The organism is Streptomyces sp. NBC_00019 (assembly GCF_045041015.1).
In the GTDB taxonomy this organism is placed as follows: domain Bacteria; phylum Actinomycetota; class Actinomycetes; order Streptomycetales; family Streptomycetaceae; genus Streptomyces.
This window is the reverse complement of the sequence record NZ_CP108302.1, coordinates 10,695,371-10,751,307: the sequence shown is the minus strand read 5'-3', so window position 1 is coordinate 10,751,307 and position 55,937 is coordinate 10,695,371. Positions and strand designations below refer to the sequence as shown.

Here is a 55,937-nt window from a genome sequence, read left to right as displayed (position 1 = left end):
CAGTCCTGGAAGGCCTTCCTGCACCCGTCGCGGGAGCGCCTGTGGAGCGCCGACCGGACGCCGGAGGGCGAGGTGTCGTTCACCGCCGACGAGCCCGAGACTCCCTCATACGCCTTTCTCGGCGTGCGGCCCTGCGATCTGCGGGCCATCGCGATCCAGGACCGGGTGCTGACCGGCGGGCGATACGCGGACACCGGCTACGGCAGGCGCCGGAGCAAGGCGTTCCTGATCGCCGCCGAGTGCACCGAGCCCGGCGCGACCTGCTTCTGCGTCTCCACGGGCGGGGGCCCCGCCGCCGACGCCGGGTACGACCTGGCGCTCACCGAGGTGGACGGGCGTTTCCTCGTGCGGGTCGGCAGCGAAGAAGGCGCCGAGCTGCTGGAACAAGTGCCCCACCACACCGCCGGCCCCGACAGCGAGTCGGCCGCCCGCGCCGCAGTCGACGCGGCCCGCGACCGTATGGGGCGCTCTCTGCCCCCGGTCGACCTGCGTGACCTGATGGGCGCGAGCCTCGACGCGGAGCGCTGGGACGATGTCGCCGCCCGCTGTCTGACCTGCGGCAACTGCACGATGGTCTGCCCGACCTGCTTCTGCACGACCACGGAGGAGGTCACCGATCTGACCGGCGACCACACCGAGCGGTGGCAGCACTGGGACTCCTGCTTCGACCTGGACTTCTCGTATCTGCACGGCGGACCGGTCCGCGCTTCCGCCCGCAGCCGCTACCGGCAGTGGCTCACCCACAAACTCTCCACCTGGCACGACCAGTTCGACACGTCCGGATGTGTCGGCTGCGGGCGCTGCATCGCCTGGTGCCCGGCCGGCATCGACATCACCGAGGAAGTCGCCGCGCTGGACGCCGAACACACGGCACGCGGAACGGAGACGGACTGATGCCTCCCTCGATCGCCCTGCGCATGAACCACGCCCTGCCCGCCGAACACCGCGAGCGGCTGCTGCACACGGCCCGCGAGGTCCGGTTCCCGCAGGGCACCCGGCTCTTCGAGGAGGGCGGCCACGCGAACCGCTTCTGGATCGTCCGGGACGGCACCGCCGCCCTAGACCTGCATGTGCCCGGCCGTCGCGCCCCGATCGTCGAGACGCTCGGCGCCGGTGACCTCGTCGGCTGGTCCTGGCTGTACGAACCGTACGTCTGGCAGCTGGGCGCCGCGACCGTGACCTCGGTGCGAGCCTACGAATTCGACGCGGTCGCCGTACGGCTGATGTGCCTGAACGACGCCGAGTTCGGCCGCGCGGTCGAGCACTGGGTCGGCCGGGTGCTCTCCCACCGGCTGCAGGCGGCAAGGACCAGGCTCCTGGACCTGTACGGCCCCTACGGCAGCGAGGGCGGTGCGCGGTGACGGACGTACCGGTGCCGTACCGCGTGATCGCCCGGAGGCCGGAGACCGCGGACACGGTGACGCTGCGCCTCGAACCGGCCGGTGCGCCGCTGGAAGACTTCACACCCGGGCAGTTCGCGATGGTGCACTGCTTCGGGCGCGGCGAGATCCCCGTCTCGGTCAGCTCCGTGCAGGCCACTGGCGGGCTCGCGCACACGATCCGCGCGGTCGGCGCCGTCTCGGCGGGACTGTGCGAGCTGCAGGCCGGCCAGATGGTCGGCGTGCGCGGGCCGTTCGGCACCGGCTGGGAGCTGGAGCGGGCGCGCGGGAGGGACGTGGTGGTGGTCGCGGGCGGCATCGGGCTCGCCCCGCTGCGGCCGCTGATCCTGCGCGCGCTGACCGAACCCGCGGCTTACGGCCGGGTCAATGTGCTCGTCGGCGCCCGCACCCCCTCCGAACTCATCGCCCGCAAGGACATCGACAGCTGGACCACCGCGTACACCGGTGTGACCGTCGACCGGCCCGACGACCAGTGGCGCGGGGACGTCGGCCTGGTCACCTCCCTGCTGGACCGGGCCGCGTTCACCCCGGCCGACACATGGGCGTTCGTCTGCGGACCCGAGCCGATGATCCGCGCCACGGCACGCGACCTGGCCTTCCTGGGCGTGCCCCGGGAGCGGGTCCGCGTCTCGCTGGAGCGCAACATGCGCTGTGCGACCGGGCACTGCGGACACTGCCAGCTCGGTCCGTTGCTGCTGTGCCAGATGGGTCCGGTCGTGGACTGGAACCGGGCCGAACCGCTGCTGTCCGTGAGGGAGTTGTGATGGCACCCACACTCGCCGTGTTCAAGCTGGCCTCCTGCGACGGCTGCCAGCTCACCCTGCTGGACTGTGAGGACGAACTCCTGGCCCTGGCGGGCGAGGTGGACATCTCGCACTTCCTGGAGGCGTCCAGCGCGGTGGCGTCCGGCCCCTACGACCTGTCCCTGGTCGAGGGCTCGGTCACCACGGCCAAGGACGCCGAACGGGTCCGCGCGATCCGCGCCGCCTCCCGCCACCTGGTGACCATCGGGGCGTGCGCGACCGCGGGCGGCATCCAGGCCCTGAGGAACTTCGCGGACGTCGACGAGTACCGGCGCGTGGTCTACGCGCACCCCGAGTACATCTCGACGCTCGCCACTTCCACTCCCGTCTCGGCTCATGTGGACGTCGACTTCGAGCTGCGCGGCTGCCCGATCGACCGCCGACAGCTCATCGAGGTGATCACCGCGTTCCTGGCCGGCCGCAAGCCTGACGTGCCGAACCACAGCGTCTGCTTCGAGTGCAAGCGGCGCGGCACGGTCTGCGTCACCGTCGCCCACGGCACACCCTGCCTGGGCCCGGTCACACACGCCGGGTGCGGGGCGCTGTGCCCGGCCTACCACCGTGGCTGCTTCGGCTGCTTCGGCCCGTCCGGTTCGGTGAACCTGCCCGCGCTGATCCCGCTGCTGCGCCGCGACGGACTCGACGAGGACGCCACGGTGCGGTTCCTGCACACCTTCAACGCACAGGCCTTCGCAGAGGAGTTGGAGAAGTGACGCACCGCGGATCCCGTGTGCTGCACGTCGGCTCGCTGTCCCGGGTGGAGGGCGAGGGCGCGCTGCGCCTGCGCGTCCACGACGGCACGGTCACCGAGGCGCGGCTGGAGATCTACGAGCCGCCGCGCTTCTTCGAGGCGTTCCTGCGGGGGCGCTCGTATACCGAGCCGCCCGACATCACGGCCCGGGTGTGCGGGATCTGCCCGGTGGCGTACCAGATGAGCGCCTGCGCGGCGATCGAGGACGCGTGCGGGGTGCGCGTCGATCCGGTGATCCGTGAGCTGCGCCGGCTGCTGTACTGCGGTGAGTGGATCGAGAGCCAGGCCCTGCACATCTATCTGCTGCACGCGCCGGACTTCCTGGGCCGGGCGAGCGCGATCGAACTGGCGCGCACGCACCGGGCGGAGGTGGAACGGGGGCTGAGGCTGAAGAAGGCGGGCAACTCGCTGATGGAGCTGCTCGGCGGGCGGGCCGTACATCCCGTGAACGTCCGCCTGGGCGGCTTCCATCGGGTTCCGGCACGTGAGGAACTCCGGCCTCTCCATGAGGAGTTGAAGCAAGCCCTCGACGACGCCTGGGACACCGTGCGCTGGGTCGCGGGCTTCGAGTTCCCGGACGCGTGCGTAGAGGCCGATCTGCTGGCGCTGGCCGAGGCCGACACGTACGCCATCGAAGGCGGCACGCCGACCGTGCTGCGCGCCGACGGGACCGGGACGTCCTTCCCGGTGCGGGACTTCACCGGACACGTGTCCGAGACCCATGTGGAGCACTCCACCGCGCTGCACTCCCGGCTCGACGGGCGGCTGCATCTCACCGGCTCCCTCGCGCGGTTCGCGATCAGCGGAGCGAAGCTGTCACCCGTGGCCTTGCAGGCGGCCGTGGAAGCGGGCCTGGGCGATCCGCGGGCGGGGGCCGTGTGCCGCAATCCATTCCGGTCGATCCTGGTGCGGGCGGTGGAGACCGTGTACGCCGTCGGCGAGGCGCTGCGGATCATCGAGGCGTACGAACCTCCCGCCCGCCCTTACACGGAGGTGCCGCCGGTCGCGGGCGTCGGGCACGGCGCCACCGAGGCGCCCCGCGGAGTGCTCTACCACCGCTACGAGCTCGACGCCGGCGGCCTCGTCACCGACGCCCTGCTGGTGCCGCCCACCGCGCAGAACCAGGGCGCGATCGAGGACGACCTGCGGCGCCTGGCCCAGCGGGCGATCCTGGAGAACGACCCGGACGACGGCGAGCTGACGGCGCTGTGCGAGCGGGCGATCCGCAACCACGACCCGTGCATCTCCTGCTCCACCCACTTCCTCGACCTGACCGTCGTCCGTACGTCAGGAGCCGCATCAGGAGGCTGTGATGTCTGAATCCCCGTACACCGTGAGCAATGTGATGACGCACACCGTCGTCGCCGTCGGCAGCGAGGCGCCGTTCAAGGAGATCGTCGAGCTGCTCGACCAGTGGAAGGTCAGCGCCGTACCGGTGCTGGCCGGTGAGGGCCGGGTCGTCGGGGTGGTCTCCGAGGCCGACCTACTGTCCAAGGAGGAGGTGCGCGACAGCGACGACCTCGAGTTCGCCGAGCGCGCCAAGGCGGGCGCGGTGACCGCGGGCGAGCTGATGAGCTCCCCGGCCGTGACCGTGCACGCCGACGCCACGGTCGCCGAGGCCGCACGGATCATGGCCCGCCGCCATGTCAAGCGGCTGCCCGTGGTGGACCGGATCGGCATCCTGCAGGGCGTGGTCAGCCGCAGCGATCTGCTGAAGGTGTTCCTGCGGTCCGACGCGGAGATCGCCGGGGAGATCCGGCACAGCGTCCTGAACCGGCTGCCGGTCACCACCCCGCTGACGGTCGAGGTGCAGGAGGGCGTGGTCACGCTGGCCGGTTCGCTGCCCGAACGCGGCCTCGAGCCCGTGCTCGCCCGCGCCCTGCGAGCCGTGGAAGGGGTGGTCGACGTGCAGGTAGAGCTGACGCACCGTTGACTTCCTCCTCCTCGTGAACGAGGAGGATTCCTACGGCTCACGCCGTGGGGGTTTCTGCTTCATCACCGACTGCCCGCCCGGAGAACTCCGTTGAGGTCTTACACCGGCTCCACAGACCGTCGCCGCCAGCCCGGCGGCCAGAAGGTTCTTCGCCGCGTTCACGTCCCGGTCATGGGCCGCCCCGCAGGTCCCACACGTCCAGGTACGGACGCTGAGCGGCACCCTCTCCCGCACACTGCCGCAGCCGGAGCACAGCCTGGAAGAAGGGAAGAAGCGATCCACCGCAACCACTTCCCGCCCGTACCAGGCCGCCTTGTACTCCAGCAGGCAGCGGAACTCACGCCAGCCCGCATCCGAAATAGCCCGGGCGAGCGGCCGGTTCCTGACCATGTTGCGCACGGTCAGGTCCTCGATCACGAGCGTTTGATTTTCACGCACGAGCCGAGTCGTCAACTGGTGAAGCAGGTCCCGGCGCCTGTCAGCGATCCGCGCATGGACTGTGGCGACGCGACGGCGGGCCTTTTGCCGGTTCGCCGAGCCCTTGGCCTTGCGGGACATCTCCCGCTGGGCCTTGGCCAGCCGGGTGCGGTCACGGCGTTCGTGCCGGGGGTTGGCGACTTTCTCCCCGGTGGACAGGGCGAGGAGATGGTTGAGGCCGACATCGATACCGATGGCCGCGTCCGTGGCGGGAAGCGCCTTGACGCCGGGGTCTTCGCACAGGATCGAGACGAACCAACGCCCGGCCGCGTCCTGGGACACGGTCACCGTGGACGGCTTCGCCCCTGCGGGCAGCGGCCGGGACCACACGATATCCAGCGGATCCGCCATCTTCGCCAGTGTCAGGGCGCCGCCGCGGAAGCGGAACCCGCTGGTGGTGTACTCCGCCGACTTCCGCGACCTCTTCCGCGACTTGAAGCGCGGGTACTTCGCCCGCTTGGCAAGGAAATGGGTGAACGCGCTCTGCAGATGCCGCAACGTCTGCTGCAACGGCACCGACGACACCTCGTTGAGGAACGCCAGCTCCTCGGTCCGCTTCCACGCCGTCAACATCGCGGAGGTGGCATGGTAGTTGACCCGCTCCTGGCGTGCCCACGCCTCACTACGGGCGGCAAGTGCCAGGTTGTAGACCTTGCGCACGCAACCGAACGTCCGCGCCAGCTCCGCCGCCTGCACATCACTCGGATAGAAACGGTACTTGAACGCCCGCTTCACAGGGGTCACGGCCACGCCCACAACCTAGCCAGACCGCAGGCAGGCATCAAACCTGCCGGTCAGGGCACTGGGATCCGCCCTGGCGGCGCATCCCACCTCTGTGCCCTGCTCCGCAGGAGTTTCGTTTCCTCCCCGGCTGAAGCCGAGGGTATCCACGAAGGATTCCGATGAAGTACCTCGACGAGTACCGCGACCCCGCGGTCGCCCGGCGTCTGCTGGAGGAGCTGCGGGAGACCGCCACGCGCCCCTGGCGGATCATGGAGGTGTGCGGAGGCCAGACCCACACCCTGGTCCGCCAGGGCATCGACGAACTGCTGCCCGCCGGGATGCGGATGATCCACGGACCGGGCTGCCCGGTCTGTGTGACCCCGCTGGAGACCCTGGACCGGACCATGGCCGTCGCCGCCCGCCCCGGCGTGATCCTGACCAGCTTCGGCGACATGCTGCGCGTGCCCGGCACCGACACCGACCTGCTCTCGCTGCGGGCACGGGGCGCGGACGTGCGGGTGGTCTACGCCCCGATGGACGCCGTACGGCTGGCCGCCCGGCACCCCGACCGGGAGGTCGTCTTCCTGGCAGTCGGCTTCGAGACCACCGCGCCCGCCAACGCGACGGCGGTCCTGCACGCGGCCCGCCTGGGGCTGACGAACTTCTCCATGCTGGTCAGCCATGTCCTGGTGCCGCCCGCGATGACCGCGCTCCTGGATGACCCGAACTGTGAAGTGCAGGCGTTCCTTGCGGCCGGGCATGTGTGCGCGGTGATGGGCTGGCGGGAGTACGAGCCGATCGCCGCCCGGTACCGGGTGCCGATCGTGGTGACCGGGTTCGAGCCGCTGGATCTGCTGGAGGGCATCCTGATGGCCGTACGGCAGCTGGAATCCGGCCGGTTCGAGGTGGAGAACCAGTATGTGCGGGCGGTGCGCCGGTCCGGGAACACCGCCGCGCAGGACACGGTCCGCGAGGTGTTCCGGGTCACCGACCGTGCCTGGCGCGGGATCGGGGCGCTGCCCGACAGTGGGCTCGAACTGGCTGAGAAGTACCGGGAGTTCGACGCCGCCCGGCGCTTCGACGTCGGCGGGCTGTGTCCCGTCGAGGACGCCGAGTGCATCGCCGGTGCCATCCTGACCGGGGCGAAGCTGCCCACCGACTGCGCCGCGTACGGCACGCGTTGTACACCCCGCCATCCCCTCGGCGCGCCCATGGTGTCGACGGAAGGCACCTGTGCCGCCTTCCACGCGGCCGGGCGCGCCCCCGCTTCCGTGAGGAGCACGGCATGACCGTCGAATGCCCCACCCCGAACCACGAGGACGAGGTCGTGCTGCTGGGCCATGGGGCCGGCGGCCGACTCAGCGCCGAGCTGCTCGACCAGGTGATCCTGCCCGCGCTCGACGGCGCCGCGGGCCCGATGGAGGACGCGGCGCTGCTGCCCGGGCACCGGGAACTGGTGATGAGCACCGACAGCTTCGTCGTCAGCCCGCTGTTCTTCCCCGGCGGGGACATCGGGTCCCTCGCCGTCCACGGCACGGTCAACGACCTCGCCATGCGCGGCGCGTGGCCGATCGCCCTGTCCGTCTCCCTCATCGTGGAGGAGGGGCTGCCGCTGTCCGAACTCCGGGCGGTCCTCGGCTCGTTGGGGAAGGCCGCGCAGTCCGCGGGGGTGCCCGTGATCACCGGGGACACCAAGGTCGTGGGCCGGGGCGCGGCCGACAAGCTCTTCGTCAACACCACCGGCGTCGGACAGCGGCACGGCTCGCTGCACCCGTCCGCCGCCCTGGCCCGCCCCGGTGACGCGGTGCTGCTGTCCGGGCCGATCGGGCTGCATGGCACCACCGTGCTCAGCACTCGTGAGGGCCTCGGCTTCGAGAGCGACATCGCTTCCGACACGCGGCCCCTGCATCGGCTGGTGCGTGCCCTGGCGCCCCTCGGCGCCGACGTGCACGTCCTGCGCGACCCGACCCGGGGCGGGCTCGCGGCCGCCCTCAACGAGATCGCGCGGGACTCGTCCGTCGCCGTCGAGATCGAGGAGAGCGCGGTGCCCGTGCCCGAGGCGGTCGCCTCGGCCTGTGATCTGCTCGGCCTGGATCCGCTGGTCGTCGCCAACGAGGGCTGTCTGGTCGCCTTCGTCGCCGGCGACGCGGCCGAGGACGCGCTGGCCGTGATGCGGTCGGTGGAAGAGGGTGTGCAGGCGGTGCGGATCGGTGAAGTGCTGCCGGACGGGCCGCGAGGTCGGGTCACGGTGCGGACGTTGGTGGGGGCCCGGCGGATCGTGGACATGCCGCTCGGGGAGCAACTGCCCCGGATCTGCTGACGGCCGGTACGCATGCGTCCGCCGCCCGGAGTGCCCTCTCCGGACGGCGGACTTGTCACGGCACACTCCTGCTCAGCCGTGGCGGACCTTGATGGTCGTGGTTCCTGTCTTCGTCTCGGGCAGCGGGACCGTGATGGTCAGGACGCCGTCCTTGTAGTCGGCACTTGCCTCGTCGCCCTTCGCGCCGGACGGTAGCCGGACGGAGCGGGCGAAGGTGCCGTAGCGGAACTCCGTGCGGTACTTCTCCTTGGTCTCCTCACTACGCTCGGCGCGCAGGGTCAGCACGCCCTCATCGACGGTGATCTCGACGTCCTTCGCGGGGTCGATGCCCGGGAGTTCGGCCCGTAGCACGTACGTTCCGTCCGTCAGGTGCTCCTCGACCCGTATGCCGTGCAGCCCGGGGATGCCGTGCGTCCCGGGGAAGCCGGCCTCGACCCAGCCGAACAGGTCGGGCAGCGTCGGCCAGCCCGGCAGCCGCTCGATCATGCCCGCCATGTCTGCCTCCTTCGACAGCGTGTCCTTGTGTTCATTTCCAGACTCCTCCTGCCGGCCGGGGGTGCCGAGTGCCGTTCGGCCCGAGCCCTGAGCCGGTCGGGCCCTGGCGTGCCGGGCCCGGCGTCGTCTCGCCCTGGTCAGCCGGCCCTGTGTCCCTGCTGCGGGCCGTTGCCGGCCCATTCCTTGTCCCACTCCGCCAGTCGGCGCCGCTCCAGCCAGGCGCGGACGCCCCAGCCGGCGAGCGCCACCACCGCGCCCGCGAGCAAGGCGGCCACCGTGCCCAGCACGGCACCATGGAGCTCGGCCTGCTCCGCGGTCGAGGGCGCCGGCACCAGACGGTCCTCGGTGTCCAGCCACACCTCGGCCGGGCTCCCGGCCCTGCTGCCGGGATCCACCCGGGCCACGCCTTCATGGGCCTTGCCGTCGCGGCCGGTCCAACGCACTGTGGCCCATGCCCGGTCCCCGTCGCCGCCCTCGGTCACGGACTGCTCCGCGTTCTCGGTGAGCACGGCCGGCACGGAGTGGCGCTGGGCCCGCAGTGCGTTGATGTCCCGCTCGGCCGCTGGAGCGGTCACCACGCCCACGACCACGGCCGCCGCCACGGCCAGCGTCCAGGTCACGAGCAGCAGCCAGGCCTCGACGAGGTAGCTGCGGCGCCGGAGCGGACTGGGCCTGAAGCGCCACCCCAGGCGCCGGGTTCCGGTCATGCTCACCACCGGCCCAGCAGCTCGATGGGCGCGCGCCGAGGTGTGCTCGCCATCCGGGCGGTGCGGCCCAGGCGCAGAACCACCTGCGGGAACAGGCCGCCCATGAGGTCCGTCCGAATCTCCGCCCGTAGCGCGGGCAGTTCGAGGGGTTGCGTGTGGAAGGCCGCCATGACGTCACGGCTCGCCGCACGCAGCAGGACGCGCTGGAGCGCCTGCCCCGAGCGCAGCCAGTCCTGACGGCTGTCGCACCGGCTGGACAGCACGGCCACCGTGCCCGTCCGCGGAGACCAGCGCTGCGGTCGGCGGACGTAGTACCAGGCGAGGCCGAGGTAGTCGCGGCCGGCCAGCAACGTACCGTCCGGGTGATGACGGCAGAGCTCGCGCGGTACGCCGTGCGGTCCCACGCAACGCGCCAGCTCGGCGGCGTGGCCGGGATCCGTGCGATGGGCATCCTCCGCCGTGCGCACCAGGTGTGCCAACCGACGCAGTCCGTCCGGCTCGTCGACGACCCGGAGGACGGCGCCCTCGGCCTGGGCGTCGTCGCGCAGTTCGTCGAGGAGCGTGTCCGGCACGGGGACCGGCCCGAAGGGGCCGCGGTGAGTGTGCCGGTGGGGCAACGCGCCGCCCAGCAGCGCCTCGTCGGGGTCGGCCTGGGCATACGACGCATAGGCCACACGGGCCAGGTAGAAGGAGTTCCCGGGCTCGGGCAGCAGGTCGACGGCGGGCCGGAAACCCAGCAGCCGCACGGCGAGCCGTATGTTGAACAGGGCCGCCCCGCAGGCGATGACCGCCTCCCGGCCACCAGGATCGGTCCGGATCAACCGTCGCCCGCCGTCCAGGTGCACCTCGAAGCCGTGGTCGTGGCCCTCCTCGACGAAGGACCACGGCTGGCTGTTGTGCGGCGAGGGCGCCAAAGAGGCGGCGCGGGCCAGGTGGAGAGCCGCGCGGCCGGGGCTCTCGTAGGTCAGGGACATGATGCATCCACCCTTCGTGAGTTCCCGGCCTGCGGGGTCAGTGCTTCTCCCCCGCCGCGAGTTCGTCGGCGATCCGCCGCGCCCACTGCTCGATCCGGTCGAAGTCCCGGAAGTCACCCCCCTTTCCGTTGCGCAGGATCATCCGGGCGACCCAGCCTTTCGCGCCCTCCTCCAGGCAGCCGCCGAAGGTGACGTGTCCCCGGGCGTCGAGCCGGGTGATGGCCTTCTGCACACCGGGCACCGGCGGGATGTCCCGTTCCGAGGCCGAGGCGTCGAGCGGGCCGCTGCTGAACAGCCACAGCGGGAGCCCGGCGAGTTCGCCGCCGTGCCGCCGCACGAAGCGGCGGGCGTCCTTGTGCCAGCGTCCGGCGTACAGTCCGCCGCCGACCACCACGGCGTCGTACGTCGTCACGCGGGCAACGGCCCCGGCGGGCAGCGCCTCGGCGGTGAAACCCTCCTTGCGCAGCACCGCGGCCACGGCCTCGGCGATCCGCGCGGTCGATCCGTTCGTCGTCCCATAGGCGACCAAGACCTTGCCGGTCATGGCGATCCGCCTCCTCTTCTGTCAGATCCTGCGCAGCCAGTCGTCGGCGACACCGTGCAGGGAGTTGTCATCGGGCCTGAGGTGCGAGTCGTCGAGTCGGTGGGTGAGCTTGTCGACGACGGCGACGACACCGTCCATCTGCCGGGTCATGGAGACGGCGATCTCCGTCTCGCTCTTGCGTTCCATCTGACCGGAGAGGGTCACCACGCCCTCCGTCACGGCAACGTCGATGCCGCGCGGCGGCAGCCACAGGGCACGGACCAGCACCTCGTCGATCACCTCGGCACGGATCTCCGCGTCGGGCCGCAGGAACACCTGGAGCAGGTCACGACGGGTCACGATGCCGACCAGCCGCTGCTCCTCGTCCAGGACGGGCAGCCGTTCGATGTGGTGCCGGGCCATGGTGCGGGCGGCCTCGACGATGGTGTCGTCGGCGGGCACCGTGATCGGCGGCTGGGACATCAGCTGTCCTGCCGTGCGGGCCCTGGCCTTGGCGGCGCGCCGCCGGCCCGCACGGGTCAGCGTGGCGAGGCGGAAGCGCTTCTTCGGCTCGTACGGGTCCGGCGCCTCGGCCTGCCGGAGCAGCAGGTCGGTCTCGGAGATGACACCGATCACCTTCTCGTCCTCGTCGACCACGGGCAGCCCGCTGATGCGGTGATCGCCCAGCAGCCGGGCCACCTCCTTGAACGTGGTGCCGTAGGTGGCACGGACGACCTCCGTGGTCATCACGGAGCCGACCTTGTTGTGCTTCATGGTTGTCCCTCCTCAGCGGAGACGGCGCAGATACGGATCCTGGGGCCTGCAGGGCAGCAGGCGTACGCGCGCATCGAGCACGGTGACTCCGCCCGGTGTCGCGAGAACGGGGTTGAAGTCGGCCTCGGCCAGCTGTGGCAGGTCGCTCGCCATGCGGGAGAGCCGCAGCAGGAGCTGTTCGAGCCCTTCCAGGTCGACGGGCGCGGCGCCGTGTGCCCCGAACAGGAGCGGGGCACAGCGCGGGGCCGTGATCAGGTCGTGCACATCGTGGTCGGTGAGCGGCGCGAGGCGGGCGGCGTGGTCGGCGAGGACCTCGGTGGCGGTGCCGCCGAGTCCGAAAAGGACGAGCGGCCCGAAGACCTGGTCCTGGACGACGCCGGCGAACAGCTCGGTGCCGCGGGCGGCGAGCGGCTGGATCACCACGCCCTCCAGCAGACCGGCGAACCGGGTCTCCAGGTCCCGGAAGGCGGCCCGCACTTGGGCCTCGCCCCGCAGATCGAGGTGGACGGCGTGCTCGGCGCTCTTGTGCAGCAGGCCCGTCCAGTGGGCCTTCATGACCACCCGTCCGTCGGCGCCACGCAGTCGCTCGGCGGCCAGCACGGCACGGTCCTCGGTGTCGGCCCAGGCCCACGCGACCTGTGGGATGCCGTAGCAGTCGAGGAGTTCGGCGCACTCGCGCGGGGTGAGCCAGCCGCCGTCCGGGTGTGTGTCGAGGTACGCCTCGACGACGGCGTGGGCTCGGTCCGCCTCGACGCCGTCGAGGTCCGGTACCGTCCCTGCGGGTCGGGCGAGCCAGGCCGCACGGTGGGCCGCGTGGGCCAACGCCCGTGCGGCTGCCTGAGGTTCGGCGTACGACGGGACGGTGCCGCCCTCCGCTGCGGGCAACAGCTCGACGGGCAGGCCCTGTTCGAGCCGTACCGCGGCGATCGGCTTGACGCGCCGACCGGGAGCGCGGGTGAGGGCGCGGATCAGGTCGTCACCGGTGGCCGCGGCGACCGCGGTGGGGACGAGGGCCACGAGGACGGCGTCGACACCGCCGTACCGCATGATCCGGTCCACACAGTCGGTGAGCTGCTCCTCGGTGACGGCGGCTGTGGCGTCGACGGGGTTGCCGGCGGCAGCGCCGTCCGGGAGGACGGCGAGGAGGTCGTCGATCAGCTCCGGTGTGGGTGCCGGGAGTTGGAGTCCGGCCTCGGCGCAGGCGTCGGCGGCGAGGACTCCGGCTCCGCCGGCGTTGGTGACGATCGCGACGCGGGGTCCGGCGGGCAGGGGTTGGGAGTGCATCAGAGCGGCGGTCTCCAGAAGTTCACCGATGGACCGGGCGGCGGTGATGCCCGCCTGGGTGAACAGCGCGCCGCGCGTCATGGTGCGGGTGGCGGCGGCCGCGGTGTGCGAGGCGGCGGCACGCCGGCCGGCTTCGGTGCGCCCGGCGTCGACGGTGAGCACCGGTATCCGGCGGGTCACCCGGCGTGCGGTGCGGGAGAAGGCGCGCGGGCTGCCGAAGGACTCCAGGTGCAGCAGGGCGAGGTCGGTACGGCCGTCGCTCTCCCACCACTGGAGCATGTCGTTGCCGCTCACGTCGTACTTGTCGCCGAGCGAGGCGAAGGAGGAGACGCCGATGCCGAGCCGGAACAGTCCGTCGAGCAGGGCGATGCCGACCCCGCCGGACTGCACGGCGACACCTGCGGTGCCGGGGCTGGGGTGGGCGGCGGCGAAGGTGGCGTCGAGGCCGCACTGCGGGTCGGTGTTGGAGATTCCGAGGCAGTTGGGGCCGACGAGGCGCATGCCGTGGGCGCGGCAGGCGGCGAGCAGGGCCCGCGCCTGATCGGCGTCGAGTCCCGCGGTGACGACGAGGAGGGCGCGGACGCCCGCCTTGCCGCACTCCTCGGCGGTGCCGGGGATCGCGGCGGCCGGTACGGCGAGGACGGCAAGGTCGGGGGTGACCGGCAGGGCGCTGACCGACGGGTGGCAGGGCACGCCGAGAATCGCGTGCGCGGCGGGGTTCACGGCGAACAGGCGTCCGGTGTAGCCGCCCGCGTGCAGCTGGTGCAGGATCGCCCGGCCCACCGAGCCGGGCTTGCGTCCGGCGCCGACGACGGCGACCGACTTCGGCCGCAGCAGCGGCTCCATGCTGGCGACGTCGGCGGCACGGCCGCGTTCCTCGACGGCCGTCAGGTAGGTGTCGCTCGTGTCGAGGGCGATGGTGCAGCGCACCTCCGGCCCCTCGAAGGTGCGGGCCGTGCGCAGGCCGAGGTCGGCGAAGAGCCGCAGCACCTCGTGGTTCTCACTGAGGGCATCGGCGACGAACGCGGTGACGCCCTCGGCGCGGGCGGCGGACACAAGGTGCTCGACGAGGAGGGTGCCGACGCCCCGGTGGTGCAGTCCGTCGGCGACGGCGATGGAGATCTCGGCGGTGTCCCCGGCGCCCTCGGTGTCGTATTCGGCGAGGCCGATCAGGCGGCCCTCCGTCTCGGCCAGCAGGGCCAGGTAACCGGGGTGCCGCGGGGCGCAGGCCCGGTCGGCGGCCAGGGCGGCCGAGCGGCGGCTCGCGGCGAAGAACCGCAGCCGCAGGTTCTCGGGGGACATCTCCTCGTACAGCCCCTGCACCTGGTCGTGGTCCGCCCGCCGCACCGGACGGATGCACACGGTGGTGCCGTCCGCGAGCAGGGCGTGGACCGTGGGCCGGCTGAGCGTGTCGTCCGTCATCGCGGTTCTCCTCCAGGTTGTCTCTGCACTTAGAGCGTCCAACGGAACGCGCCGCGGCCCCATGGGCTGTCCGGGTGGGATGGGTGGGCCGGTCGGCCCTGCCGGGCGGTACCGGTGGCGGGCTCGCCGGGCGATCCATCGGCCCTTGTGCCGATCGCGCGGCGAGCCCGCGGCTCACGTCTGATGCGGAACGACGGCCACCGGGCAGTTCGCGTGGTGCAGTGCCGCGTGTGTGACGCGACCCAGCTGGAGTCCGAGGTGTCCGTTGCGGCGCTTGGCACCGACGACCAGGAGGTCGGCGCCCTGCGCGGCCTCGACCAGCACCCGGCGGGGGTGGCCCTCGACGGTGCGGCGCTCGACCTTCACGTCCGGCGGGGCATCGTGCAGGGCCTGCGTCAGCGCCTCCTCGGCCTGCTCCCGGTGGAGCCGGGCGGGGGCGTCGGCCAGCAGCGGGTGGTCGGTGGTCTCGTGCGCGGGGCATCGCCACGCCCGTACGGCCTCCAGTACGGCACCCCGTCGTCGTGCCTCCTCGAAGGCGAAGCGCACCACCGCCGAGCCCTTCGCGTCCTCTCCGACGCCCACGACGACCCGTCCGCCGCCCGGGGGCGTCGCCCGCTTGTCGTGGTTGCCGCGAAGCACGATCACCGGACAGTCGGCGTGAGCAGCCACGGAAAGGCTGACCGAGCCCAGCAGCATCTCGGCGAGACCGCTGCGGCCCCGGGAGCCCACCACCAGCGCGGACGCCTGTCGGGCCTCGCGCACCAGGGTGTACTCGGGCTCCTCGAACACCACGTCGGCGGACACCTTCAGGCCGGGCTGCCGGGCTCGCGCCCGGTCCACGGCGGCGCCGACCAGATCCTGGGGCAGTGCGCGCGCATCGGGCGTGCCGATTTCGTGCGCGAGGGCGGCGTCCTCGTAGCGCTCCCACAGGCAGGCGTACACCAGCCTCAGCGGCACCCCGCGCACCACGGCCTCGTCGGCCGCCCAGTCCACGGCGCGCAGGCTCGGCTCGGAACCGTCGACGCCGACGACCAACGGCCGTTCCTCCATCGTCCTCATGGTCTTCTCCCCTCCGGATGACAGGTCTTGGGTGACGCGTCAGTCGTGTGCGACGACGGCGACCGGTGCCGCGGCGTGGTGCAGGACGGCGTGCGCCACCGGTCCGATGTGGGCGCCGAACGGGTTGCGGCGGATCTTGCGGCCCACGACGACCAGCGAGGCCCCGCCCGCGACGTCGACCAGGTAGTGGGCCGCACTGCCGGACCGGGACTCCTCGGTGACCTGGACGTCCGGATACTTCTGGCGCCAGGGCCGCAGGATCTCGGCGAGGGTCGCGGACTGCGCCCGGGCGATCTCGTCGTGCAGTTGCGGGTCGGCCGGGAGGGCGTAGGCGTAGTAGGGCGGCAGGTTCCAGCCGTGGACGACCCGCAGGACGGCGGAGCGCCGGACGGCCGCCTCGAACGCGAACTCGATCACCGAGTCGTCGGGGGCGGCGGGGTCCAGGCCCAGCACGACAGGGCGGTAGGGGGCGGCGGCCGACGGGATGCCCGCCGGGTCCAACTCGTGCTCGTCCGCGGCCTGCTCTCCGGCGCGGACCAGGACCACGGGGGTCTCGGTGTGCGCGACGACAGCCAGCCCGACGGAGCCGACGAAGAATCCACCGATCCCGCTCAGTCCGCGGGAGCCGAGGACCAGCAGGTCGGCGTCCTTCGCCGCGTCCACCAGGACGTCGGCGGGCCGGCCGCTCAACTGCACCCTGACCACCTCGACTCCGGGGTGGCGCAGGGCGATCCCTTCGGCTGCCTCCCGGGGAATCCGCTCGCTCCAGTGCTGCTGTGTCTCGGCGCCGAGGAGCGGGGCCTGGGCCATGGGCTCCGGCACGGGCTCCCACACGTGGACGACCTGCAGGGGCAGGCCGCGCAGATGCGCCTCCCGGGCCGCCCACTCCGCGGCGGCACGGCCCTCGGGAGAGCCGTCGAGGCCCACGGTGACGTTGCGGGACATGCTGTCCACCTCCTGAATCGGGATCCGGTTCCCACAGTGGTGGCGACGAGAGCCGGTGCCACAGAGGCCGCAGGTCCCCGGGCGGGACCGACCGGCCCAACCGCCGCACGATGCGAGAGGGCCGGATGGACCGGGAGCTGATCTTGCCCACGCCGCCGACGGCCGTGGCCGCGTCGCGCAGGTTGTGCCGCGAGGGGGTGACGCGCCTCAGGCGGCGGGGAGATCGGGCCGTACGAGGGTCCCGGAGCGGCCGTGGACGATCTCGTACGCGGCGTCGAGCGCCCCGATCGCGGCGAGCCCGCCGGTGTTCTCGACGAACCGGGCGGCGGCCTCGGCCTTGGGGCCCATCGAGTCCTCGGGCAGCCGGGCGGCGCGGAGATCGGTGGGCGTGACGTCGAGGACCGCCTGCCGATCGGGCGTGCCGTAGCCGGCGTAGAGGTTCGGGACATCGGTGAGAAGGAGCAGGAAGTCCGCTTTGAGGTCCTCGGCGAGGCGGGCGGCGGCAAGGTCCTTGTCGACCACCGCCTCCACGCCGCTCAGGGCGCCGGTCGCCCGGTCGGACACGACGGGGACTCCCCCACCGCCGGCGCAGACCACCACGGTCCCCCTCTCGATCAGCGTGCGGACGGTGTCGGACTCCACGATCCGCTCCGGTCCGGGCGCGGGGACCCTGCGTCGCAGACCGCCCTGGTCCTCAGCCATGTCCCACCCGTACTTCGCCGCCAGGAACTGGGCCGCCTCGCGCGGGTAGACCGGTCCGGCGGGTGCGGTGGGCCGCGCGAAGGCCGGATCATCGGCCCGTACCTGGGTGTGGGTGAGCAGCGCGACAACCGTGCGCCCGGGCAGCACGTCCCGCAGGGTCCGCACCAGGAGGGTGCCGATCAGTCCCTGCGTCTGGGCGCCCAGCAGGTCCAGCGGGTAAGGGGCGCTCAGCGACGGGTCGGCCAGGCTCTGCGTGAAAAGCAGGCCGAGCTGGTCGTCGTTGCCGTGCGTGACGACGAGGTCGTGCTCATGGGCGAGGGCGGCGACGGCGTCGGCGACCCGGACGATGTTCGTCCGCTGGATGTCCGCGTCGGGGTGCTCGCCGTGGCGCAGCAGGGCGTTGCCTCCCAGGGAGACGACGATGCGCATGGTTTCGCCCCTTCCGCCGAGCCGGTCTCCTGCCATGGAATGGCCCGCCGGTGGGGAACGCAGGACGCTGAAGGGCTCGGCCGAGCCGCCGATCGGCCCCGCCTCGGGGCCGGGTGGCCCATGGCCCGTGCGATGCCGTGTCGCCACGCTGGAGGTGGTAGCTCCGTACGCCGCACTGGAGGCACGCCATGAACGCTCCCGCAACGACGAGCATGCAGCAGGCGCTCCCCGCCGCACACCGGGAACGGCTCATGCGGATCGCCCGCGAAGTGTCGTTCCCGCAGGGTGCCCGGCTCTTCGAGGAGGGCGCACGCGCCGACCGCTTCTGGATCATCCGTACCGGGACGGTCGACCTCGACATGCGCGTGCCCGGCCGCCGGGCCGCCGTCATCGAGACCCTCCGGCACAACGAACTCCTCGGCTGGTCCTGGCTGTTCACCCCGCACGTCTGGCACCTGGGTGCCGAGGCGTCCTCGCCGGTGCGGGCCTACGAGTTCGACGCCACGGTCGTCCGCGCGATGTGCCAGGAAGACCCCGAGTTCGGCCGGAACATCGCCACATGGGTGGGCAAGGTCGTCGCCCACCGGCTGCAGACGGCCCGTGTCCGCCTGCTGGATCTGTACGCCCCCTACGGCAGTGGAGTCCGGGGCTGACCGCCCCGCATCGTGCCGACCGAATCGACCCAGGAGTTCCCAGTGTCCGGTTCCCCGCACATCGTGAGTGACGTGATGACCCGCGACGTGGCCACCGTCGGCCGTGACGCGGCCTTCAAGGACATCGTGCGAATCATGCAGGACCGTAAGGTCAGCGCCCTGCCCGTGATGGACGGGGGCCGCCGGGTCCTCGGCATCGTCTCCGAGGCCGATCTGCTGCCCAAGGAGGAGTTCCGCGACAGCGACCCGGACCGGTACACGCAGCTGCGCCGCCTGTCCGACCTGGCGAAGGCCGGTTCGGTGACCGCAGGCGAGCTGATGACCTCCCCGGCACTCACCGTCCGGCCCGGCGAGACCCTCGCCCAGGCCGCCCGGACCATGGCGCGGGCCAGGGTCAAGCGCCTCCCCGTCGTCGACGAGTCGGGCCGGCTGGAGGGTGTCGTCAGTCGCGCGGACCTGCTCAAGGTGTTCCTGCGGGACGACGAGGACATCGCCGAGGAGGTTCGGCGCGAGGTCGTCGCCTATCTCTTCCCGGCCCCGGAGTCAGCGGTCCGGGTCGAGGTGCGGGAGGGAGTCGTCAAGCTGGGCGGCCGGGTCCGCGACACGTCCCTGGTACCGGTGGCGGCGCGGCTGGCCCGGGCTGTCGAGGGGGTCGTGGACATCGAGTTCGACCTGGACGGGCCAGAGCATCCCACGGCTTGAGCCAAGGACAGGGTCGCCCCGCGATCCGGCAACCCTCGCCCCCGTTCTCCCCGCCAGGGCCGTACGGCCCCGGGCGCGCCCCATCAGGCCCTCGTGCCGACCGCCCGGTGAGGCGAACCCTGGAAGCAGAGGGGGAGCAGGTGCGCGGCAGTGCCGTCGTGGGTTGCCGCCCCGACTACGGAGGTGTGTCATGACCGGGCCTGTAGTCGTCGGGCTCGACGGTTCGCCCGCGAGCGTGACGGCGGCGTGGTGGGCCGCCCGAGAAGCGGCGGACCGGCGCCTGCCAGTGCTGCTGCTGCATTCGTGGACCACCCAGCCGCTGGACCTGCCCATCCCGCAGGAGGCGCACACCAAACGGCGCTACGGCCGCGACGTTCTGCGGGGAACCGCGACCGAACTGCTCGATCGCCACCCGGGCCTGGCGCTCACCACGGAACTGGTCTCGGAACCGGCCGCGCAGGCCCTTCTGGAGCGCGCCGGGGACGCGTCCATGCTGGTCCTCGGTTCGCGTGGCCAGGGCTCGGTGGCGAGCTTCCTGCTCGGCACGATCAGCCTGCACGTCCTGGGCCTGGCCCCGTGTCCGGCCGTCGCCGTCCGCGCGGGTGATCCCGCCGTCGCAACGGGCGAGGAGCACCCTGCCGCAGTGGACCACCACGAGGTCGTGGTCGGCCTGGAGTCAACAGGACCAGCCGCCGAACCGCTGCTGGAGTTCGCCTTCGGCGCGGCCGAGCCCCGTGGCGCCCGGGTGCGCGTCGTCCGGGCTCTGCCCCTGTCCGCGCTGTTCACCGAGGCCGACGAGGACTTCGGGACCGCGGAGCGGGCACGGCTGACCGGCGCTCTGCTGCCGTGGCGCGAGAAGTTCCCCGACACCCCCGTGGTGGAGTACGTCACCACTGGCCCCGCCGCACAGGTGCTGCTGTCCGCGTCCGCGCACAGCAGCCTCACCGTCGTGGGCCGCCGACGCCACCCGTCCCACCTCACGTGGAAGCTCGGCCCGGTCGCCCACGCGGTGTTGCACCACCTGGCGTGCCCCGTCGCCGTCGTCCCGCACGACTGAGCAGCCCGCAGCGTCCAGGTGAGGGCCGTCATGTACCGAAGTCTTCCGTCAAGTCCACCACGGCGGGTTCGCACGGCGCTTTCCGCCGTGCCGATGCCCGAGTCGGCACTCCTGACCGTCACGGCTGTCGCCCTGGCGGCCGGGGGTGTCTCCCGGCTGGCCGGCGCCACCGGTCTCGCCGACCTGTGCTGGGCACTGGGCACCGTCGCGGCCGTCGTGCCCGCTGTGGGCTGGGTGCTGGCCGCCCTGCGGCGCGGGCAGGCGGGCGTCGACCTGATCGCGGTGCTGGCGCTCGGCGGCACCCTGGCCGTGCGCGAGTATCTGGCCGGGGCCCTGATCGCCCTGATGCTCGCCACCGGCCGCACCCTCGAGGCGGCCGCGCGGCGGCGGGCCTCGCGGGACCTGCGCGCGCTGCTGGAACACGCTCCGCGCACCGCCCGACGCCGCACCGGCGCCGAAGTGACCACCGTGCCGCTCGGTGAGGTCCAGGTCAGCGACCTGCTCGTCGTAGGACCCGGCGAGGTCGTCCCCGTCGACGGCACGGTGTCCGGTGCCCCGGCCGTACTGGACGAGTCGGTCCTCACCGGGGAGCCCTTGAGCGTGCGGCACACGCCCGGTGAGGGCGTGCGCAGCGGTGCGGTCAACGCGGGCAACGCCTTCGAGCTGCGTGCTTCGGCCACCGAGCAGGACAGCACGTACGCCGGCATCGTACGGCTGGCCCAGCAGGCCGGGGCGGAGTCTGCGCCGCTGGTGCGGTTGGCCGACCGCTACGCCGCCTGGTTCCTGCCGCTCGCCGTGGCCGTCGCCGGGCTGGCCTGGCTGGTGACCGGCTCCGCCGTGCGCGCGGTGGCGGTCCTGGTGGTCGCCACTCCGTGTCCGCTGCTGCTGGCGGCTCCGGTGGCCGTGGTCTCAGGGCTGTCGCGGGCCTCCCGGCTGGGCGTGGTGATCCGCGACGGCGCCGCCCTGGAGAACCTCGGGCGGGCCCACACCCTGCTGCTGGACAAGACGGGCACCCTCACCCGCGGTCACCCGCGCGTCGTCGACGTCATCGCCGCGCCGGACAGGACCCCGGCGGAGGTACTGCGGCTCGCCGCCTCGCTGGACCAGTACTCGCCGCACGTGCTCGCGCAGGCCGTCGTCGACGCGGCCCGGGAGCGCCGGGCCCGCCTGTCCGTGGCCGCGGAGGTGTCCGAGGAACCCGGCCGGGGCGTCACCGGGACCCTCGACGGACGCCGGATCACCGTCGGACGGCTCGACGACGACGCGCAGCGGCCGCCCTGGGCGCGCTCGGTGGACAACCGGGCTCTGCTGGACGGGGCGGCGGTCGCCTGGGTCACCGTCGACGAGGTCCTGGCCGGCGCCGTGCTGCTGCGGGATCCGCTGCGACCGGACGCTCCGCGTGCCCTGCGCCGCCTGCGCGCGGCGGGCATCCGCCGACTGGTGATGCTCACCGGCGACCGCGCCGAACCCGCCCGCGAGGTCGGCGCCGTCCTCGGTCTGGACGAGGTGCGCGCCGGGCTCTCCCCCGCCGACAAGGTGGCCGCGGTGCGCGCCGAACGCGAGCACGCGGTCACCGTCATGGTGGGCGACGGGGTGAACGACGCCCCCGCTCTCGCCGCCGCGGACATCGGCGTGGCGATGGGCGCACGCGGCTCGACCGCGTCCTCCGAGGCGGCCGACATCGTACTGACCACCGACCGGGTGGACCGCCTGGCGGACGCGGTCACCATCGCCGTACGGTCGCGGCGTATCGCCGTGCAGAGCGCACTCGGCGGCATGCTGATGTCGCTCGCCGCGATGGCGGCGGCCGCCGCGGGTCTGCTCCCGCCGGCCGCCGGCGCCCTGCTCCAGGAAGGCATCGACGTCGCGGTCATCCTCAACGCGCTGCGCGCCCTGCGCGACGACCCGGCGGCCCGTCCGGTACTGCGGCCCGACACCCAGGCCCTCATTCACCGCTTCGCGGCCGAGCACGACGATCTGCAGGACGTCCTGCGGTCCGTGCGCGCCGCCGCCGACCGCCTGTGCGACAGCACCGGCCCCGAGGCCCTGGCGGCCGTGCGCGGGGTACACCTGCTGCTCACGGAACGGCTGCTGCCGCATGAGCACGCCGAGGAACACCAGCTGTATCCCGCCCTCGCCACCGCGCTCGGCGGCCCCGAGGCGACCGCCACCATGAGCCGCGCCCACGCCGAGATCGACAGGCTCGCCCACCGGATCGCCGTCCATCTCGCGCTCGCCGAGGCCGACGGCGGCCCGGCCCCGGAACAGCTCGACGATCTGCGTGCCTGTCTCTACGGACTGCACACCGTGCTGCGACTTCACTTCGTCCAGGAAGAGGAGAACTACTTCTCCCTCGCCCCCTGAGCGCGCCCCTGCCGAGCCGTACCCATCGGAGGAGACGACAATGAACGATCCCCCGGGACACGCGAACACCGCATCGCCCGTGCTCGCCTGCGCGCGTCTGGTCCGGCGGTTCGGAGACCGCACCGCCGTCGACGACGTGAGCCTGACCATCGCTCCCGGCGAGACGTACGGCCTGCTCGGACCGAACGGCGCGGGGAAGACCACCACGATCCGGCTGGTGTGCGGACTTCTGCGGCCCGACGCCGGGACCGTGTTCGTGGCGGGCCGCCGAGTGTCCACGGCCGCCGGGGCCGCCAAGCGGCTCATCGGCTTCGTCCCGCAGGACGTGGCCCTCTATCCGGACCTCAGTGTCCGCGAGAACCTCCGCTTCTTCGGACGCCTGTACCGGCTGCCGCGCCGCCGTCTGGAGCGCCGGGTCGACGAGGTCCTTGAGCTCATCGACCTCACCGGCCGGGCCGGCGACCGGGTCGACTCCCTCTCGGGCGGGATGCGCCGGCGCCTCAACATCGGGGCCGGGCTGGTGCACGCGCCGACACTGCTGGTGCTGGACGAGCCGACGGTGGGCGTCGATCCGCAGAGCCGGCACGCGATCCTGGAGAGCGTCACCCGGTTCGGCGAGGAGGGCATGGCCGTCCTCTACACCACGCACTACATGGAGGAGGCCGAACGGCTCTGCGACCGGGTCGGCATCATCGACCGGGGCCGCCTCGTCGCCGAGGGCAGCCCGCGCGAGCTGGTGGCGCTGGTCGCGGAGCGGGACCGGGTGCGGCTGACCGCCGTCGGTGATCTGGCGGCGTACGCGCAGGCGTGCCGCAGAGTCACCCGGGTCGAGGGCGCCGCGCGCACCGGGGACCACGGCGACATGGTCGAAGTGGTCGTCAAGGACGCGCGCAGCCTGTTGCCGCAGCTGCTCGACCTCGCGCACGAACTGGACGTCGACATCCGCAGCGTGGAGATCGACGAACCCGACCTGGAGGCGGTCTTCCTCCATCTGACCGGCACCGCGCTGAGGGAGTGAGCGGTCGTGCGTGTCCTCCTCGCCATCGCCGCGAAGGATCTGCGGCAGCGTCTGCGCGACCGCTCGGCCTGGGTGATCGTGTTCCTGGCACCGGTGCTGATCTCCGGGCTGATGGCCATGGCGTTCAGCGACAACTCCGAGTTCCGCGCCGAGATCGGCGTCGTAGACCTGGACCGCGGCGCGGCGGCCGACGGGCTGACCGAGGTGCTGAAGAGCCCCGAACTCTCCGCCACCGTACGGGTTCACTCCTACGGCGACGAGGCCGCGGCACGCCGGGCCGTGGACGCCGGACGGGCGCACGCGGCGATCGTCGTCCCCGAGGGGTTCACCGAGGCGCTGAGCGGCGGGCCCGCACAGCCGGTCACCGTCCTGGACAGCGTGGACTTCGGACTGCAGGCGCAGCTGGCGCGGGCGGTCACCGAGTCGTACGTCGCGCAGGTCAACGCCGACCGGCTGTCCGTGGCCACGGCCGTCGCGGCGGGCGTTCCGCACCAGGACGTCCCCGAACTCGCCGCGAAGGCGGCCCTGTTGAGACTTCCCGAGCAGGTGCGGGCCCAGGGGCTCGCGGACGACCCGCTGAAGGTCATCAGCTACTTCGGGCCCAGCATGGGCATGTTCTTCGTGCTCTTCTGCGTCGGCTTCGGCGCGCGCGGCTACTTCATCGAACAGCAGCAGGGCACCCTCGACCGCATCGCGGCGGCCCCGGTCGGGCGGGGCGCGCTGCTGCTGGGGAAGTCGCTGTCCACGTTCGTCTACAGCCTGGCCGGGCTGGTGACGGTCGCGCTCGTGTCGTGGCTGGCGTTCGGGGCGCGCTGGGCGGATCCGGTGGGGGTCGCCGCCCTCAGCGTGGGCATGGCGGTCGCCGTGGTGTGCCTGACGGCGTTCGTCATCGCGATCGCCCGTACCGAACGGCAGGCCGAGGGGCTGGCGTCGATCGTGGTGTTCGCGCTCGTCCTGCTGGGCGGCAACTTCGTGTTCGCCTCCGGCACGTCCCTGATGCGCCGGCTCACGCTCTTCACCCCCAACGGGTGGGCCCTGCGCGGATTCACCGACCTGGGTACCGGGGTGCGCGGCTGGGCCGCGGTCGGTGCCCCGCTGCTGGGCATCGCCGCGTTCTCGGCGGCCGTGGCGGCGGTGACGGCTCTGCTCCTTCGGCTGAGGAGGCCGGCATGACCGCACTCGCAGTGACCCGGGCGACCGTCGCGCGGGCATTCCGGGACCGTACGGCGCTGTTCTTCATGGTGCTGCTGCCGGTCGCCATCATCGTCGTCATCGGGGTCACGGTCAGCGGCTTCGACCAGTTCCGCGTCGGCCTCGTCCCGGCCTCCAGGTCGGGCCCGGTGGCCGAGGAACTGGTCACCGGCATCGAGGAGGCGCCGGGGCTGCGGACTCGCACCTACGGGACCGTGACGGACGCGCGCACGGCGTTGCGCCGGGCCGAGCTGGACGCCGTGGTCGTGGTGCCCGACGGACTCGACGCGGGCGTGCGGGACGGGCGTGCGGTCACGGTGGCGGTGCTGGTGGAGCCGTCGGGCAGCGCCGGGCACGCCGCCGTGTCGTCGGTGTCGGCCGTCGTCGCCGAGCACGCGGCGCGGCTGCAGGCGGCGCGCTTCGCCGCCGAGGAGACCGCCGGTGACTTCGACGAGACCCTCGCGCTGGCCCGCGGCACCGAACGGGCGGCCTCCCCGATCGCGGTGCGCACGCAGACCGTGAACGGGCAGAGCGACTATCTGCCGCTCGGCTACAGCTACAGCACGCCGACCATGCTGGTGCTGTTCGTGTTCATCAACGCCCTCGCGGGTGGCGCGGCCATCGTGCAGACCCGCCGGACCGGGGTGTACGCCCGCGCCCTCGCGGCGCCGGTCTCCGCCCGCACCCTGGTGCTCGGCGAGACGGTCGCATATCTCCTGCTGGCCCTGCTGCAGTCCCTGCTGATCGTCGCCGTCGGGGCGCTGGCCTTCGACGTCGCCTGGGGCGACCCGCTCGCCGCCGGAGTCCTGGTCGCCGTGTGGGCGCTGGTCGGCACCGGGGCGGGTGTCCTGGCCGGTGCCGTGTTCCGTACGCCGGAGCAGGTGAACGCCGTCGGCCCGGCGCTCGGGATCGGCCTCGGCATGCTGGGCGGCTGCATGTGGCCGCTGGCGCTGGTGCCGGACTGGCTGCGCAGTGCGGGTCACGCGGTACCGCACGCGTGGGCCGTCGACGCGTGGACGACCCTGCTGTCCAGGGACGGGGACCTGACGTCGATCCTGCGCGACCTGGCCGTGCTGGCGGGCTTCGCCACGGTGCTGATCGCCCTGGCGACCGTGCTTCTGCGGCGGCGGCTGACGGCCGCTTCCGGGACGTGAGCCCGGCGCGCGCTCAGACGATCTCGAGGACCTGCGACACCGGGCGACGCGAGGTCTCGGACCCCGCAGGGCCGTATCCGAGGCGCAGCACCATCTGCACGAATCCCATGGCCGACCCTGGGTCCCGGGCCAGCTCGCGCAGGTCGTGCCGTTCCAGGGAGTGCGAGGTGAGAGATGTGGCCAGGCCGTGGTGGGTGGCCAGCAGGAGGACGCGTTCCAGGGCCTGTCCGGCGCGCAGCCAGTCCTCGGGGCGGTCGTGGGTCGTGCCCAGCAGGGCCAGTTGCGGTGCGCTCTCGAAGTCGGCCGCCGGGCGTCCTGGCACGGTGCGCCGACCGGCGAAGTCCCGGACCGGGGCCCGGCCCGCACGCCTGCGCGGTCCGAAGGCGCCCTCCGGGATCCCGTCGACCGCTGCCTCCACGCCCGTGCGCGTCCACTGCCGTATGTCCTCGAACCTCTCGGGGTCGAGGGTGTCGCGTCCTTCGACGTCACGGACGTGGTTCAGCAGGGACTCCACATGCCAGGGCTCGGGGAACAGCAGCCGGGCGCCCTCCCGTTCGGCTGCGTCGCTCAGCGTGTCCCTGATGTCGGCCGGAATCGGCTCGTCCTGGAAGGGGTGCCGGCTGGTGTGCCGGCGTGCGATGGCCGGGAAGAGCAGCAGCAGGTCGCGGTCGGGCTGGTCGGTGCCGGCGAGGCGCACGGTGGCGAGCAGCAGTGGGTCCGCCGGGTCGGGGAGCAGGCTCGTGTCGGCCCGCTCTTCGGCATGGGCCGCGGCGACGCGGAGGTTGAACAGGGCCGCACCGCAGCCCAGGTGCAGGGCGCGATGGTCGGGGTCGGTGCGCGGCATCGCCCGGCCGAGGTCGGCCCGTAGCTCGACGGCGTGCTCGGCTCGGAGGTAGCGGAACCGCCACGGTTGGGCGTTGTGCAGTGAGGGCGCGGCCGTGGCAGCGGTCACCAGGGCCGTGGCGTACGTCCTGTCGTCGGGTCGCGTCGGCATGGCGCGCACCTCCCCTTGCGGGATGAGTCGGCCGTCCGACCGCGGTCAGGATGTGGGGAGTCCGACGCCATCCGCGCGCAGCACGGAAATACGGCGCCGGTACTCCTCCTCATCGATCTCCCCGCGGGCGAAGCGCTCGGCGAGCAGCCGCTCGGCGGACACCGGGTGCGCAGGCTCGGGGGTGCGGCTCAGCGTGCGGAAGAGCAGCACCGCGACAGTGATCAGCGCAGCCCAGAGCAGGATCGTGCCGATCGACATCGCGAACCAGCCCCAGCCGTTCATGTCGTGACCGTTCCAGTACATCGGGGGCTCCTTCGCGCGGCGAGGGCGGCCTTCGGACTTCTTTCAGGACCAGCTTCCGGCCTCGCACGACCGGCGAGAAAGAGGCCGCCAGGTCCCCCTCCGGGGCCGTTCGGCCCCGGTTCTGCGGTCAGTCCGGGAGCAACAGCCGTACCGTCTCCCCCGGCTGCAAGCTCACCGTCCGGTCGGGCAGCCGGATGTCGATCGGCGAGGCGTCGGAGGACGGTACGGCGATCTCCAGCCGCTCGCGCTCCAGGCGCAGCCTTACACCCCAGTGGCCTTGGTAGCGCAGGGCGAACCCGTACGACGAGAGCTCCGGCAAAGGCACCGGGTCGAGCCACAGGGCACCGCCGCGGGTCTCCAGCCCGGTCAGTCCGCGCTGGACCAGGTCCAGGGTGCCGGCCATGGCGCCGAGGTGGATGCCCTCGCTGGTAGTGCCGCCCTGGAGGTCTGCGATGTCGCCCTGCAGGGCCTCCTGGCAGAACTTCCAGGCCTCCGCCCGCCGGTCCCGGGCCAGCACCCAGCCGTGGACGAGGCCGCTGAGGGTCGAGCCGTGGCTGGTGCGGCGCAGGTAGTAGTCGACGGTGCGCCGCCAGGTGTCCTCGTCGAGCCGGTACCCCAACCGGCCGAACACCGTGCGGAGTTCGGCCGGCGAGAACAGGTAGCCGAGCATCAGGACATCGGCCTGCTTGGACGCCTGGTAGCGGTTGACGCTGTCGTCCTCCGCCTCCAGGATCCGGTCGAGCCGCCGGATGTCGCCGTACCGGGCACGGTAGGCCTCCCAGTCGAGCTCGGCGAGTTCGCCGTAGCCCTCGAACTGGCTGATGACGTCGTCGTGGAACGGCACATGGAGGGTGCGGGAGACGTCCTCCCACAGTTCGAGTTCGCCGCCGTCCAGACCGGTGCGCTCGACCAGTTCGCGGCAGCGGGGCTCCGGCAGCGTGCGCAGCAGCTCCAGGGTGCGGGCGAGCACCCAGGCGGCCGTGACGTTGGTGTACGCGTTGTCGTCGAGGCCCGGCTGCTGCGCGTCGGGGTAGGCCTCGTGGTACTCGTCGGGGCCGACCACGCCCTTGATGCGGTGGCGGCCCAGGCTGTCGTCGTAGACGGCCGAGTCCGCCCAGAAACGGGCGATCTGCAGCAGCATCTCGGCACCCTTGGTGTGCAGGAACTCCGTGTCCCCGCTGGCCTCGCAGTACTGCCACACGTTGTAGGCGATCGCCGAGCCGACGTGGTGCTGGAGGTGGGAGTGGTCGGGCAGCCAGCGCCCCGAGCGCGGGTTGAGGTGCAGCTGCTGGGTCTCCTCGCGGCCGTCGCTCCCGCTCTGCCAGGGGTACATCGCGCCCTTGCGGCCCACCGACCGGGCGGCTGTGCAGGCCTGTTCGAGGCGCCGGTGGCGGTAGCGCAGCAGGGCGCGGGAGACCTCGGGGAAGTGCAGGTCGAGGTAGGGCAGGACGAACAGTTCGTCCCAGAAGACGTGACCGCGGTAGGCCTCGCCGTGCAGTCCCCGGGCGGGTACGCCGACGTCGAGGTCGGCGGTGTGCGGGGAGAGGGTCTGCAGGACGTGGAAGAGGTGCAGGCGCAGGATGCGGCCCGCCTCCCCGGGGACGTCGAGGTCGGCCCGGCGCCAGAGCTGGTCCCAGGCGGTGAGGTGGCTCTCGAGCAGGTCGTCGAAGCCCGGGGCCTGGCCGACCCGGTCGACGGCGGCGTACAGCGGGTCGCTGATCGCCGGGTCGCGGGAGGTGTGCAGGGCGACGGTCTTGTCGACGGTGACGGTGCGACCTGGAGCCAGGTCGAGGGTCGCCTGCTGGACGGCTCGCGGGACTTCGTGGCGCACGGTGAGGGAGGCGTCGGCGGTGAGCCGGGCCGCCATGCCGATGCGGACGTCGGAGGTGCGGGTACGGCAGCGCAGCCACACCATGTCCGGGGCGGCTGTGCCGGTGTGGACGTGGGTCAGGTGGCCGCCGTCCAGGTCCCGGTAGCGCGGGACGCCGCCGTTGGTGACGCCGCCGTCGAGGGCCGCCTCGACATCCAGCGGGCCGGAGAATCCCTCGGCCGCGAACTCGGTGCGCAGGGCGGCGAGATGACGGTCCGCCATGTGCACGAACCGCTGCTGACGTACCGTCAATTCGCGTCCCTCGCCGAGGTCGTAGCGCGTGCGGCGCTCCAAGAGCCCTGCGGACAGGTGCAGCATCTGCCGGTGGTCGAGCACGGTCGCGGTGTCGGGGGTGAGCCATGGCCCGCCCGGCAGGCGGTAGCGCAGCGGCAGCCAGTTGGGGACGTTGACCATGTCCTCGTTCTCGACCTGCCGTCCGGCCACCTCGGAGGTGAGCCGGTTGTAGCAGCCGGCCACATAGGTGCCGGGATAGTGCACCTCGTCGGCGGCGCACTCCGGCAGCGCGCCACGTGTAGCGAAGTAGCCGTTTCCGAGGGTGCACAGCGACTCGCGCAGGCGTTCGTCGGCGGGCGTGTAGCCCTCGTACTCCCAGCTCCATCCCGTCACTTCGGCTCTCCTTCCCCGACCAGCTCTCCGAGATCCCTCACGACGACGTCCGCGCCGTGCCGCAGCAGCCGCGCCCCGGTGTCCGCTCCGGCGGCCCGGTCCACGCCGACCACCAGGGCGAATCCACCGCGCCTGCCCGCCTCGACGCCCGCGAGCGCGTCCTCGACGACAGCGGCCCGCCAGGCGGGCACACCGAGCCGCCGAACCGCCTCCAAGAACAGGTCGGGTTCCGGCTTGCCGGCCAGGCCGAGCCGTGCCGCCTCACCACCGTCCACGAGGAGGTCGAACAGGTCGAGTACCCCGGCCCGGCCCAGCAGTTCACCGGCGTGCCGGGAGGCGGAGGCCGCCGCACAGGGCACGCCCGCCCGACGCAGGGCCCGCACCAGCCGTACCGTCCCCGGATAGGCATCGACGCCGTGCTCGCGGAGTTGCTCGGTGAAGAGGCGTTCCTTCTCCGCGGCGACGGCCCGCACCGTCTCGGGCGACGGGTCGATGCCACGGGCGGCGAGGAAGGCGGCGGCGCCGTCGAGACGGGACTTGCCGTCCACATGGCGCAGATAGTCGTCCCGTACGTCGAACGGGCGGCGCTGGTCCGGGTTCTCGGGCGGGTGGGCGCGCAGATGGGCGTCGAACGCCGTCTTCCATGCGGCGGCGTGCACCCGCGCCGAGTCGGTGATCACTCCGTCGGTGTCGAAGACGACGGCACGCACGTCTCGCAGGCTCGCAGCGAGCGTCCCGGGGGCGAGGGACCGGCCCATGGTCACCCCTCCTCCGGTACGACGGCGACCGGGCAGTCGGCATGGTGCAGCAGCGCGTGCGCCACCCGGCCGAACTGCAGGCCATGGTGTTCGTGTCGGCGCCGGGCTCCGACGATCACCAGGTCGGCGGCGCCCGACCTGGTCAGCAGCGCCTCGCCGGCCGGCCCTTCGACGGTGGTGCGGCGCACCCGGACCGAGGGGTGCTCCGCAACCGCTTCACGCAGTGCGGCGTCGAGCAGTTCCGACGCCTGCCGCTCGTGCTGATGCGCCGGTTGCCCGGCGAACAGGGGATGGTCCGCAGCCTTGTGTGCGGGGCGCCGCCAGGCTCGTACGGCGTCCAGCATGCACCCGCGTGCCTCGGCCTCGCGGAACGCGAACCGGACCGCCTCGCCGCTCTCGGCGTGGTCGCCCACACCGAGCAGGATCCGTTCGCGGTCGCCCGCAGCGCCGCCCCGGACCACGATCACCGGGCAGTGCGCGCGTCCGGCCACGGCCAGCGAGACCGAGCCCAGGAGCAGGCCCGACAGCCCTCCGCGACCGTGGGATCCCGTCACCAGGAGGAAGGCGCGGTGACTCTCGTGCAGCAGTGCGTCGACCGCTTCCTCCGGCACCACTTGCGTGCAGACCTTGGTCTCGGGGTCGCGCCGCCGGGCACGTTCTGCCGCGGTGTCGAGGATGGTCTCCGCCATGACCTGCTCGGACGGGCGTTCGCCGGTGTCGGGCTGGACGGCGCCCTCGTAGCGCTCCCACAAGGAGGCGTACACCAGCAGCAGTGGCAGTCCGCACCGGGCCGCCTCGTCCGCCGCCCAGTCGACCGCCAGGAGACTCGCGTCCGAACCGTCGACTCCCACGACCAGGGGAAGATCCATCGTCCCCACCGCCTCTCGTCGGACCGCATACCGTGCGGCACCGGGCTCCGTCTCCACGGTCCCATCACCTGGCCCCGGACCGCAGAGGCTGTCGGGCCCCGGCCCGGGACGTTCGGCCCCTGTGCCGCCTGCCCGATCCGCCGGACTCTGAAGCTGGAGCCCCGAGGGGACGGTTCTCATCTCATCCGGCCGCTCGGCCCTCCGTGTACGGCCGGACCGTCTCTCGACGGGTTCCGGCATTGGTGAGCAGACTCCCGGGGAGGGCAGTCATGGTTCCTCTCATCCTGATCGGCGCGGCCGTCGTGGGCGCGTGCCTGGTGTTCGGCTACAGCTCGTTCGTCGTCGGCTTCGTGCTCATGTTCGTCGGCGTGCTCGGTCTCATCACGTTCATGTCCACGGTCGGCATGGTCCGGCGTCCCGGCGAGCGCGGGACGGTCATCGAGGAACGGCACTACATGGGCGACACCCCGCGCGAGGACCACCGGCACCGGATGTGACCCCACCCGATCCGGTAGGCATCGGCTCCCACGGGCACGGCAGCACTCCATCCGTCCGTTCGGATCCGCCCCGCCGTCCGACCGCGTGCCACGATCCGCAGCCGCCTCACCGACCACGGCCGGTGAGGCGGTGCCCCGCGCGCCGACCGCGGCCTCCGCCCCGTGCCGACGCCCTCACTCACCAACGCGTACCCGCCGTTCCGGCCAGGCAGGGGCGGCCACAGCCGGAGGCGTTCCCGCCATGACCACCGCACTCGTCTCGGTCCTCCTCTTCCTGCACGGACTCGCTCATCTGCCGGTCTGGCTGCCCCGCACGAACCCCGGCGAGCCCTTCGACCCGAGGCACTCCTGGGCGCTGGCCGCAGCCGGCGTGCAGGGCCCTCGGATCCATCTCACGGCCGCGACCTGGCTCGCCTCGCTCACCACCGCGCTGTACGCCATCGCGGGAGCGGCAGCGGCGACGCGGGCCGAGGGCTGGGCCGCCGCGGCGATCCTCGCGGCCTCGGTCGGGCTGGTCCTCAAGGCCCTGTGGTTCAACCCCTGGCTCTCGCTCGGCGTCCTGCTCGACATCGGTGTCATCGCGGCCGTACTGACGAATTGGCCCGCCTCGCTGTACTGAGCCGACCCGGGGCGCAGTCCGTCCGGGGAAGCCGCCGTGTCCGCACGGCAACGGCAGCCGGCCGAGCGGCAGCGAGTGCGGGCCGCCGAGGTGCTCACCTCGACGGCCCGCGAGGACTTCGAGCCACAGACCGACGATGTCGTGCGGGCAGCTCCCTGGGCGCTGTCCGATCAGAGGCGGACGGCAGTGCGTGGAACCGGGGTTGCCGTCCTGGGCGGTGCCTGCTCGACGGCCCTGCGCGCGCACCGGCGCGCCACCCGCAGGGCGAGTGCGTCCATCGCGGCCGTGAGGGCGAACGTCACGCCCATGGCCGCCACCAGCAACACGGCGAACCGCTCCCAGAACTCCGGCGTCAGACTCGTACCCACGATCCTCACTCCCCTCCGACGTGCTCCGTTGTCGTCACTGACATGGAACTCCGATCCGCGGCGCACGGCGTGAGCCGACCGGCCCGCACAGGGCGCCGCAACGGTCCCCGCACGAGGGACGTCCACAGGGCCGGTCGGCCCATGCGCCGGGGTCGGTCGCCTCATGGTGCGGCGCAGCCGCACGGACAAGGCTGCGAACAGATGCGGTGCCGATGTCAGCGGCACCCCGCCCGGGCGGGTTCCGGAGGTGACGATCATGAAGCGGACCTACCAGACCAGGCGCCCCGCCTCTCCACGGCGGCCGGAGCCTCCCGACCTGCGCACGCCGTCCGGGCGGCCCCTGCCGTACTGAACCGCCCCGCGTCACCGCCCCGGGGCGCGTTGCCCGAGTCCGGGACACGGGGCCCGAACAGCCCTTGCCGCAAGGGCCGTTCGGCCCTCGGGCCGGTGCCGTCCAGGTACTGGGGGGACAGCCTCGGCGAGCGGTTCACTGGCAGTGTCGGAGGAGGATGCCATGTCCAGCGTCACACCGCCCGCCGCCGGAACGTCCGGCAGCACATCGGAAGCTCCCGCGAAGAAGGTCCGTACGGCTGTGTACTTCCTGCACGGCGAGAAGGTCTCGGCCGCCCCGCGTACCGTGTCGGCGCCCTCGACCGCGGCCTCGGCGATGCGCGCCCTGCTGGCCGGTCCCGACCGCGCCGAAATCGATCACGGGCGTACCACCGCCATCCCGTCCGGCACCGAGCTGCGCTCCGTCGTCATCCGGAACCGGATCGCGACGGTCGACCTGTCCGGACGCTACGACTACGGAGGCGGCAGCCTGTCGATGCGGGCCCGCCTGGCGCAGGTCGTGTTCACCCTGACCCGCTTCCCGACGGTGGACAAGGTCTCCTTCGAGATCGAGGGCGAGCCGGTGAAGCAACTGGGCGGCGAGGGGGTCGTGCTGGACGGGCCCGTCGGCCGGGCCGACTTCGAGGACCTGTGCCCCGCCGTCCTGGTCGAGTCCCCCATGATCGGCGACACCGTCCGCACCCCGCTGAGGGTGTGGGGCAGTGCCGACACCTTCGAGGCGGAGTTCCAGCTGAAGGTCACCGACACCGCCGGGCGCACCGCTGCGGACGTCCAGGTGCGGGCGACGTCGGGCACCGGCACGCGCGGAACCTTCGACGTCACCTTCCCCTACAAGGCCACCCGCAGCGGGCCGGGCCTCCTCACGGCGTACTTCGTCTCGCCCGAGGACGGCCGCCCCGTGACCGTCGACACCGTGCCGCTGACCGTGAACCGCTGACACCGGCCCGCGACACGCGAGAACCCCGGCGCGGCGCCCGCGCCGGGGGTCGCCCATGCCGGACTCGTGGACGTCTCCCACCGGCGGCCAGCCGATGCGGTGATCGCCGGGTGAGAAGGGGTGGCCGTCAAGCATGACCAGGTCGGCGTCGTCGATGTCAGCCATGGGCGACGACGGCGACCGGGGCGCTCGCGTGGTGCAGCACGGCATGCGTGACCGGACCAATGTGCGCGCCGAGCGGACTGTGGCGGATCCGGCGGCCGACGATCACGAGCGAGGCCTCGCGGGAGGCGCCGACGAGATGGTCGGCGGCGTTGCCGCAGCGGGACTCCCCGATCACCTCGACAGCCGGGTACTTCTCCAGCCAGGGAGCAAGCGCCGCGGCCAGGGCGGTCGCCTGCCCGCGAGTGATCTCGTCGTGCAGGTTCAGGTCGGCGGACAGGCCGTAGGTGTAATACGGCGGCAGGTTCCAGCCGTACACGACCCGCAGGGCGGTGGACCTGCGCACGGCCGCGTCGAAGGCGAACTCGATGAGCGAGTCGTCGGGGCCGGCGACGTCGAGTCCGAGGACGACGGGCCGGTGCCGAGCGGCGTCCGAGGGCATGACGGCGTCCTCCGTCGGGTGCTCGTCGGCGCGGACCAGGACCACAGGCCGTTCGGCGTGGGCCACGACGGCCAGGCCGACGGAACCGACCAGGAACCCGCCGATCCCGCTCAGGCCGCGGGAGCCCAGGGCGAGCAGTTCGGCGTCCTCCGCCTCCTCCAGCAGGATCTCGACGGGGCCACCGCGTCGCTGCTCCTCGACGATCTCCAGTCCGGGATGGCGCAGCCTGAGGCCCTCCGCTGCATCTCGGGGGACTGTCTCGCTCCAGTACTGCAGCGTCTCGGCTCCGAGCAGCGGGGCCTGGGCCAGAAGCTCGGGTACGGGCTCCCCCACATGGAGGAGCTTCAGGGGCAGGCCACGCAGCTCCGCCTCACGGGCCGCCCACTCGGCAGCGGCCCGGCTCTCGTCGGAGCCGTCCAGACCTGTGACAACGGTGCGGACCATGGCGACGCCTCCTGATCGGGGAATCTGCTTCCAGCGTCGCCCGGCGGGGCCGACGGGTGCAGGGGCCGTAGTTCCCCCACCGGGACCGACCGGCCCAACCGGGTGCGGCGGCGGCCGGTACGGGCTGACATGCCGCGCCGCGCCCGCCATGGCCCGGTCCTGGCATTCCGATCGCACAGGTCCGCCCGTGGTGGCCCGGCCGGGCCACCAGCCGCGCCGCATCAGCCGATGGTGCCCGCACCACACTGCCGGCCCCGTACCCGCGTCGATCACACCCCTGCCGGGGCACAATGAGTAGAAAGACGGACACGACGGTGCCGGCGGGGCCTCGGCCCCATCACGATCGTCGTCAGGAGCGGGCCGCAGTCCGCCACCGACCTGGGATCGAGGGGTCGACATGCCCGAGGAACCCGCTTTCACGGCGCAGCATCCGATCCGTGTCTTCCTGCTGGACGACCACGAGGTCGTACGGCGCGGTCTGGTCGACCTGCTGGACGCCGAGGCGGACATCAGCGTGGTCGGCGACGCCGAGAACGCCGAGCACGCGCTGCTGCGGGCGCCGACGGTGCGACCGGACGTGGCCGTGCTGGACGTGCGCCTGCCGGACGGCGACGGCATCACCGTCTGCCGCGAGCTGCGCAGCCGGATGCCGGGACTGGCGGTGCTGATGCTGACCTCGTTCGACGACGAGGACGCCCTGCTGGACGCGATCATGGCCGGGGCCTCGGGTTATGTGCTCAAGCAGATCAAGGGCTCCGACCTGGTCTCCGCGGTTCGCACGGTCGCCTCGGGCAAGTCCATGCTCGACCCGGCCACGACGGCCCGGCTGATGCGCTCCCTGCGCACCGAACCGGCCGCGGCCCCGGAGGTCGCGCCCGAGCTGGCAGGCCTGTCCCCGCGTGAGCGGGAGATCCTCGCGCTGATCGGTGACGGCCTGACCAACCGCGAGATCGGCAAGAAGGTCTATCTGTCGGAGAAGACCATCAAGAACCACATCTCACGGATGCTGGCCAAGCTGGGCGTCCAGCGCCGGGTGCAGGCCGCGGTGCTCGCCTCGCACCTCGAACAGCCCGAGGCCGGGGGCCCTCCCGCGCGGTGAGGCACCGCGCGGGAGCCGTCCGGCGTCCTGTTGCTGTCACTCCGTTCGTCGAGTGGTGCGCCCTCGCGCGGCACGCACCACCAGTTCGACCAGCAGCACGGTGGATGCCGTACCCAGGCAGAGAGCCCACTGGGCGGCGTTGAGGGGTTCCGTGCCGAAGACCGAGCGTGCCCAGGGCAGATGGACCGCGACGGCCTGGACCGCGAGGACTCCGGCCAGGCACAGCCACAGGGTGCGGTTGCGGAGCTGGTGGCGGCCGAGCAACGGGCCGTCCTCTGCGCGGGCGTTGAGCGAGTTGAACAGCTGGAACAGGACGAACGTGGTGAACGCCATGGTCGCGGCGGTGTCGGCACCGACGCGCGGTCGGGCCAGGGCCAGCAGGACCACGGTGCCGACGGCCATGACCGCGCCGGCCCTGCCGATGGACAGCAGGCGGCGGGCGTCCAGGATGCGCTCCTGCGGGTCGCGCGGCGGATGGCGCATCACGTCGTCTCGGGCGGGGTCGACGGCCAGGGCCATGGCGGGCGGGCCGTCCATGATGATGTTGATCCACAGGAGTTGGGCCGCCGTCAGCGGGGCCGGCAGGCCGGCCAGGGAGGCTCCCAGCAGGGTCAGGATCGCACCGACGTTGGTGGCCAGCTGGAAGCGGACGAACTTGACGATGTTGTCGTAGATGGCCCGGCCTTCGCGGACGGCCCGCACGATCGTGGAGAAGTCGTCGTCGGTGAGGACCAGGTCGGCGGCCTCCTTGGCGACGTCCGTGCCCGCGCGGCCCATCGCCACCCCGATGTGCGCGGCCCGCAGCGCCGGTGCGTCGTTGACGCCGTCGCCGGTCATGGCGACGATGTGGCCTCGGTCGGACAGCGCCCGCACGATCGTGACCTTGTGTTCGGGGGCGACGCGGGCGAACACCCCGATGCCGTCGATGCGTTCGGCGAGCTCGTCCGGTGTCATCCGGTCCAGTTCGGCGCCGGTGACCACCTCGCCGGTGATGTCCAGTTCATGGGCGATGGCTGCCGCGGTGGCGGCGTGGTCCCCGGTGATCATCTTGACGGCGACCCCGGCGGAGCGGCACAGCGCCATCGCGTCGCGGGCCTGCGGGCGGGGCGGGTCGGCTATCCCGGCGACCGACACCAGGGTCAGTCCGGGCAGCGCGGCCGGCTCGGGCGGGCCGTCCACCAGGGCGGTGGCCGCGCCCAGGACCCGGAGCCCCGAGCCGCCGAGGCTCGAGGTGATGTCGAGGATCTCTTTGCGGTGGCGGTCGTCGAGGTCGCGCACGCCGTCCTCGGTCAGCACTTCGGTGCACAGGTCCAGCAGCACGTCCACCGCGCCCTTGACGTGGACGCGGGTGCGGCCGTCGGGTTCGGCGTGGAAGGTGGCCATGTACTTGGTGGCGGCGTCGAAGGGCAGTTCGCCGGTGCGCGGCAGTTCCGCGCGCAGTCCGTCGGCGTCCATGCCCGCCTTGGCGGCGAGCACGACCAGTGCGGCCTCCGTCGGATCGCCCACGAAACCGTCGTCGGTCACATGCGCGTCGTTGCACACGGCGAACGGCAGTACCGCGTCGAGGAGTCGATCGGGGTGTCCCTCGGCGCCGCGCACGGCACCCTTCGTGTCGTAGCCCTGGCCCGTGACGTCGTAGAGCCTGCCGCCGGTCCACAGAGCCCGGACGGTCATCTCGTTGAGGGTCAGGGTGCCGGTCTTGTCGCTGCACACGACGGTGGCCGAGCCGAGTGACTCCACGGAGGCCAGGCGCTTGACGATGGCACCGTGGCGGGCCATCCGGTACACACCGAGCGCGAGGGTCAGCGCCAGGACGGCGGGCAGTCCTTCGGGGATCGCCGCGACGGCGAGCGCAACGGCCCGCAAGGCGATGTCCGCGAGGGCCTCGCCGCGTACGAGGGCGACGAGCGCGTATGCGACGACCGCGACACCGCTCAGCATTGCGAGCCTGCGGCCGAGGCTGTCCAACTGCACCTGGAGGGGGCTGGGCGGCTCGGTGCCGGTGCGCAGTTCCTCGGCGATCGCGCCCAGTTCGGTCCGCATGCCGGTGGCCGTGACGATGATCTCGGCGCGGCCCCGGGTCACGGCGGTGTTCATGAACAGCATGCCGGTGCGCTCGGCGAGCGGCAGGGACGCCGTGTCGGCCGGCGCCGCGGTGGTCTTGGCGACGGGCTGTGACTCGCCGGTCAGGGCCGCTTCGGCGACCTCCACCGACTCCGCGACGACCAGCCGTCCGTCGGCCGGCACCCGGTCGCCGGCTTCCAGCAGGACCACGTCTCCGGGGACGAGGGTGTGGGCCTCCACCACCCGTTCCGCACCGTCGCGGCGGACCCGGGTGGTGGGCACCAGCATCCGGCGCAGCGCTTCGAGGCTGCGTTCGGCGCGTCGCTCCTGGAGATAGCCGAGGACGGCGTTGATCTGCAGGACGACGGTGATCACCACGGCGTCCTTGATGTCGCCGATGGCTCCGGCGACGACGGCCGCGATCAGCAGAATGCCGATCAGCCAGTTGCGGAACTGGTCCAGGAACTTCAGCCACTCCGGCCGCCGGGCGGGTTCGGCCAGCCGGTTGGGTCCGTGGGCCGCCGCCCGCTCGGCCGTCTCCTGCTCGCTCAGGCCGGTCGCCGGATCCACGCCGAGGCGGGCCGCCACCTCGGTGGAGGTCAGACAGTATGCGTCGGGTTCTCCGGCCGGAGCGACCGGCGGGGCAGTCACGTCCATGATCACGCCTTCTCTCCGGGCACCACGACAACGGGACAGTGCGCGTAGCGCAGGACCTTCCGGCCAGCGAAGCGGCGCGGTACTCGGACCGCGCCATGTCCGCGCCGCCCGGCTCCGACCACGATCAGCTGCGCGCCGAAGCTCACCTCGGCGAGGCGTCGACCGGCCTGTCCCCGCACCCGGTGGGGTCGTACGACGATGTCGGGGTACTTCTCGCGCAGGTCGGTCAATGCCCGCGCGGTCCGAGTGCCGCGCCGGCTCAGGACCACCAGGTCCGTGCCGCGCTCGGCGGCTGCGGCGAAGGCGAACTCGGCCGCTTTCCGGAACGCCGGGGAGGTGTCGTAGGCCAGCACGACCGAGCCGGTGAGGGCCGGCCTGCCGCACACCACGAGCACCGGACAGCCGCCGTCGGCGCTGAGCCGCCCGGCGACCGAGACGTGCAGCAGGCCGTTCAGCCCGCTGCGGCGACGGCTGCCCAGCACGGCGAGGGACGCGGAGCGCACTTCGAGTCCCAGTACCGTCTCGGGCGCACCGATGAGGACGCCACGGGTGATCGTCACCCGCGGGGCGACCCGACGGGCGCGCCACTCCGCGTCGCCGAGCGCCCCGTTGACCCGGTCGCGCTGCTCGGCACCGCCGGGATCCCAGGGCGGCACACCCGGCGCCACCTCTCCGGGCTCAGGACCCAGGGCGTGCGCCAACCGCAGTTCCACACCACGCCGGTCCGCCTCGCGGGCCGCGATCTCCACGGCGGCCAGACTCGACGCCGATCCGTCCACTCCCACGACGACCGGACCGGTCATGGTGGTTCTCCCCTCTCCGGGCGGCCCCGTCCGGAGGAGGACGGGCCGACGACGGCACCGCGTGGCAGGGCCGGGCCCGGCGTCATCGGCCGGCCGGCCCCACCTCGCGTCCACGTCTCCACCCTCCGGCCTGCGCGCCGTCGTCCGCACTGGGCCGTACGGCCCCCAAGGGCGCACCGTCCGGCCCTCCCCCACGGTCCCTGCCGCGCTCACTCTGAAGGTGGGGATCGATGCGCGCGGCACGGGGATGGGTCCCCGTGCCGGAACCGGAGGTGCGCGATGACCGGACCTGTCGTGGTCGGAATCGACGGCTCACCAGCGAGCATGACGGCTGCGTGGTGGGCGGCCCACGAGGCGGCACGGCGGCACCTGCCCGTCCTGCTGCTCCACTCCTGGACATCCCAGCCGCTCGATGTGACCGTCCCCCAGGAGGCGTTGAGCAAGCAGCAGTACGGGGGACGCATGCTGCAGCGGGCCGAGGCCGAGTTGCGCCATCGCCACGGCGATCTGACCGTGAACACGGAGCTGGTCTCGACACCCGCCGCCCAGGCGCTGCTGGACCTCGGCGCGGGTGCGGACCTGCTGGTACTGGGCTCCAGCGGCCACGGCGCGGTCGCCGGCTTCCTGCTCGGCTCCATCAGCCTGCACGTCCTGGGCCTCGCGCGGTGTCCCACCGTCACGGTCCGAGCGGACGATCCCGCCGTCGAGGGGGGCTGGGACCGTCCCGCGGCGCCGGACCGGGACGAGGTCGTGGTGGGCGTCCGCGAGGCCGGGCCGGCCGCCGACCCACTGCTGGAGTTCGCCTTCACCACCGCCCGGGCGGGGCACTCCCGCATACGGGCCGTGCGAGTCCTGCCGCTGTCGTCCCTGCTGACGCATCCGCGCACGCTGTCCGGCGAGGAGGCCGACGGCGGCTACGAGACGGACGAGCGTGCGCGGCTCGCCGCCGCGCTGGCGCCGTGGCGCGAGAAGTTCCCCGACGTCCCCGTGGTGGGCCACGTCGCCAGGGGCTCCGCCGCGCAGGTGCTGCTGTCCGCGTCCGCGCACAGTCGGCTCACTGTCGTGGGACGGCGGCACCACCCCTCCCGCCACACATGGAAGCTCGGCCCCGTCGCCCACGGGGTTCTGCATCACGTGCCGTGCCCCGTCGCCGTGGTCCCGCACGACTGAGTCCTGCGGGCATTCCGCCCGTCCGGTGTGCCAGCCGGCGGACAAGACGGGCCGGTCGGCCCAGGACGTCGGCACCCCTTCGGAGATGTAGTGGAGTTGAGGGGGCACCGTTGAGTGCTCCACCCAGCGGAGGAGTGTCGAAATGGCATCGTCACGCACATTTCGCCGTGTCGCACTGAGCAGCGCGCTGCTGGCACTCGGGGCGGCACTGCCGACGAGCACAACCGGTGTCCGCACGGACACCGAGTCCACCGTCGCGACCGTGACCACGGTCGCCGCACCCGCCCGCGCGGGCCGCCCGACGTCCGCCGTCGACCGGGTCGCCGACTTCTACGGCGCCTACATCGACGTCCTGTACGACTCCGGCCGCACCCGGCTCGCCGACTCCCTGCGCACCCACTACCTCACCGCCGGACTGCGGCGCGACCTGGCCCGCTGGGAGGCCGAACACTCCATGGACGGCGTCCTGCGCGACAAGGGTGTGCCCATCGCCTGGGAGGTCGTCTACAACGACAGCGGCATGGGGCACTGCTGGACCCGTGCCACGCTCACCTGGCAGGACACGGCGAGCCGGACCCACCGCACGCGTCTGATGATCCAGTCCGATCTGGCGACCCTGCTCATCTCCGGCATCCGGACCGACGCCTAGCCGTACGACGATCCGGTCGGCTCATGTCGAGGTCAAGGCCTCGGCCACAGTCGCGCGGGGCGCTTCGCCGCCCGGTCCTCCGACCATCCGGCCGCCAGTACCGCCACGGCGATCAGCGGCCACACGACGACGTACAGCAGTCCCGTGCTGCCGAGCGGCAGGGAGTCCTCCAGCACGGGTACCCGCCACATCAGGTCGATGAGGAGCACTCCGACCACCAGGGCCACCTCGTGCCAGAGATACACCGTCACAGCGCGGGCGTTGAGCAGGACCACGGCGGCGTGGACCGGCCCCAGGCGCCTCACCCAGGTGTCGCCGCGCGGTCCGAAGCGCAGCAGCAGAAGGACGAAGCCGAAGGACCACAGTGCCTGGGCCAGGGGAATGGAGCCGAGGTCGTACCCCTCCTCGGTCGGGTGGGACACGGCGAAGCAGCCGCCCGCGCCCATGACCGTGGCCGCCACCGCCATCACCCGGCCGGTCGGCAACCGGCGGATCAGCCCGTCGTGGTGGGCGAATCCGAGCAGCCAGCAGGCCCCGAACGTGACCAGGTCGGTGAACGGGGCGTCGATACGGGCGGGCAGTGGCAGCAGCGCGCTCTGAACCAGGACCGCCAGTGCCAGGAAGCCCGCCACCGAGGTCCACGGTGCCTTGCGGAACGCGCGCAGCAGCAACGGCGAGACGATCACGAACAGCAGGTAGGCGCGGATGTACCACAGAGGCGCGGCGATCTGCCGGGCCCATTCGGTGTCGGCGAAGGGCGGTTCACTGACCGGCACGATCCAGAAGACCATCCGTGCCCAGCCCGCCGCCTTGTCCGCGCCGCCGTCGTCCGGACGCCATCCCCCCACCAGCATCGTGAGGACGATGACGAGCCCGAACAGCCACACCGGCGGCAGGAGTCGGCGCATCCGGGCGCGTATCACCGCTCGGGCGGTGCGGTCGCCCCGGTCGAGCGAGCGGGCCATCAGCGAGCCGGCCAGCGCGAACATGACGCCCATGGCGGGGAAGGCGAGGGTGAGCCAGGCCCAGTTGAAGGTGTGGTAGGTCACCACGCGGATCAGTGCCACCGCGCGCAGGAAGTCCAGGTAGAGGTTGCGGCCGCTCGTCCGGCGGGCCGCCGGGGCGGCGGTGACCGTGGGGGCTACCGCGACCGGGACGGCGGTGAGCGTGGGGGCTTCCGCGACCGAACGCGGCGCGGTCGCCAACCGGCCCGTCCGCCGCAGTTTGTGCCAGCGCAGACGGGCCCCGGTGAGCGCGGTGGTGCAGGACTGCAGCAGCACCGTGTAGAGGAACTGCCGGTAGAACAGCTGCTGCAGCGGAAGCGCCCACAGCACCCGCAGCTTCTCGCCGTCGAGCCGCAACGCGTACGCGGCGCACAGCAGTTGTACGCCGACCAGCGCGCCCCAGGCGAGTGCGGTGCGTACCGGGTCCTGGAAGAGCAGGCCGTACAGCAGGAACAGGTCGATGAGCGGGGCCAGCAGCGGGGTGAGGACCGTGAACAGCACGACCAGCGCGAGACCGTACCGTCCGAAGTGCCCCGCGTGGCCCCGCTCGACGACGGCGTGACGGTGCTTCCACATCGCCTGCAGCGTGCCGTAGCTCCACCGGTAGCGCTGCCGCCACAACTGGCCGACGGTCGCGGGTGCCTCGGTCCAGCCACGGGCGCGCTCCTCGTACACCACCCGCCAGCCGCCCCGGTGCAGTGCCATGGTCAGGTCGGTGTCCTCGGCGAGGGTGTCCCCGCTGAGCCCGCCGACGTGCCTCAGGGCGCGCCGGCGGTAGGCGCCGACGGCGCCGGGCACGGTGGGGATGCAGCCCAGCACGTCGTACATGCGGCGGTCGAGGTTGAGGCCCATGACATATTCGAGATGCTGCCAAGTGCCCAGCAGGCGGGCGCGGTTGCCGACCTTCGTGTTGCCGGCGACCGCTCCGACGCGTGGATCGGCGAAGGGCTGCACCAGGTGGTGCACGGTGTCCGGCTCGAAGACGGTGTCGCCGTCCAGCATGACGACGAGCGGGTGGGAGGCGTACGCCATCCCGGTGTTGAGCGCGGCGGGCTTGCCGCGGTTGGGCTGCCGTACGACGGTGACGCCGGGCAGGGCCAGCGACTCGACGGCGTCGGCCGTGCCGTCGGTGGAGCCGTCGTCGACCACCACGATCTCGACCGGATGGTCGCTGTGGGCCACGGACAGCACCGTGCGGGCGATGCAGGCCCGCTCGTTGTAGGCGGGGATCACCACGCTGACAGGTTCGGTGACCTCCGGTCCCCAGGAGAATCCGGGGGCGCGGCGACGTCGTGCGTGGCGGTGGGCGAAGACGAGCATGGCCGCGAACCGGACGAGCATCAGGGCACCGACCGCGGCCAGCATCCAGATCAGTACGGGCACCAGCCGGTCACCGACGACCACGGCCGCCACGAAGACCCGTCCGCTCCACAACTCCGCCCCGGCAACCGGGTGGTGGGCGCCGGCGCCGCCGAGCGCGCCGGTGACCGTGGTGAACCGGTAACCGCGGTCGAGGAGTTCGGGAACGAGGACGTCCAGCGCTCGCACGGTCTGCGAGCGGTCCCCGCCGGAGTCGTGCAGCAGCACCACGGCACCACGACCGGTCAGTTCCTCGGTCACCCGGGAGGCGATGACGGGCGCGCCCGGGCGGCGCCAGTCCTCGGTGTCGACGTCGACGAGCGCGGTGATGTACCCCTTCTCGCCCAGCCGCTCGACCACCGGCCATGACAGGTCGTCCAGGTCGGCGGCGTGTGCCGAGTAGGGCGGGCGCACGAGTGAGCTGTGGATGCCGGCCGCGCCCGCCAACGCCAGCTGGGTCTGCGCCAGTTCACGGTCGGCCCGCGCTTCGGACTGGTTCACGAGGTCGGGGTGGGTGAAGGTGTGCAGGCCGACCTCGTGCCCGGAGGCGACCATCCGCCGGACGAGTCCCGGCTCTCCGGCGGTCGCGGCTCCGGTGACGAAGAACGTGCCCTTGGCGCCGTAGCGGTCGAGCACATCGAGGATCTTCGGTGTCCAGGTCGGGTCCGGGCCGTCGTCGAAGGTCAGCGCCACGGTCCGGTCCGGGAGCGCGAAGCTGCGGGTGCGGGAGCCGGTGATGTCGATCACCGGACCGCCCCGCAGCACGTCCTGGGGCACGTGGCCGGCCGACACCGGGGGGTGGGTGCGGTGGTCCGCGGCGAACTCCCCGTGCACATAGCCGTGCAGGAGCAGCACTCCCGACATGACGGCCAGGACGAGGAGCAGGGACACGATGCGGGGCCGGGAGGTGGCGCGTCGGGCACGGCGGGTGTCGCCGGGGCCGGTGGCGGGTCGCCCGGTGGCGTGTTTCTGTGGTCGTACCGGCATGATCAGGGCCCCGTGGTGGTGTCGTCGGCGGCCGGCTCACTCGCTCCGGCAGACCCGGTCGAGGTGGTCTCCGGGCTCGGGCTCGGTGTCTCCTCCGTCGAGCCGGTCGGCGTCGGTGTTCCCGTCTCGGTCGGGGTCGCTGTGTCCGTGGGGGTGCCGGACGGGGTGCCGGTGCCGGGCGTTCTCGACGGAGCCGGTTCCGTGGCCGGGGTCGAGGGCTGACCGGACTCCGTGGGAACGGGGGACGGTGAGGGGATGTCCGAGGGGGAGACGGACCGGGAAGGCACGGGCGTGGCCGGGAGGTCGCGTGGGTTCTCGCCCACGGAACCGGGCGCCTCGGAGGGCACACCCGGCACGGGCAGCACGGTCCTGGGCGCGAACGGTGTCGCGCCCATGAAGCTGAGCGCCAGCACCACGGTGTACCCGGCGCAGAGGGCGCCCGCGGCGTAGGCGACACGACGGATACGGCGCCCCCGGCGCCCTGTGGCGTCGACGAAGACCGGGTCCTCATCGTCCTTTCCCGCCGCCGGGTGTGCGGCCGCCTCCCGGATCAACCGCATGGTGCCGGTTGCCGCGTGCCTGCCCCCGGGCGGCCTCACTCGGGACCACAGCATGACTCCCCCCTTCCGTCCCCGCCACATCCAGCCTCACGGGGGACATCACGGTCTCCAAGGGGCCGACCGGCACGCAGGACGGGCCTTCCGGGGCCTGTCGCGGGAGTCCCCCACGGCGTGAGCCTGGGGTCGGGAGTCGCTCAGGGAGGGGAAGATCATGGCGTCCGTCACCTTCGACAAGGCCACCCGGTGCTTCTCGGGTATGGACCGTCCGGCCGTCTGCGACCTCGATCTGGAGATCGCCGACGGCGAGTTCATGGTGCTGGTGGGGCCCTCCGGCTGCGGCAAGTCGACCAGCCTGCGCATGCTCGCCGGGCTCGAGGAGGTCGACTCCGGGACGATCCGCATCGGCGACCGGGATGTGACTTATCTGCCGCCCAAGGACCGGGACATCGCGATGGTGTTCCAGAACTACGCCCTCTACCCGCACATGACGACGGCCGACAACATGGGCTTCGCCCTCAAGATGGCACGCATGCGCAAGGCCGACGTCCGACAGCACGTGCAGGAGGCCGCCGCCATCCTCGACCTCAAGGACTACCTGGACCGCAAGCCCAAGTCCCTCTCCGGCGGTCAGCGTCAGCGCGTCGCGATGGGGCGGGCGATCGTCCGCGAACCGCAGGTGTTCCTCATGGACGAGCCGCTGTCCAACCTGGACGCCAAACTGCGCGTCCAGACCCGTACACAGATCGCCGTGCTCCAGCGCCGCCTCGGCACCACCACCGTCTACGTCACCCATGACCAGGTCGAGGCCATGACCATGGGCGACCGGCTGGCCGTGATGAAGGACGGCGTGCTGCAGCAGGTGGGCACGCCGAAGCAGGTGTTCACGCACCCGGCCAACACCTTCGTCGCCGGCTTCATCGGCTCGCCGGCGATGAACCTCCTCCGGCTGCCGCTCACCACCGAGGGAGCCCGACTCGGCGCTCTGGCCGTTCCGTTGCCCCGCGAAACACTGCGGGCCGCCGGCGCCGAGGGCGCCACGGAGCTGACGCTCGGCGTCCGGCCCGAGCAGTTCGAGGTGCTCCCACCCGAGGACCTGGAGACTCCCGGCCTGGACCTCGTGGTGGACGCCGTCGAGGACACCGGCTCCGTCGCCTACCTCCACGCCACCGCGAAACTCGGACAGCAGCTCGTCCCGGTCGTGGTCCGGCTTCCGGGCCGACCCGCGCACGGCAAGGGCGCCGAACTGCGCGTGGCGGTGCGCGCGGACGCGGTGCACTGCTTCTCCGCGGCGACGGGCCTGCGCCTGCTCGACCCCACGGACGTGCCCCGCGCGACCGGTCGGCTCCCCCAGGAGGACACGGCGGCACCGCAGCCCCAGGACGCCGTCCCGGCTCCCCCGCACGCCCCGCTGCACGACGCCGCACCGGCGGACTGAAGCCAAGGACCCTTGGCCTCCCGGACGCCCCCGGTCGGCCCTCGTGGTGCCGGCGGGCCGGCGGTCACGCTGGTCCTGGGCCCCGCCCCCGCGTACGGCGTCCTGCCCCGCGGGGAGCGTCACGGCCCGAAGGAGTTGATCGCCATGACAACCCTTGCCGGACTGCCAGACCGCCCGGTCCGCGTGAACGCGGTGCTCGACGCACCGCTGTCCCGCTGGCTGTGGCTGGTGAAATGGGTCCTCGTCATCCCGCACTACGTGGTGCTGTTCTTCCTGTGGATCGCCTTCACGGTCGTGAGCATGATCGCGTTCTTCGCCATCCTGTTCACCGAGCGCTACCCCCGCTCACTGTTCGACTTCAACCTCGGGGTGCTGCGCTGGAGCTGGCGGGTCGCCTACTACTCGTACGGCGCCCTGGGCACCGACCGCTACCCGCCGTTCAGCCTGGGCGAAGAGCCCGACTACCCGGCCCGGCTGGACATCGCCTACCCCGAACACCTCTCCCGCGGCCTGGTCCTGGTGAAGTGGTGGCTGCTGGCCATCCCGCACTACATCATCGTCGGCTTCTTCCTCGGCGGCTGGCACCTGGGCTGGTGGGACGGCGGACTCGTCGCCGTCCTCGCGGTGATCGCCGCCGTGACCCTGGCCTTCACCGAGAAGTACCCCAAGGGCCTGTTCGACCTGATCCTCGGCCTCAACCGCTGGGTGCTGCGGGTCGCCGCCTACGCCGCCCTGATGACGGACACCTATCCTCCGTTCCGCCTCGACATGGGCGGCACCGAACCGGAGGACGCTCCGCAGGACCGGCCGTAACGCTCTGGCGGTGCCGTCGGTGCCGACGGCACCGCCTTGACGGCCTGTTCCTTCGCCATCCCGCGCACCGGCCCGCCGATGCTGCACTTCGGAGCGGACAAATCCACGAAAACAGGAGGGCGACATGAGCCTGAGCGGAGACTGGTACAACGAGACCGGCTCGCACATGCGGATCGTGGCCGACCCGGCCGGTGGCATCAGGGGTTCCTACGTCTCGGCGAAGGGCCACGCGGTGGGCACGTACCCGCTGGCCGGACGCTACGACACGGCAGCTCTCCCCGAGCATGGGACCACCCTCGGATGGACGGTGGCGTGACGCAACGAGCGTAGCGACGCGGGATCGGTGACCAGCTGGAACGGCCAGTACTACGAGGACGGCACCGGCCCCTGAGCGCATCTGTGCCACCTGGCTGCTGACCGCGTCGGCCACCGCGGCCAACGTCTGGGAGGCGACGGCCGTCGGACAGGACGTCTTCACACATGTGCCGCCCACCCCGGAACGGCCCCAGCGGCACCGTCGTCAGACCGTGGCCGCGTCCCACCCGGAGCGCCTGCCCGGGTGAGGCCGGCTCGGAACCCGCGACGGGGTCGGTGGCGCCGGAGGGCGGGGAGGCGGGGCGGGATGGAGACGTCCACGGACACGGACCGGTCGGAACTCTTCGGAGCGGCCCGGGTGCCGGATCACAGTCCCCTCGCCCGCTTCCTCCGCGAGCGCGTGTACGGCGGCGCGCTGGGACTGCCCGGGCCGGGGCTCCGGTTCCTGGAGCCGTTCGACGACGCTGCCGTCACACGCTGCGACGAGGTGACCACCCCGACGCCGTACTGCTCAAGGTGTACGGCCCTCATCTGGATCGACAGGCGCCGCTGGGACCGCCCCGCACCGCGGGTGCAGCTGCGGCGCCGGGAGTACGAGAATCTCCGCCGTGCGCGAGGCCTCGTTCTCAGCGGTCCTCCGCACCGGGTCGTCCTACCGCTGGCCATCTCCGAGGACCTCGGACGCACGTCGGCGGAGGTGTACGTCCCTGGCCCCGGCGCACGGTGGCCTCGACGCACGGCTGACCCCGAACGCCGGTTTCCTCACTGGCCTGCACGGGGCGCCGGCCGACGGCCGTCCCGGGAACGGCCGCCCCGCTGTCGCTTACCTGGAGAACATCGTGGCCCAGCTCGCCGAGCAGGGCGTCCTCAGCGACAACCAGGGGGACCGGCTATGCCGGACGGGACAGGCCTGGGAGAAGTCAGGGCGGCTGAGCCCGCCGGACGGGGCACTCGTCCACGGAGACGTCACGCCCCCACGGTTCTTCCCGACGTCCGCCGCCCGGTCGCCGTACTGGAGGCAATACGCCACCGGCACCCCGCCGCGCGGCAGCCCCAGCACGACCACGTCCCGGCCGCGCAGGAACTCCAGACGCCAGGCCGGCTGCCGCCCGGCTGACCGACGGTCGTCGAAACGCATCTGCCGCCTCCCCACACCTGGTCCGCGGCCCCACGGCACCCAACTGCCGTGCCCGAGCCGTGGGTCGTCCCTCTCCTGTCATTGCAGCGCGATGTGCAGGACAGCGGCAGGGGCGACCAGCCCCGGTTCGGGACCATCGGTCCCTGCCGCTCGAGGGTGAACGGCAGCAGGCTTACCTTTTGGACGCGCGCTGCTGCGGTTCCATCTCTCCGGTCGTCCTCAGGGGGCACCACCATGACGTGGAGCGTTCCTCTTTCTCTCCGCCCGTCGGCGGTCCTCTTTTCTCGTCGACGGCACGCGGTGATGGCACGGCCTCGGACGGCTCGGGCCGCTGATCCTGGTCCAGGGGCCCCACCCGTCACGATCCGCTGTTCCGCCGGATGTGTGGTGATCGAGGTGCGGCAGGAGGTAGGTCCGGCCACCGAACCCCATCTCGGCCGCCTCCTGCACGGCGCGATCCGTCCCGGCGGCTCCGCGGTCCTCGTCGACCTGCGGAACGCCACCGATCTCGGAGTCGGTGGCCTCAGCGTGCTGCACCTGGCGCGCACCCTGGCCGAGCAACACGGGCTGACGTTCGGTTTCGTAGGCGCTGTGCCATCCATACCGGCACTACCCGACGCGGGACGGTCGCTGACGGGCCCGGCCCCAGTGGGTCCTACGGGCGACTCCGAAGGCCGACTGCGCCCTGCCACGGTCCTTTCGGCCCTTCCGCCTCCGCCACGGTGAGAACGACACTGGACACGTGGGGACGAACACCGAAGCAGGCGGTGTCACGTTGCCCCCGACGGTGCACGAACCGGGAGGCGATCATGCGGCATACCGATGAGCCTGTCGTGGGCAGCGGCGGAGCCACCCGAGCCGAACAGGCCCCGGGCGCGGCCGAACTGCTGGAGCAGCGGGTGCGGATCCTGGAGGACCAGGTGGACACGCTGGGACTGGCCGTGCGTGCGCTCATCGAAGGCTTGGAGCGCGCCCCGGGGAACGGAACGGGCGACGACGGCCGCGCCGTCCGCGGGGCCCGACTGGCGCACGGCATCCTGCTGTCCCGGGGCCTGTAGCCGAACGTCGGGAGGCGCGAGGACCATGGCCGTCACTATCGCGCTGGCCGGGGACACCATGCTGGGCCGCGGGGTCGCCGAGGTGCTGGCGCACAGGAAGCCACAGCCTCTGTTCACGTCCGCGGTCCACGGGACCGTGGCCGGTGCGGACCTGTTCCTGCTCAACCTCGAATGCTGTGTCTCCGACCGGGACACCCCCGTCGACGTACCGGGCAAGGTCTTCTTCTTCCGCGCCCCGCCCCGCGCCGCCGGCATCCTGGCCGACCTGGGGGTGGATGCGGTGTTTCTGGCCAACAACCACGCTCTCGACCACGGCCCCGACGCGCTGCTGGACACCCGCGCCCAGCTGGCCGGGGCGGGCATCCGCACCGTAGGGGCGGGAGCGACGGTCGCCGAGGCCCGCGCCCCGCTCGTGTTGGAGGCGGGCGGGGCGCGCGTCGGGCTCGTCGCCGTCACCGACCACCCGGCCTCGTTCGCGGCCGGAGAGGCCCGGCCCGGCGTGGCGTACGCCGACCTGAGGGACGAGGACGTGCCCGCCTGGCTCACCGGCACCATCCGCACGCTGGCGCGGGAAACGGACCTCGTCCTGGTCAGCGTCCACTGGGGACCCAACATGACTTCCCGCCCGGTCCCCCACGTCCTGCGCGCCGCACCCGTGCTCACCGAGGCCGGCGCGGATCTCGTCATCGGGCACTCCGCACACGTCTTCCACGGCTTCACCCGCCAGGTCCTGTACGACCTGGGCGACTTCATCGACGACTACGCCGTCCACCCGGCCCTGCGCAACGACCTGGGCCTGCTCTGGCTGGTCACCTTGGACGAGCACGGTCCGAGGCGCACCGTGGCGGTCCCGATCGCCCTGGACTACTGCCACACCCGCCTGGCCGACCAGGCCGAGTACGCCTGGATCGCCGACCGGCTCACCCGCGCCTGCGCCGAACTGGGCACCCACATCACCGACGAGCACGGGCGGCTGGCTGTCGACTGGCTCCGCCCGGCGGCGCGAGCGAGCCGACCACCGGGCCGTTAGGCCCCCGCAGAGGGCCGATCGGCCCTCGCGGAGGCCGCCACGCAACCGATAAGCCGAAAGAGAGCGAGGAGCTCCACGCCGCGGCCCCGTCGCCCGATGTACCGAAGCAGGAGCCAAGCGGCGTGATCGGGAAGGGAGTTGACATGCCCGGCATGCTCGAATGGCGTCCGCCGACGATGCCCGACCTGTTCGACCGGTTCGAGACCGGTCTGGCCGGGTTCCCCGCCCTGCGGGGCGTGGCCGGCGCACACGGCATCCGCATCGAGGAGCAGGTCACCGACCAGGGTTATTGCCTGCGTGCGGAGCTGCCCGGCCTGGACGCCGACAAGGACATCCGGATCGACATCGCGCACGGTGCGCTCAGCCTGCACGCCGAGCGCGGCGAGGAGACAAGGACACCGCGTCACAGCGAATTCCACTACGGCACCTTCGCCCGCTCCGTCCGCCTGCCGCAGGGCACGCAGGACGACCAGGCCACGGCCGAGTACAAGGACGGCATCCTCACCGTCACCGTGCCGATCGTCGGCGCAGAGAAGGCCGCGGTCAAACGGATCGAGGTCCGCCGCGCCGAGTAGTCCGGCACAGTCCGTACAGCCACCGGTGCGCGGCCCGTCCATCCCCGCGCACCGGTCTCTCGCAGCACGTCCGGCGGACCCGCCGACACCAGGCCCGCGCTCCGACGACCAAGGAGGACACAATGCCCGAGCCGCAACGATGCCGACAGCGACCGGGAGCCCGTCTGCTCCCCCTCCTGGTGGCTTCCGCCACGCTGGCGCTGTACACGCGGCGGTTCCGCCCCAGGCTGCTGACCTGGGGCGCGACCCCGGGTGAGACCCTGTGCGCCTACCCAGGCGACGAACTCGTACCCGATGCCGACGGCACCTCCACGATGGCCACCACCCTTCCGGCACCGCCCGAGAAGGTCTGGCCCTGGCTGGTGCAGATGGGCGGCGACCGCGGCGGCTGGTACAGCTGGGACCGCCTGGACCACTACGGAGAACCCAGCGCGGACCACGTCGTGCCCGAGTGGCAGAACCTTCACGAGGGACAACGGCTGCCCACGACGCAAGGCGGAAAGTCCTGGTTCACCGTGGCCCGGCTGGAGCCGAACCGCACCCTCGTGCTGCGCTCGGACCTGCGCCTGCCCTCCGGCCACTCCTTCGACCCGCAGACCGAACCCCCGCCGTCGGCACGCCTCGACGGGATCTGGGGCTTCCACCTGCAGCCGGCCCCCTTCGGGGAAACCCGCCTGGTGGTCCGCACGCGCGGCCAGAGCCGGCCCCGATGGCTCACCGGGCCGTTCGACCTGCTGCTGGGGGAACCCGCGCACTTCATCATGCAGACCCGCCAGTTCCACAGCCTGCGCGTCCGCCTCGACACGGAACCGTGACGCGGGGCGTAGCCGTGCGGATCAGTCCGCCCCTTCCGCGGCGCCGAGGGCCAGGGTCGCGGGGACTGCTCGCTGACCGATTGGATGGAAAACCATCCGAAGAAGCCGAGCGGAAGGAGCGGGGTCCGGAGAGCGATCCTGGTCCCGAGTGGGGGGAGTCTCCGAAGGTTCTCGGTGAGGGCCCTTCGACCCCTGCCCGCGGACGGGTGCGCACGGTTGGCTCGTAAGCGGTGGAGAACTCTTTCCCGTGTGAGGGAGGAAGCCGTGATCACGATCAAACAGGCCGCGGCAGAGTTCCTGGCCAAGAAGCGCATCGCGGTGACCGGAGTGTCCCGCGAGCCGCAGACGCATGCCGCCAACGCGGTGTACCGGCGGTTGCGGGACCGCGGCTACGAGGTGTTCGCCGTCAACCCGAACGCCGACGAGGTCGAGGGCGACCGTTGCCACCCGGACCTGAAGTCCATTCCAGGCGGCGTCGAGGCGGTGGTGATCGGCACCCGGCCGGAGGCCGCCGAGGACACCGTGCGCGAGTGTGTCGCCCTCGGCATCCGGCAGGTGTGGATGCACCGCCTGTACGGCAGCGGCAGTGTGTCCGAGAAGGCCGCGGCGTTCGGCCGCGAGCACGGGATCACCGTCATCGAGGGAGGCTGTCCTCTGATGTTCGGCCCGACCGCCGACACCGGCCACAAGGTCATGCGCATGGCGCTCACCCCGGCCGGCCGACTGCCCAGGCGGGTGGAGGTGGCCTGATGTCCGGGGCGAGCGGACTGCACCGGCTCGACCGGTGGATGTACGGGGGCGGCCGCCCCAACCGGGTGGCGCGCCTGCTGAACCGGATCGCGGCGATCCAGTACGCCGCCGGGCTGGCTCCGGGGTACTGCATGACGCTGGACGTGCGCGGGCGGCGTACCGGCCGGCGTGTCTCCTTCCCGGTCGTCGTCGCGGAGCACGGGGGCGAGCGCTATCTCGTGTCGATGCTCGGCGAGCGGGCGAACTGGGTACGCAACGTCCGCGCGGCCGACGGTCGGGCGGAGCTGCGGCACCGGAGCCGTACGGAGGTCCGACTCGTCGAGGTGGACCCCGCCGACCGCGCACCCGTGCTGCGGGCCTACCTCCGCCGTGCGCCGGGAGCCCAGGCACATGTGCCGGTGGACCGGCACGCCCGGCTGGAGGAGTTCGAGGGGATCGCGCACAGGTTCCCGGTCTTCCGCATCACTCAGCCACCCGCCGGTCCCGCCTGACGTCCCGCATACACGGCCGTACGATCTGGACGCCTTGCCGCGCACCGGTCCGACCGTACGGCCGTCCGGGACCTTCGGCCCCTGCCGGCCCCGTCCCGTGGTGCGCGAACGTCGGAAGAAGGACGACGAAACACAACCGAACCGGGAGGCACCCATGTCCGCCGTCTCTGTTCCGCAGCGCCGCTCGACGCCCGGCCGCGGGGACTCCGCGGCCGTCTCCGTCTCCGGACTGGTGAAGACGTTCGGACAGACCCGCGCTCTGGACGGGCTGGACCTGACGGTGACGACCGGGGAAGTGCACGGGTTCCTCGGGCCCAACGGCTCGGGCAAGACCACCACCCTCCGGATCCTGCTCGGCCTGCTGCGGGCCGACGCCGGCGAGGTCCGGCTGCTGGGCGGCGACCCGTGGCGCGACGCGGTCCGGCTGCACCGGCGGCTGGCGTACGTGCCGGGCGATGTGAGCCTGTGGCCGAAGCTGACGGGCGGCGAGATCATCGACGTCTTCGGACGGATGCGCGGCGACCTCGACCCCGGCCGGCGGGACGAGCTGCTGGAGCGGTTCGAGCTGGATCCGGCCAAGAAGGCCCGCACCTACTCCAAGGGCAACCGGCAGAAGGTCGGCCTGGTCGCCGCGCTGGCCTCCCGCGCCGAACTGCTGCTCCTGGACGAACCGACCTCCGGCCTCGACCCGCTCATGGAGAGCGTCTTCCAGGACTGCATCCGCGAGGCGACGGCCGAGGGCCGCACGGTCCTGCTGTCCAGCCACATCCTGGCCGAGGTGGAGGCACTGTGCGACCGGGTGAGCCTCATCCGGTCGGGCCGCACCGTCGAGAGCGGCACGTTGGCCGACCTGCGGCACCTGACCCGCACGTCGATCGACGCCGCGACGGTGCGCACGCCCACCGGTCTCGGCGCGCTGCCCGGCGTGCACGGCCTGCGCGCCGAGGACCATCGGGTCCGCTTCGACGTGGACACCGACCGCCTCGACGACGCCGTACGCCACCTCACCGGCTTCGGCATCCGCACCCTCACCAGTCAGCCGCCCACGCTGGAGGAGCTGTTCCTGCGCCACTACGGCGACGAAGCGGCCGCCCACGGCCACCGGGACCCGCGATGACCTCGTCGACCGAGCTCACGGGCACCGCCGTCCTCACCCGGCTGATCCTGCGCCGCGAACGCATCCGCATCCTGATCTGGACCATCGCCGTGCCCCTGCTGGTGCTGCTGACGGCGACCAGCGTCAAAGGCCTCTACCCCACCCAGCACGACCTGGACGTGGCGGCCGAGGCAAGTGAGGACAATGCCGCGGCCATCGCCTTCAACGGACCCGCCCAGGGTCTCGACACGCTGGGCGGCGAAGTGGCCTTCCAGGTGGGCACTCTCGGACTGGTCATGGTCGCTCTGATGAGCACGTTCATGACGGGACGGCAGACCCGTGCCGAGGAGGAAGCAGGGCGCGCGGAACTGATCCGCTCCCTGCCCGTCGGCCGGCACGCGAACGCCACCGCCACCCTGCTGGTCGTGGCCGGCATGAACGCGGTGGTCGGGGCCCTGGTGACACTCGGCCTCATCGGCCTGGACCTGCCGGTCACGGGGTCTGTCGTCTTCGGCCTGTCCTTCTGCGCGCTCGGCCTCGTCTTCGCCGCGATCACCAGCCTGATCGCACAGGTCTCGGAGAACACCCGGGTCGTGCACGGCAGCGCCGGCGCCGTCCTGGGAGCGGCCTTCGTGCTGCGAGCGGTCGGGGACATCGGTGACGGCACCGTGTCGTGGTTCTCCCCCATCGGCTGGGTCCAGAAGACACGCCCCTTCGCGGGCGAACGCCTCTGGCCCCTTCTCCTCGTCGTCGCGGGTGCCGTCGCGGCCGTCGCCGCGACCCACGCCCTCTCCGACCGGCGCGACCTCGGCGCTGGCCTCGTCCCGCCCCGGCCCGGCCGGCCGCGGGCGGCACCCGCGCTCGGCCGGCCGCTGGGCCTGGCGCTGCGGCTGCAGCGAGGCAGCCTCATCGCCTGGAGCTGCGGTGTGTTCCTCGCGGGCGTCGCCTATGGCTGGGTCGCCGTCGAC

General features: G+C 72.4%; 52 protein-coding genes and 3 pseudogenes (2 of these 55 running past the window's edge). 32 read left to right on the top strand and 23 right to left on the bottom strand.

Annotation, left to right across the window (positions count from 1 at the left end; genetic code table 11):
* The 6 genes in view from OHU89_RS49985 to OHU89_RS49960 are tightly spaced (each overlapping or abutting the next) and all read left to right on the top strand, a layout consistent with a single transcriptional unit that may run on beyond the window.
* Window positions 1-894, top strand: the 3' portion of a protein-coding gene (locus tag OHU89_RS49985) for a 4Fe-4S dicluster domain-containing protein (protein WP_405653360.1). 240 nt of this gene lie to the left of the window's left edge; only the last 894 of its 1,134 coding nucleotides appear in the window; its start codon lies beyond the left edge, outside the window; it ends in the stop codon at window positions 892-894.
* Window positions 894-1,361: a Crp/Fnr family transcriptional regulator gene (locus tag OHU89_RS49980; protein WP_405653357.1), complete on the top strand. Its 468-nt coding sequence runs from the start codon at window positions 894-896 to the stop codon at window positions 1,359-1,361. The genes OHU89_RS49985 and OHU89_RS49980 overlap by 1 nt, the downstream gene beginning before the upstream one ends.
* Window positions 1,358-2,164 (top strand): FAD/NAD(P)-binding protein, encoded by an 807-nt coding sequence (locus OHU89_RS49975; RefSeq protein ID WP_405653355.1) that lies wholly within the window; start codon window positions 1,358-1,360, stop codon window positions 2,162-2,164. Before OHU89_RS49980 ends, OHU89_RS49975 begins: the two co-directional genes overlap by 4 nt.
* Window positions 2,164-2,916: an oxidoreductase gene (locus tag OHU89_RS49970; RefSeq protein WP_405653354.1), complete on the top strand. Its 753-nt coding sequence runs from the start codon at window positions 2,164-2,166 to the stop codon at window positions 2,914-2,916. The genes OHU89_RS49975 and OHU89_RS49970 overlap by 1 nt, the downstream gene beginning before the upstream one ends.
* Window positions 2,913-4,274 (top strand): Ni/Fe hydrogenase subunit alpha, encoded by a 1,362-nt coding sequence (locus OHU89_RS49965; protein ID WP_405653352.1) that lies wholly within the window; start codon window positions 2,913-2,915, stop codon window positions 4,272-4,274. The genes OHU89_RS49970 and OHU89_RS49965 overlap by 4 nt, the downstream gene beginning before the upstream one ends.
* Window positions 4,267-4,887, top strand: a complete 621-nt coding sequence (locus OHU89_RS49960; RefSeq protein WP_405653350.1) for a CBS domain-containing protein — start codon at window positions 4,267-4,269, stop codon at window positions 4,885-4,887. Before OHU89_RS49965 ends, OHU89_RS49960 begins: the two co-directional genes overlap by 8 nt.
* A gap of 30 nt (window positions 4,888-4,917) precedes the next feature.
* Here the strand turns inward: OHU89_RS49960 and OHU89_RS49955 are convergent, their stop codons facing one another.
* A complete protein-coding gene (locus tag OHU89_RS49955; RefSeq protein ID WP_405653348.1) occupies window positions 4,918-6,114 on the bottom strand; it encodes an RNA-guided endonuclease InsQ/TnpB family protein in 1,197 nt (398 codons plus the stop codon).
* 152 nt (window positions 6,115-6,266) lie between these two features.
* On the opposite strand from OHU89_RS49955, the gene hypD reads away from it, so the two are divergent.
* A complete protein-coding gene (hypD, locus tag OHU89_RS49950) occupies window positions 6,267-7,376 on the top strand; it encodes a hydrogenase formation protein HypD (protein ID WP_405653346.1) in 1,110 nt (369 codons plus the stop codon).
* Window positions 7,373-8,407: a hydrogenase expression/formation protein HypE gene (gene hypE, locus OHU89_RS49945; RefSeq protein ID WP_405653344.1), complete on the top strand. Its 1,035-nt coding sequence runs from the start codon at window positions 7,373-7,375 to the stop codon at window positions 8,405-8,407. The genes hypD and hypE overlap by 4 nt, the downstream gene beginning before the upstream one ends.
* Before the next feature lie 72 nt (window positions 8,408-8,479).
* On the opposite strand, the gene OHU89_RS49940 is transcribed toward hypE, so the two are convergent.
* From OHU89_RS49940 to OHU89_RS49900, 9 genes are all read right to left on the bottom strand, one after another.
* Entirely contained in the window at window positions 8,480-8,902 is a 423-nt protein-coding gene (locus OHU89_RS49940) for an Hsp20/alpha crystallin family protein (protein WP_405653342.1), read from the bottom strand.
* Between the two features lie 137 nt (window positions 8,903-9,039).
* Entirely contained in the window at window positions 9,040-9,609 is a 570-nt protein-coding gene (locus OHU89_RS49935) for a hypothetical protein (RefSeq protein ID WP_405653340.1), read from the bottom strand.
* Window positions 9,610-9,611: 2 nt separating this feature from the next.
* Window positions 9,612-10,583, bottom strand: a complete 972-nt coding sequence (locus OHU89_RS49930) for an Acg family FMN-binding oxidoreductase (protein ID WP_405653338.1) — start codon at window positions 10,581-10,583, stop codon at window positions 9,612-9,614.
* A 37-nt stretch (window positions 10,584-10,620) separates the two neighbouring features.
* Window positions 10,621-11,127 carry a flavodoxin domain-containing protein gene (locus OHU89_RS49925; protein WP_405653336.1) on the bottom strand — a complete coding sequence of 169 codons (507 nt, stop codon included), beginning with the start codon at window positions 11,125-11,127 and terminating at the stop codon, window positions 10,621-10,623.
* A gap of 21 nt (window positions 11,128-11,148) precedes the next feature.
* Entirely contained in the window at window positions 11,149-11,880 is a 732-nt protein-coding gene (locus OHU89_RS49920) for a CBS domain-containing protein (protein WP_405653334.1), read from the bottom strand.
* 12 nt (window positions 11,881-11,892) lie between these two features.
* Window positions 11,893-14,586: a GNAT family N-acetyltransferase gene (locus tag OHU89_RS49915; protein ID WP_405653332.1), complete on the bottom strand. Its 2,694-nt coding sequence runs from the start codon at window positions 14,584-14,586 to the stop codon at window positions 11,893-11,895.
* Window positions 14,587-14,760: 174 nt separating this feature from the next.
* Entirely contained in the window at window positions 14,761-15,645 is an 885-nt protein-coding gene (locus OHU89_RS49910; RefSeq protein ID WP_405653330.1) for a universal stress protein, read from the bottom strand.
* 39 nt (window positions 15,646-15,684) lie between these two features.
* Window positions 15,685-16,590, bottom strand: coding sequence for a universal stress protein (locus OHU89_RS49905; RefSeq protein WP_405653328.1), 906 nt, complete (start codon window positions 16,588-16,590; stop codon window positions 15,685-15,687).
* Between the two features lie 207 nt (window positions 16,591-16,797).
* Complete coding sequence (locus OHU89_RS49900; protein ID WP_405653326.1) at window positions 16,798-17,721, bottom strand: carbamate kinase; 924 nt, start codon at window positions 17,719-17,721, stop codon at window positions 16,798-16,800.
* Window positions 17,722-17,909: 188 nt separating this feature from the next.
* On the opposite strand from OHU89_RS49900, the gene OHU89_RS49895 reads away from it, so the two are divergent.
* The 7 genes from OHU89_RS49895 (at window position 17,910) to OHU89_RS49865 (ending at window position 25,860) form a co-directional block, all read left to right on the top strand.
* On the top strand, window positions 17,910-18,374 hold the full coding sequence (locus OHU89_RS49895; protein WP_405653324.1) for a cyclic nucleotide-binding domain-containing protein: 465 nt from the start codon (window positions 17,910-17,912) through the stop codon (window positions 18,372-18,374).
* A 42-nt stretch (window positions 18,375-18,416) separates the two neighbouring features.
* Complete coding sequence (locus OHU89_RS49890; protein WP_405653322.1) at window positions 18,417-19,076, top strand: CBS domain-containing protein; 660 nt, start codon at window positions 18,417-18,419, stop codon at window positions 19,074-19,076.
* Between the two features lie 190 nt (window positions 19,077-19,266).
* On the top strand, window positions 19,267-20,133 hold the full coding sequence (locus OHU89_RS49885) for a universal stress protein (RefSeq protein ID WP_405653320.1): 867 nt from the start codon (window positions 19,267-19,269) through the stop codon (window positions 20,131-20,133).
* A gap of 93 nt (window positions 20,134-20,226) precedes the next feature.
* The gene (locus OHU89_RS49880) at window positions 20,227-22,497 is read left to right on the top strand and encodes a heavy metal translocating P-type ATPase (RefSeq protein WP_405655029.1); all 2,271 of its coding nucleotides are present in this window, start codon (window positions 20,227-20,229) and stop codon (window positions 22,495-22,497) included.
* Window positions 22,498-22,537: 40 nt separating this feature from the next.
* Window positions 22,538-23,515, top strand: a complete 978-nt coding sequence (locus tag OHU89_RS49875) for an ABC transporter ATP-binding protein (RefSeq protein WP_405653318.1) — start codon at window positions 22,538-22,540, stop codon at window positions 23,513-23,515.
* A gap of 6 nt (window positions 23,516-23,521) precedes the next feature.
* The gene (locus tag OHU89_RS49870) at window positions 23,522-24,688 is read left to right on the top strand and encodes an ABC transporter permease (RefSeq protein ID WP_405653316.1); all 1,167 of its coding nucleotides are present in this window, start codon (window positions 23,522-23,524) and stop codon (window positions 24,686-24,688) included.
* Window positions 24,685-25,860, top strand: a complete 1,176-nt coding sequence (locus OHU89_RS49865) for an ABC transporter permease (RefSeq protein ID WP_405653314.1) — start codon at window positions 24,685-24,687, stop codon at window positions 25,858-25,860. The genes OHU89_RS49870 and OHU89_RS49865 overlap by 4 nt, the downstream gene beginning before the upstream one ends.
* 13 nt (window positions 25,861-25,873) lie before the next feature.
* Here the strand turns inward: OHU89_RS49865 and OHU89_RS49860 are convergent, their stop codons facing one another.
* From OHU89_RS49860 to OHU89_RS49840, 5 genes are all read right to left on the bottom strand, one after another.
* A complete protein-coding gene (locus OHU89_RS49860; protein ID WP_405653312.1) occupies window positions 25,874-26,854 on the bottom strand; it encodes an Acg family FMN-binding oxidoreductase in 981 nt (326 codons plus the stop codon).
* Window positions 26,855-26,899: 45 nt separating this feature from the next.
* Window positions 26,900-27,157, bottom strand: coding sequence for an SHOCT domain-containing protein (locus tag OHU89_RS49855; RefSeq protein ID WP_405653310.1), 258 nt, complete (start codon window positions 27,155-27,157; stop codon window positions 26,900-26,902).
* A 127-nt stretch (window positions 27,158-27,284) separates the two neighbouring features.
* Complete coding sequence (locus tag OHU89_RS49850) at window positions 27,285-29,654, bottom strand: glycoside hydrolase family 65 protein (RefSeq protein WP_405653308.1); 2,370 nt, start codon at window positions 29,652-29,654, stop codon at window positions 27,285-27,287.
* A complete protein-coding gene (locus OHU89_RS49845) occupies window positions 29,651-30,412 on the bottom strand; it encodes an HAD family hydrolase (protein ID WP_405653306.1) in 762 nt (253 codons plus the stop codon). Before OHU89_RS49845 ends, OHU89_RS49850 begins: the two co-directional genes overlap by 4 nt.
* Window positions 30,413-30,414: 2 nt before the next feature.
* Window positions 30,415-31,281 (bottom strand): universal stress protein, encoded by an 867-nt coding sequence (locus OHU89_RS49840; protein WP_405653304.1) that lies wholly within the window; start codon window positions 31,279-31,281, stop codon window positions 30,415-30,417.
* Window positions 31,282-31,550: 269 nt separating this feature from the next.
* Here OHU89_RS49840 and OHU89_RS49835 point away from each other — a divergent pair, with 269 nt between their 5' ends.
* Both OHU89_RS49835 and OHU89_RS49830 read left to right on the top strand, forming a co-directional pair.
* Complete coding sequence (locus OHU89_RS49835) at window positions 31,551-31,778, top strand: hypothetical protein (RefSeq protein WP_405653302.1); 228 nt, start codon at window positions 31,551-31,553, stop codon at window positions 31,776-31,778.
* 241 nt (window positions 31,779-32,019) lie between these two features.
* Window positions 32,020-32,397 carry a hypothetical protein gene (locus OHU89_RS49830; RefSeq protein ID WP_405653300.1) on the top strand — a complete coding sequence of 126 codons (378 nt, stop codon included), beginning with the start codon at window positions 32,020-32,022 and terminating at the stop codon, window positions 32,395-32,397.
* A 170-nt stretch (window positions 32,398-32,567) separates the two neighbouring features.
* On the opposite strand, the gene OHU89_RS49825 is transcribed toward OHU89_RS49830, so the two are convergent.
* The gene (locus tag OHU89_RS49825) at window positions 32,568-32,765 is read right to left on the bottom strand and encodes a hypothetical protein (protein ID WP_405653298.1); all 198 of its coding nucleotides are present in this window, start codon (window positions 32,763-32,765) and stop codon (window positions 32,568-32,570) included.
* A gap of 514 nt (window positions 32,766-33,279) precedes the next feature.
* On the opposite strand from OHU89_RS49825, the gene OHU89_RS49820 reads away from it, so the two are divergent.
* Entirely contained in the window at window positions 33,280-34,053 is a 774-nt protein-coding gene (locus tag OHU89_RS49820; protein WP_405653297.1) for a GerMN domain-containing protein, read from the top strand.
* Between the two features lie 157 nt (window positions 34,054-34,210).
* Here OHU89_RS49820 and OHU89_RS49815 read toward each other — a convergent pair whose 3' ends face one another.
* On the bottom strand, window positions 34,211-35,101 hold the full coding sequence (locus OHU89_RS49815) for a universal stress protein (protein WP_405653295.1): 891 nt from the start codon (window positions 35,099-35,101) through the stop codon (window positions 34,211-34,213).
* Between the two features lie 397 nt (window positions 35,102-35,498).
* Here OHU89_RS49815 and OHU89_RS49810 point away from each other — a divergent pair, with 397 nt between their 5' ends.
* Entirely contained in the window at window positions 35,499-36,200 is a 702-nt protein-coding gene (locus OHU89_RS49810; RefSeq protein ID WP_405653293.1) for a response regulator, read from the top strand.
* Window positions 36,201-36,236: 36 nt separating this feature from the next.
* Here the strand turns inward: OHU89_RS49810 and OHU89_RS49805 are convergent, their stop codons facing one another.
* Together OHU89_RS49805 and OHU89_RS49800 are read right to left on the bottom strand one after the other, a co-directional pair.
* Window positions 36,237-38,921: a cation-translocating P-type ATPase gene (locus OHU89_RS49805; RefSeq protein ID WP_405653291.1), complete on the bottom strand. Its 2,685-nt coding sequence runs from the start codon at window positions 38,919-38,921 to the stop codon at window positions 36,237-36,239.
* 2 nt (window positions 38,922-38,923) lie between these two features.
* Window positions 38,924-39,724, bottom strand: coding sequence for a universal stress protein (locus OHU89_RS49800; RefSeq protein ID WP_405653289.1), 801 nt, complete (start codon window positions 39,722-39,724; stop codon window positions 38,924-38,926).
* Window positions 39,725-40,003: 279 nt separating this feature from the next.
* Between OHU89_RS49800 and OHU89_RS49795 the strand changes: the two genes are divergently transcribed.
* Both OHU89_RS49795 and OHU89_RS49790 read left to right on the top strand, forming a co-directional pair.
* Entirely contained in the window at window positions 40,004-40,894 is an 891-nt protein-coding gene (locus OHU89_RS49795; RefSeq protein WP_405653287.1) for a universal stress protein, read from the top strand.
* Window positions 40,895-41,036: 142 nt separating this feature from the next.
* Window positions 41,037-41,543 carry a hypothetical protein gene (locus OHU89_RS49790; protein WP_405653285.1) on the top strand — a complete coding sequence of 169 codons (507 nt, stop codon included), beginning with the start codon at window positions 41,037-41,039 and terminating at the stop codon, window positions 41,541-41,543.
* 32 nt (window positions 41,544-41,575) lie between these two features.
* Here the strand turns inward: OHU89_RS49790 and OHU89_RS49785 are convergent.
* From OHU89_RS49785 to OHU89_RS49775, 3 genes and pseudogenes are all read right to left on the bottom strand, one after another.
* A pseudogene (locus OHU89_RS49785) lies at window positions 41,576-42,577 on the bottom strand (acyltransferase); the annotation flags it as partial.
* Between the two features lie 168 nt (window positions 42,578-42,745).
* A pseudogene (locus tag OHU89_RS49780) lies at window positions 42,746-44,893 on the bottom strand (bifunctional polysaccharide deacetylase/glycosyltransferase family 2 protein); the annotation flags it as partial.
* Between the two features lie 2 nt (window positions 44,894-44,895).
* Window positions 44,896-45,507, bottom strand: a complete 612-nt coding sequence (locus tag OHU89_RS49775; RefSeq protein ID WP_405653283.1) for a hypothetical protein — start codon at window positions 45,505-45,507, stop codon at window positions 44,896-44,898.
* A 157-nt stretch (window positions 45,508-45,664) separates the two neighbouring features.
* Between OHU89_RS49775 and OHU89_RS49770 the strand changes: the two are divergent.
* The 3 genes and pseudogenes from OHU89_RS49770 to OHU89_RS49760 all read left to right on the top strand — a co-directional run.
* Window positions 45,665-46,765: pseudogene (locus OHU89_RS49770) on the top strand (ABC transporter ATP-binding protein); the annotation flags it as partial.
* Between the two features lie 267 nt (window positions 46,766-47,032).
* Complete coding sequence (locus tag OHU89_RS49765) at window positions 47,033-47,701, top strand: DUF4389 domain-containing protein (protein ID WP_405653281.1); 669 nt, start codon at window positions 47,033-47,035, stop codon at window positions 47,699-47,701.
* A 124-nt stretch (window positions 47,702-47,825) separates the two neighbouring features.
* Window positions 47,826-48,017, top strand: coding sequence for an avidin/streptavidin family protein (locus OHU89_RS49760; protein ID WP_405653279.1), 192 nt, complete (start codon window positions 47,826-47,828; stop codon window positions 48,015-48,017).
* Between the two features lie 822 nt (window positions 48,018-48,839).
* On the opposite strand, the gene OHU89_RS49755 is transcribed toward OHU89_RS49760, so the two are convergent.
* Window positions 48,840-49,154 carry a hypothetical protein gene (locus OHU89_RS49755; RefSeq protein ID WP_405653277.1) on the bottom strand — a complete coding sequence of 105 codons (315 nt, stop codon included), beginning with the start codon at window positions 49,152-49,154 and terminating at the stop codon, window positions 48,840-48,842.
* An 809-nt stretch (window positions 49,155-49,963) separates the two neighbouring features.
* Here OHU89_RS49755 and OHU89_RS49750 point away from each other — a divergent pair.
* The 8 genes from OHU89_RS49750 to OHU89_RS49715 all read left to right on the top strand — a co-directional run.
* Entirely contained in the window at window positions 49,964-50,212 is a 249-nt protein-coding gene (locus OHU89_RS49750; protein ID WP_405653275.1) for a hypothetical protein, read from the top strand.
* Between the two features lie 25 nt (window positions 50,213-50,237).
* On the top strand, window positions 50,238-51,242 hold the full coding sequence (locus OHU89_RS49745) for a CapA family protein (protein ID WP_405653273.1): 1,005 nt from the start codon (window positions 50,238-50,240) through the stop codon (window positions 51,240-51,242).
* Between the two features lie 143 nt (window positions 51,243-51,385).
* Window positions 51,386-51,817 (top strand): Hsp20/alpha crystallin family protein, encoded by a 432-nt coding sequence (locus OHU89_RS49740; protein WP_405653271.1) that lies wholly within the window; start codon window positions 51,386-51,388, stop codon window positions 51,815-51,817.
* 122 nt (window positions 51,818-51,939) lie between these two features.
* Window positions 51,940-52,632 (top strand): hypothetical protein, encoded by a 693-nt coding sequence (locus OHU89_RS49735; RefSeq protein WP_405653269.1) that lies wholly within the window; start codon window positions 51,940-51,942, stop codon window positions 52,630-52,632.
* A gap of 264 nt (window positions 52,633-52,896) precedes the next feature.
* The gene (locus OHU89_RS49730; protein ID WP_405653267.1) at window positions 52,897-53,382 is read left to right on the top strand and encodes a CoA-binding protein; all 486 of its coding nucleotides are present in this window, start codon (window positions 52,897-52,899) and stop codon (window positions 53,380-53,382) included.
* On the top strand, window positions 53,382-53,873 hold the full coding sequence (locus OHU89_RS49725; protein WP_405653264.1) for a nitroreductase/quinone reductase family protein: 492 nt from the start codon (window positions 53,382-53,384) through the stop codon (window positions 53,871-53,873). Before OHU89_RS49730 ends, OHU89_RS49725 begins: the two co-directional genes overlap by 1 nt.
* A 154-nt stretch (window positions 53,874-54,027) precedes the next feature.
* Window positions 54,028-54,990, top strand: a complete 963-nt coding sequence (locus OHU89_RS49720; protein WP_405653261.1) for an ATP-binding cassette domain-containing protein — start codon at window positions 54,028-54,030, stop codon at window positions 54,988-54,990.
* Window positions 54,987-55,937 carry the 5' portion of an ABC transporter permease gene (locus OHU89_RS49715; protein ID WP_405653258.1) on the top strand. 231 nt of this gene lie beyond the right edge of the window, so 951 of the gene's 1,182 nt are visible here — the first part of the coding sequence; its start codon is at window positions 54,987-54,989; its stop codon lies off the right edge, out of view. Before OHU89_RS49720 ends, OHU89_RS49715 begins: the two co-directional genes overlap by 4 nt.

Coding starts and splice junctions, on each gene's coding strand:
- OHU89_RS49845 (WP_405653306.1), bottom strand. CDS start 30,412: ATGGGCCGGTCCCTCGCCCCCGGGACGCTCGCTGCGAGCCTGCGAGAC.
- OHU89_RS49940 (WP_405653342.1), bottom strand. CDS start 8,902: ATGGCGGGCATGATCGAGCGGCTGCCGGGCTGGCCGACGCTGCCCGAC.
- OHU89_RS49895 (WP_405653324.1), top strand. CDS start 17,910: ATGAACGCTCCCGCAACGACGAGCATGCAGCAGGCGCTCCCCGCCGCA.
- OHU89_RS49970 (WP_405653354.1), top strand. CDS start 2,164: ATGGCACCCACACTCGCCGTGTTCAAGCTGGCCTCCTGCGACGGCTGC.
- OHU89_RS49880 (WP_405655029.1), top strand. CDS start 20,227: ATGCCCGAGTCGGCACTCCTGACCGTCACGGCTGTCGCCCTGGCGGCC.
- hypE (WP_405653344.1), top strand. CDS start 7,373: ATGACCGTCGAATGCCCCACCCCGAACCACGAGGACGAGGTCGTGCTG.
- OHU89_RS49765 (WP_405653281.1), top strand. CDS start 47,033: ATGACAACCCTTGCCGGACTGCCAGACCGCCCGGTCCGCGTGAACGCG.
- OHU89_RS49925 (WP_405653336.1), bottom strand. CDS start 11,127: ATGACCGGCAAGGTCTTGGTCGCCTATGGGACGACGAACGGATCGACC.
- OHU89_RS49905 (WP_405653328.1), bottom strand. CDS start 16,590: ATGTCCCGCAACGTCACCGTGGGCCTCGACGGCTCTCCCGAGGGCCGT.
- OHU89_RS49855 (WP_405653310.1), bottom strand. CDS start 27,157: ATGTACTGGAACGGTCACGACATGAACGGCTGGGGCTGGTTCGCGATG.
- OHU89_RS49810 (WP_405653293.1), top strand. CDS start 35,499: ATGCCCGAGGAACCCGCTTTCACGGCGCAGCATCCGATCCGTGTCTTC.
- OHU89_RS49935 (WP_405653340.1), bottom strand. CDS start 9,609: ATGACCGGAACCCGGCGCCTGGGGTGGCGCTTCAGGCCCAGTCCGCTC.
- OHU89_RS49725 (WP_405653264.1), top strand. CDS start 53,382: ATGTCCGGGGCGAGCGGACTGCACCGGCTCGACCGGTGGATGTACGGG.
- OHU89_RS49840 (WP_405653304.1), bottom strand. CDS start 31,281: ATGGATCTTCCCCTGGTCGTGGGAGTCGACGGTTCGGACGCGAGTCTC.
- OHU89_RS49835 (WP_405653302.1), top strand. CDS start 31,551: ATGGTTCCTCTCATCCTGATCGGCGCGGCCGTCGTGGGCGCGTGCCTG.
- OHU89_RS49720 (WP_405653261.1), top strand. CDS start 54,028: ATGTCCGCCGTCTCTGTTCCGCAGCGCCGCTCGACGCCCGGCCGCGGG.
- OHU89_RS49830 (WP_405653300.1), top strand. CDS start 32,020: ATGACCACCGCACTCGTCTCGGTCCTCCTCTTCCTGCACGGACTCGCT.
- OHU89_RS49750 (WP_405653275.1), top strand. CDS start 49,964: ATGCGGCATACCGATGAGCCTGTCGTGGGCAGCGGCGGAGCCACCCGA.
- OHU89_RS49920 (WP_405653334.1), bottom strand. CDS start 11,880: ATGAAGCACAACAAGGTCGGCTCCGTGATGACCACGGAGGTCGTCCGT.
- OHU89_RS49760 (WP_405653279.1), top strand. CDS start 47,826: ATGAGCCTGAGCGGAGACTGGTACAACGAGACCGGCTCGCACATGCGG.
- OHU89_RS49875 (WP_405653318.1), top strand. CDS start 22,538: ATGAACGATCCCCCGGGACACGCGAACACCGCATCGCCCGTGCTCGCC.
- OHU89_RS49735 (WP_405653269.1), top strand. CDS start 51,940: ATGCCCGAGCCGCAACGATGCCGACAGCGACCGGGAGCCCGTCTGCTC.
- OHU89_RS49740 (WP_405653271.1), top strand. CDS start 51,386: ATGCCCGGCATGCTCGAATGGCGTCCGCCGACGATGCCCGACCTGTTC.
- OHU89_RS49980 (WP_405653357.1), top strand. CDS start 894: ATGCCTCCCTCGATCGCCCTGCGCATGAACCACGCCCTGCCCGCCGAA.
- OHU89_RS49930 (WP_405653338.1), bottom strand. CDS start 10,583: ATGTCCCTGACCTACGAGAGCCCCGGCCGCGCGGCTCTCCACCTGGCC.
- OHU89_RS49795 (WP_405653287.1), top strand. CDS start 40,004: ATGACCGGACCTGTCGTGGTCGGAATCGACGGCTCACCAGCGAGCATG.
- OHU89_RS49910 (WP_405653330.1), bottom strand. CDS start 15,645: ATGAGGACGATGGAGGAACGGCCGTTGGTCGTCGGCGTCGACGGTTCC.
- OHU89_RS49755 (WP_405653277.1), bottom strand. CDS start 49,154: ATGCGTTTCGACGACCGTCGGTCAGCCGGGCGGCAGCCGGCCTGGCGT.
- OHU89_RS49865 (WP_405653314.1), top strand. CDS start 24,685: ATGACCGCACTCGCAGTGACCCGGGCGACCGTCGCGCGGGCATTCCGG.
- OHU89_RS49885 (WP_405653320.1), top strand. CDS start 19,267: ATGACCGGGCCTGTAGTCGTCGGGCTCGACGGTTCGCCCGCGAGCGTG.
- OHU89_RS49960 (WP_405653350.1), top strand. CDS start 4,267: ATGTCTGAATCCCCGTACACCGTGAGCAATGTGATGACGCACACCGTC.
- OHU89_RS49915 (WP_405653332.1), bottom strand. CDS start 14,586: ATGACGGACGACACGCTCAGCCGGCCCACGGTCCACGCCCTGCTCGCG.
- OHU89_RS49815 (WP_405653295.1), bottom strand. CDS start 35,101: ATGGTCCGCACCGTTGTCACAGGTCTGGACGGCTCCGACGAGAGCCGG.
- OHU89_RS49805 (WP_405653291.1), bottom strand. CDS start 38,921: ATGGACGTGACTGCCCCGCCGGTCGCTCCGGCCGGAGAACCCGACGCA.
- hypD (WP_405653346.1), top strand. CDS start 6,267: ATGAAGTACCTCGACGAGTACCGCGACCCCGCGGTCGCCCGGCGTCTG.
- OHU89_RS49775 (WP_405653283.1), bottom strand. CDS start 45,507: ATGCTGTGGTCCCGAGTGAGGCCGCCCGGGGGCAGGCACGCGGCAACC.
- OHU89_RS49900 (WP_405653326.1), bottom strand. CDS start 17,721: ATGCGCATCGTCGTCTCCCTGGGAGGCAACGCCCTGCTGCGCCACGGC.
- OHU89_RS49790 (WP_405653285.1), top strand. CDS start 41,037: ATGGCATCGTCACGCACATTTCGCCGTGTCGCACTGAGCAGCGCGCTG.
- OHU89_RS49800 (WP_405653289.1), bottom strand. CDS start 39,724: ATGACCGGTCCGGTCGTCGTGGGAGTGGACGGATCGGCGTCGAGTCTG.
- OHU89_RS49745 (WP_405653273.1), top strand. CDS start 50,238: ATGGCCGTCACTATCGCGCTGGCCGGGGACACCATGCTGGGCCGCGGG.
- OHU89_RS49860 (WP_405653312.1), bottom strand. CDS start 26,854: ATGCCGACGCGACCCGACGACAGGACGTACGCCACGGCCCTGGTGACC.
- OHU89_RS49820 (WP_405653297.1), top strand. CDS start 33,280: ATGTCCAGCGTCACACCGCCCGCCGCCGGAACGTCCGGCAGCACATCG.